The organism is Vibrio sp. 10N.247.311.12, from assembly GCF_041467515.1.
Lineage (GTDB): Bacteria > Pseudomonadota > Gammaproteobacteria > Enterobacterales > Vibrionaceae > Vibrio > Vibrio crassostreae_C.
Window position 1 is genome coordinate 1 of record NZ_JBFSUV010000014.1, and the last position, 57,671, is coordinate 57,671.

Genomic DNA, 57,671 nt, shown 5'->3' on the forward strand with positions numbered 1-57,671 from the left:
CAGCTAAATATCCGTTTAGATTCAAACAGTAATGCTTATCCGAACGGCATTGGACATGATTGTCGGCGTTTACGCTGTAGGTATGGATAAGTAAGAGGAAGTAACTACTTCGCCATAGTACTCAAAAACTCGGCTTCGAACTCTTCATCGGCTTCTCTTGTTAGGCACTCCACTAGCCATTCAATGCTTTGATGGTCTAGCTTACTGTTCACCACGAAGGCTTGCTTTACACCAGACTGACCTAGCTTCGCAGAGCCATAGTTCTTGAATGATTTGTTGCCGTGGTAATGGAGTGATTTGATTGCCTCCGCGTTAGGTTCTGGTAAGGCATCGAGGGTGTTGGCAAGTTGAATCACCAGCTCCATTGGGTTCTTAGATGATGAGATGCGATACAGAAAACCGCCCTCCACTCTTTGGCGCACCCAGTAATCAAAACCGCTGCAATCCATCACCTTATCACTGACCAGTGCGGCTTCGCTGCGATAGCCACACGGTTCAACCACCACTGGGGTGTGTTTGAATTCTGGCTGACCTGATGCGGCATCGGTATGAGGTAGGATCAGGTCACACGGCTTACTGTCTTTGGCAGTCGGTGCGTTCCAATGGATAGGCATGAAGACTTGTTCACGGCGCATCTCTTTGGTCACCACTAAGCGCGCTTGGCACTCCCCTTGTGCGCTGCGCACTTTCACCACAGGGTTAATAGTCGCGTGGTTGAAAGCATCTAGCCCAAACTCATCCAAGTTCAGTTCTGAAACGGTATCTGGGTGGATGGCGACAAACGGTTCTGGGGTGTGTTCACCTAAGCCTGCCGCCAAACCTGTGCGGCTCATGGTGTGCCATTGGTCTCTGATTCGGCCTGTGTTCATGATAAGTGGGAATTCAAGGCTGGTATCGGCAATCGGTTTGTCGTGCTCAACTGCAATAAACTGCGCTTTGCCTGATTCGGTAAAGAACTCACCATTGGTGAACATGCGTTGCTCAATGATCTCTGGTTGATACTCTAACACTGGCCATTGCTGTGGAGTGAGTTCGCCATAGCCTTTTTCATCCAGTTTGGTTAATCCAATTAAGCACAAATCACGCGCTTTGCCCGTTTCATTGCCGAGCGCTGTCATCTCGCAATACTCTTTGAAGATCTCACCTTCGTGACGGAACTCAAATTGCTCTTTGAATCCCATTTTTTGTGCGACTTCTTTTAGAATCCACCAATCGGGTTTGGCTTCCCCTGGGCTTGGTAATACACGGCGTTGGCGTGAGATTCGGCGTTCAGAGTTAGTCACGGTGCCCGACTTCTCGCTCCACCCTTGCGCGGGAAGCACCACATCGGCCAAGCGAGTGGTTTCAGTATCGGCAATGCAGTCCGACACCACCACAAATGGGCACTTCTCTAATGCCGCTTTGATCTTTTCACTGTCAGGCAGGCTCACAACTGGGTTGGTTGCCATAATCCACACCGCTTTGATTTTGCCTTCATTCATGGCATCAAACAGGTCAATCGCTTTTAAGCCCGCATGTGTGGCTAAGCTGTCGGTTTGCCAGAACTCACTCACCGTTTTGTGTGATTGCGGATCACCAAATTCAAAATGCGCCGCTAAGGTATTGGCTAACCCGCCCACCTCTCGCCCGCCCATTGCGTTCGGCTGACCTGTTACTGAGAATGGCCCCATGCCCGGTTTACCGATTTTCCCGGTCGCTAAATGGCAGTTGATAATGGCATTCACCTTGTCACACCCTTGTGTCGATTGGTTCACACCTTGGGAGTAAATGGTCAGCACCTTCTCGTTCGATGCAAACAAACTGTAGAACTGTTTCAGCTGCTGCTCTGTTAACCCTGTGAGCTCAGGAACGCTTTTGTCGCCCCAGCCCGACTGTGTATAACGATATTGAGTCGCAGATCGAATCGATTCAGTAAAGCCTTGGGTGTGGTTTTCTATGTAGTCTGCATCTAGCTTGTCGTTATCATCGAGGTAACCCAATAAACCATTGAACAATGCGACGTCTGAGCCTGATTCCAATGCCAAGTGAATGTCTGCGATTTCACAAGTGTCGGTATAACGCGGGTCTATGACGATGACTTTCAATGCAGGGTTGGCTTGTTTCGCGGCTCTTAATCTTTGGAAAAGTACCGGGTGACACCATGCTAAGTTGGAACCTGTAATCACGACGAGTTCGGCTTGCTCGAGATCTTCGTAGCAAACCGGTACTGTGTCTGCGCCAAATGCTCGCTTATGCCCGACCACGGTTGAAGCCATACACAACCTAGAGTTACTGTCGATGTTGCCACTACCAATGAAGCCTTTCATCAGTTTATTGGCAACATAATAGTCTTCGGTAAGCAGCTGACCAGATACATAGAACGCAACGGAATCGGCCCCAAATTCTTCGATGGTTTGATTGAATTTGTCTGCGACCAACTGAGTGGCACTGTTCCAATCTAGCTCTTGTTTTTGCTCATTCTGAATATGAGCAGGCTGTGTAAGACGACCTAAAGGCGTGACGGTGTCGCCGAGCGCAATCCCTTTAGTGCATAGCTTTCCATAGTTTGATGGATGATCTTTATCACCACGCACTTCTAGTTTTCCTAACGATGTCGGTCTCGCTTCTATTCCACACCCTACACCACAATAAGCACAGGTCGATTTTATCCAGCCGCTGTTTGAATCGGTCATCCGTTTCTCGCTCAATTATCCATAATTGTAATAACTGAAAATAAGCAAATAACACGCCACTTCATAGCAATCAACAAGCAAGAAATATTTAACAATAAAAACAAGATCTTAATAAACACAAACCTATCAGAAATGAGCAAAATAGAAATTAACCACGATAGAAACTTAATTTTTGCACCATCTTGCAGAAAGTTGCACCACAAACGCTCATTTATATAAATATAACAAAAATTTTACATACCACTTTAGGGGTAATTACGTGCCACCTGCAATTTTTAAATCACTGAAATATATATATTAAATTTTATTTAAATGAACAAATCGCAATCTGGCATCCTCCTTGCTCCACTAAAAACCAAGACTTAGAAAAAACATTTTTGTTTTTCTTGATGATTATGAATTGAGTGGAATCTCAACCCGGTATTCATCTGCTAACGACTAGAAATTAGATGCTAGTGATGGTGGCGCCGAGAATAAGGAATGGATTATGAGCAAGAAGAAAATCGTCGTTGTTGGTAACGGCATGGTTGGACACAAATTTATCGACAACATCCTGCAATCAGACAGTGATGAATTTGATGTGATTACTTTTAGTGAAGAGCCAAGGTTAGCGTACGACCGTGTTCAGCTGACGGCTTACTTTAATGGTAAAAGTGCTGATGACCTGTCATTGACCAGTGAAGAGTATTACCAAAGCAACGGCGTGAACTACTTGTTGAACCAGAAGGTTGCCAAGCTAGACACTGCCAATCAACAAGTCATCACTGAAAGTGGTCACGTTGAAAGTTACGACAAGCTAATCTTGGCGACGGGCTCTTTCCCTTTTGTTCCCCCTATTCCCGGTAACGATCAAGAACACTGTCACGTTTATCGGACTATTGAAGACTTAGACGCAATTGAACTATCAAGCAAAGGTAGCAAATCTGGCGTGGTGATTGGTGGTGGTCTGCTTGGCTTAGAGGCCGCAAACGCAGTCAAAAACCTTGGCTTAGAAACCCATGTGGTTGAATTTGCGCCTCGCCTGATGGCGGTTCAATTAGATGACGGTGGCGGTGCCCTATTACGCAGAAAGATTGAAGACCTTGGGGTGCAGGTTCACACCGAGAAAGCGACCTCTGAAATAGTCGACGGAGAAAACGCTCGCTACCGTATGAACTTTGCAGACGGCACCCACCTTGAAACCGATATGATCGTGTTCTCTGCGGGTATTCGCCCTCAAGATGCCTTAGCTCGCAGCTCTGATATCGCCATTGGTGAACGTGGCGGCATTGTGATTAACGATCACTGCCAAACCAACATCGACAACGTGTATGCGATTGGTGAATGTGCCCTTTGGGACAACAAGATCTTCGGCTTAGTCGCCCCTGGCTATTCAATGGCGAAAATCGCGGCTGCGCATATTGTCTCTGACGGTACTGACGACGCTGCGTTCACTGGCGCCGACATGAGCACCAAGCTCAAACTGCTTGGCGTCGATGTTGCCAGTATTGGTGAAGTGCACGGCAAGACAGAAGGTGCTCAATCGTATACCTACAACGATGAAATAGAACAAGTTTATAAGCGCCTGATCATCTCGGCTGACGGCACAAAGATTGTTGGTGCTGTGTTAGTGGGTGATGCAGAAGCCTACGGTTCGCTACTGCAAATCAAGCAAAATGATATGCCCCTTCCTGAAAACCCATCAGTGCTAATTTTACCTAACGTGGCCGATGATTCTGGCTCTGCAATGGGTGTTGAAGCTCTGCCTGATAGCGCTGTGATCTGTTCATGTTTTGATGTGACCAAAGGCGATATTAAAGAGGCCGTTTCAGCTGGCTGCACCACGATGGCGGCTCTAAAAGAAACCACCAACGCTTCAACAGGTTGTGGCGGTTGTTCTGCCCTTGCGAAACAAGTTCTGGATAGCGAGCTAAGTAACTTGGGTGTGGAAGTCTCTAACGATATCTGTGAGCACTTTGCTTATTCTCGCCAAGAGCTTACCGACATCATTCGCGTCAACAAAATCAAGACCTTCGACGAGCTGTTAGATTCTCACGGCAACGGATTGGGCTGTACTGTGTGTAAACCGGCTGTCGGTTCGATTCTGGCTTCGTACTGGAACGATTACATCCTTGAAGATCAACATATCGAGCTGCAAGACACCAATGACATCTACCTTGGCAACATGCAAAAAGACGGCACTTACTCCGTGGTTCCGCGTATTGCTGGCGGTGAAATCACTCCAGATAAATTGATCGTGCTTGGCGAAGTCGCTAAAGAATTCGACCTCTACACCAAAATCACCGGTGGTCAGCGTGTCGACTTGTTTGGCGCACAACTTAACGAACTGCCAATCATCTGGAAAAAGCTAATTGATGCAGGTTTTGAAACTGGGCATGCCTACGGTAAATCGGTTCGTACCGTGAAATCGTGTGTCGGTAGCACTTGGTGTCGATACGGCGTCGACGACAGTGTTGGCTTAGCGATTCGTCTTGAGAACCGCTACAAAGGCCTGCGTTCACCACACAAGATCAAGTTTGCGGTTTCTGGCTGTACTCGTGAATGTGCAGAAGCCCAATCAAAAGATTTTGGCATTATCGCCACCGACAAAGGTTGGAACCTCTACATCTGTGGTAACGGCGGTATGCGCCCTCGCCATGGTGACCTTTTCGCTACCGACCTTGATGAAACCACACTGCTGCAATACATCGACCGCATTCTGATGTTTTACACACGTACCGCAGACCGCCTACAGCGCACATCAGTATGGATGGAGAACCTTGAAGGCGGCATCGAATACCTCAAGCAAGTCGTGATTGAAGACAAGCTCAACGTTGCTGAAGAACTTGAGGCCGATATCGCCCTCAACATCGAAAAATACCAGTGTGAGTGGAAAACCACCATCGAAAACCCTGAAAAGATGAAACGCTTCCAGCACTACATCAACAGCGAAGAAATGGACACTAGCCTCTCTTTCATCAAAGAACGAGAGCAGCGTTTTCCTAAGCCGAGCTTGAGCTCTTCTTCCGATTCAAAACGCGATGAAAAGCTCGCTAAAGCAGACCAAATCGAAGTGACTGAGGTTTCATAAATTTCATCAGGTTCATCAATAAAAAAATAAAAACTCAATTTTAGACTAGGAGAAAGTCATGGAAAATTGGACAACCGTATGCAGCACCAGCGATCTAACCCCAAACGGGGGAATTTGCGCCAAAGTAGACGATAACCAAGTGGCTATTTTTTACTGCAAGCGCAGCGACACGCTTTATGGGCTCTCTAATTACGACCCTATCGGCAAGGCGAATGTGATGTCACGTGGTATAATTGGTTCATTAAGCGGAGAACCTTACGTGGCCTCACCCTTATACAAGCAGCATTACCACTTAGAAACTGGCGAATGTCTTGAACAGCCTGAGCTCAAGCTCGTGAAATTTGAAGTTCGCAAACAAGGAGAACAAGTTCAAGTTCTCGCACCACTTACTATCGCCAGTTAACTAAACCGCCGACACCATCATGCAAACGCTTATTAGCGTGCGCAATTTCGGCACAGGGTTTATGCACATTAAAAGCGTTCTAAGTTCGGAAGTAACGCAGGTGCACAAACCGGGTAATTTTCCAGATTTAAAGGATTTAAACCATGGATAACACTAAATTTTCGCTGCTTTCATTTACGGGTAAGATGAAGGTCTTACACCTAAGCTGGATGGCCTTTTTCATTACCTTTGTTGTGTGGTTCAACTTTGCCCCACTACTGCAAATGGTAAAAACTACGCTTGGTCTTTCTACTGAAGAGATCAAAACCCTCCTGATCCTCAACGTTGCATTGACCATTCCGGCACGTGTCGCAATAGGCATGCTAACCGATAGATACGGCCCAAGGTTGGTTTACTCTTCGCTACTCGCGGTCTGTTCTATCCCTTGTTTCATGTTTGCTCTGGCAGACTCTTTCATTCAAGCAGCAATCGCTCGTTTCCTACTGGGCTTCATTGGTGCAGGTTTCGTTGTCGGTATTCGTCTTGTGTCTGAATGGTTCCCACACAACGAACTGGGTACTGCAGAAGGTATTTACGGCGGCTGGGGTAACTTCGGTTCAGCAGCAGCGGCGTTCACACTTCCAACTCTCGCTCTAGCGTTTGGTGGTGAAGACGGCTGGCGTTATGCGGTCGGTATTACCGGCGTAATGAGCTTAGCGTTCTCGTTTATCTTCTACAAAAACGTGTCAGATACACCAAAAGGTTCGACTTACTTCAAGCCTGCTCAAGTAACAGCAATGGAAGTGACATCAAAGGGTGACTTTTTCTTCCTACTTATTATGAAGATCCCTATGTATGCCGCTTTAGCGCTACTGACTTGGAAGCTATCACCAAGCAACATCAACATGTTGTCTGACATGGCGGTTTACTCTGTGTATGCAGGTTTAGCAGCACTTTACGTGTACGAAGTGTCGCAAGTTTGGAAAGTAAACAAGAACGTATTTAAAGAAGAAGTGCCTGAGATTCACCAGTACAAGTTCAAGCAAGTAGCGGTACTTAACGTATTGTACTTCGCAACATTTGGTTCTGAACTGGCTGTGGTTTCTATGCTGCCACTGTTCTTCTCTGAAACCTTTGAATTAACACCGGTTCTTGCAGGTATGGTTGCATCGGCTTATGCCTTTATGAACCTAATGTCTCGCCCAGGTGGTGGTTGGATTTCAGATAAATTCGGTCGTAAACCAACACTGCTTATTCTAACGATTGGTCTTGCTGTGGGTTACTTCGCAATGGGTCAAGTCGACAGCACATGGCCTGTATGGCTAGCGGTTGTTGCGGCGATGGCGTGTTCTTTCTTCGTGCAAGCGGGTGAAGGTGCGGTATTCGCAACGGTTCCTCTAATCAAGCGTCGTATGACAGGTCAAATTGCAGGTATGACGGGCGCTTACGGTAACGTGGGTGCAGTAGTTTACCTAACTGTGTTGTCATTCGTGAGCTACCAAACCTTCTTCTTAGTGATTGCTGCAACAGCGGTACTTGGCTTTGTGACTCTACTGTTCATGGAAGAGCCTAACGGTCAAATCGCCGAAGTAAACGACGATGGCAGTGTCACGCTGATTAATGTTTCAAGCTAGGTCTGTACTATGAAGCATTGATATTATTGAATCGGGAGAAGCACCTTAGCGGATACATCAATGCTAGGTGCTTCGTTCAAAGGCTCTAAGTTCACTAGGGCTTTTGTTCTTCCTAGGATGTTCTGTCAAGGAAGCGGGAAGAAGAACAGTTAAGAAGAAGATCAGTTATGACAATTTCATTCAGCCAAGGGCAAGTCGTCACGCCAGAATCCAACAACCAGTTAACGCTTAAGTTTGGTGGTTATTCGAATAAAGGCATACGTGATGAAAATCAAGACGCCATCATTGTAAAGCACCCCAAAACTCGTACTGAGCAAGAGTTTAAAGGCAGTGTTGCCTGTATTGCAGACGGGGCAAGTTGCAGTGAATACGGCCAGAAAGCCAGTCACACCAGCGTGATGCAGTTTATCGACGACTATTACGCAACTCCCCAAAGCTGGAGCATTCAACGTTCGGCGCAAAAGGTCTTAACGTCCCTCAATTCTTGGCTCTTCAACACGTCTGTTTCTAATATTCATCCCGCACAACAAGTGAACCACAATGCCCTCGTTTCGACGTTCAGCAGCGTGATATTAAAATCAAACACCGCACATATATTCCACGTTGGCGACAGCCGCATTTACTTACTCAGAGATGGAGAATTACGCCAACTGACCCGCGACCACACGCGTAAAAATATGGGACAGAAGCATTATCTTACACGCGCCTTAGGCATGGACAACCAACTCAACGTTGACTATCAAACCCTGCCTATCAAGAAAAACGACTGCTTTATCCTGACATCTGATGGCGTGCACGAGTTTGTATCTCCCAACACCTTCAAAGAACACATCGATAAACCCGGAGCGGATTTCGAATACGCAGCGCAAACCATCTGTAACACCGCTTTAAGCCACAATAGCTCAGACAACGTGAGCTGCTTGATTGTGCAAGTCAGCCATCTGCCTAAACCTTCGCTGATTGAATTCCATGAGAAGCTGGCTAAACGGGCAATCCCACCCGCTTTAAAGCTCGGGCAAAGTATCGACAACTTCATGGTACTTGAGGTGTTGTATGCAGGGTCAAGAAGCCATGTGTATCGTGTGATGCAGAAAGAGACACAAACCGAGTTCGTGCTGAAAGTCCCTTCCGTTCAATATCACGATAGCCCTTCGCAACTCAGAGCTTTCTTTAATGAACAATGGGCGGGGATCTTGTTAAAAAACAAGAGAGTAATGAAGGTTTACCCGACGCCAGAGAACTCGCAATTCTTATACCAAATCTGCGAATGGGTAGAAGGTATCACCCTAAGACAATGGATGTACGACAACCCAAAACCGTCACTCAATGAAGTGCGCGACATATTAGAAAAGATCACTCAAGGCATTCGAGTATTACAACGTGCAGACATGGTGCACCGAGACTTAAAGCCCGAGAACATCATGATTCAACGTGATGGTGAGGTAAAAATCATCGACCTTGGTGCGGTATTAGTGAGAGGCCTTGAAGAGGGAGAGCTCACTGACAAGGACGACACACCATTAGGCGCGGTCAATTACATTGCACCCGAGACCATCAAGCACAACAGCGCGACCACCAGCTCTGATCTGTTCTCTATCGCTGTAATCGGCTATGAGATGCTAACCGGTGAATTACCCTACTCTGAAATGACCGCACAATCGCTTAAGCAATCTCGTCACCATCAATGGGAATACCAACCCATCACACAGAAACGAGCTGACTTACCAAGCTGGGTGGATTTGGTATTACAAAAAGCCTGCGCGGAATCACCAAGCGAACGTCATCAAGTGTTGGGGGATTTTGTAGCAGACCTTTACACACCAAACCAAAGCTTGGTGAAAAGCAAAGCCAAGCAACCTTTGATAAACCGAAACCCGATCCAGTTTTGGAAAGTGTTGGCTTTGTTGCTCGGCATTGTTGCGGTCGTAGAACTGGGGTTATTGTTAAACCCAAACTAGATACGTTTACGAATTAGCCTAATATAACCGCGTTTAGCCTCGTTTCACTAAGCTTCTTGGCACGAGTTCAATGCCAGCTTGGTAACGCTTAGCCGATGCATTCAGCGCCAAAGCAAAAGCGCTGTCGGCAATTACTTCAAACTGCTGAGGCAGTGAATGGACTTTAAAAGGCAAGAAGTCGAGCAGTCGGTTATCACCAAAGGTTGCCAGTTTTACTTGATTAATCAGCTCTGGCTTTTCAACCATCACATCCAACACACCCTCTAACAAAGTGTAAGACATAGTCACAATCGCATCAGGCACCGTGCCTTTAGCTATCCAGTCTTCAAAAACCTCGCGCCCTGATTCTCTATCAAAGTGTTCTCCATAACCCACTACCATCGGCTTGTTTTCTGCTAGCCTTGTTTGTTGAGTATGTGCTTTATTCGCCGCTTCAAAACCCAGCTGACGTTCACGTGAAATGTTCAGATCAGGCAGTGCTCCAATCAAACCAACACTATGAATACTGTCATCAAGAATCGAATGAGTCAGTTCAAATGCAGCCTCGAAATCTTCACTGATCACGCAGGCAAAGTGCTCATCATCTAAAGGACGGTCTATCGCGATGACTGGCGTACCTGAGTTTTGTAGCTTCAAGTAAAACTCATTAGCGTCTGCCATTGAGCTCGCCACCAGCAAGGCATCGATACGACGGCTTACCAAGGCTTCAGCGACCTTTCGCTCGGTTTCAGCGTCATCATCTGAGCAACCAATCAAAATCTGATAGCCCACTTTACGTGAGTTCTGCTCTATCAATTTTGCTAAACGCGCGTAACTGCTGTTTTCCAAGTCAGGAATAATCAAACCAAATGAACGGCTATTACCAGCGCGCAACGACGAAGCAGCATGGTCTGGTCGGTAGTTATACTCTTCCACGACTGCCATTACTTTCTGCTGAGTCTTTTCACTGATTCTGTATTTCTGCGCCTTGCCATTAATAACATAGCTGGCTGTCGTTTTCGACACACCGGCTAGTTTGGCAATCTCATCTAGTGTCATATGGGTGACCTGTATTTTGTGCGTAGGATCATATAACCAATCTTCTGATCCTTGGATTAGTTGAATTATATGCTGAATCGATTCAGTATAAAAGCTGAAAGGATTCAGCAAAATCTGAAAAGTGACTTCAATCATCCTTTTGAATGGATTGAGCGTCATTTGTCGTGATTCAGCTTCTTGTTGTTAACGAAACTGAAATTACGACACGCAGCAAAACTATTTTGAAAACCAAAATCGGCTTTGCTGAATTTTTTTACACTGAATGCTGAACCGATTCAGCTATTATAAAACAAAGAGTTAAGCAACAAGTTAAGCTCCATGAATCTTGCTCTAGACTGAATCGTAGCGATACACAAATTCTCAAGCGATACGCTAAAGAGGCACCATGCTTAAATTATCAAAATCTGACATCACTCTAGGCCAAACTGCCGAAGACAAATTCAAAGCTATCCAAAACATTGCTGGCGACCTAACCGCGAAAGGCTTAGTTGACTCTGGTTACGTTGAAGGAATGCTGAACCGTGAAAACCAGAACTCTACGTTCCTAGGTAACGGCATCGCGATTCCTCACGGAACGACGAATACTCGTGGCCTAGTAAAAGAGACAGGCGTTGCGGTACACCACTTCCCTGAAGGTATTGATTGGGCAGACGGCAACCGTGTTTACGTAGCAATTGGTATTGCAGCGAAATCTGACGAGCACTTAGGCATTCTTAAGCAACTAACAAAGGTTCTAGCGGCAGACGGTGTTGAAGAGAAATTAAAGCAAGCTAAATCAGAAGACGAAATCATCGCCCTACTTAACGGCGAAGTTCAGCTAGAAGCCGACCTAGACGCTTCTTTAGTTCAGCTACTATTCCCAGCAAGCGACATGGTTCAAATGTCGGCAGTGGCAGGCGGCCTACTTAAGAACACAGGTTGCACAGACAACACATTCGTTGCCGACCTAGTGACAAAAACACCAACTCACCTAGGCCAAGGCCTGTGGTTGTTGGGTAGTGATAAAGGTGTAACTCGCACTGGCGTGTCTTTCGTTTCAACAGCGAACCATTGTGAATTCGAAGGCACACCGGTTAAAGCATTGGTGGCATTTGCTGCTTGTAACAGCGCGCACCAATCGATCCTAGCAAACCTAAGCAAGATGGTTTTCGAAGGTAAACAGCAACAACTGCTAACCGCTGACGCAGCGCAAGTGATTGGTTTTCTGAAAGGTGAAGCGGTTTCTACAGCTTCTCAAGACGATGACAACTGCGCAGTATTCAAAATCAAAAACGCACACGGCCTGCACGCTCGTCCGGGTGCAATGCTAGTCGCTGAAGCGAAGAAGTTTGAATCAACTATCCGCGTTTCAAACCTAGATGGCGACGGAAAAGAAGTGAACGCGAAGAGCTTGATGAAAGTAATCGCACTTGGCGTTAAACACGGCCACCAGCTTCAGTTTGTTGCTGAAGGTGAAGATGCAGCACAAGCACTTGAATCGATTGGTAAAGCTATCGCTTCAGGCCTTGGCGAAGGTTAAGGAATAGATATGTCTGATAAACAAATCAAAGCCGTTACCGTTACGCTAAACCCTGCTCTCGACCTAACTGGCGCTATCGACGCACTTAACGTGGGTTCAGTGAGCCTAGTGAACAAAGGCTCTCTACATGCGGCAGGCAAAGGCGTAAACGTAGCAAAAGTACTTTCAGAGCTTGGCGCGAAAGTGACCGTAACAGGTTTCCTTGGTCGCAATAACGAAGAAGCCTTCTGCCAACTGTTCGAACAGATGGGCGCAACTGACCGCTTTATCCGTGTAGATGGCGCGACTCGTATCAACGTGAAGTTGGTAGAGAACTCAGGCCAAGTAAGCGACATCAACTTCCCAGGTGTTCCTGTTGATGCTGACGCGATTAAAGCGTTCGAAGAAACCCTATTAGAACTTGCTGAAACGCACGATTACTTCGTGATTGCAGGCAGCTTGCCACAAGGTATCTCTCCTGAGCTTTGCGCTTCTTGGGTTCAACGCTTACACGATTTAGGTAAGAAGGTTCTATTTGATAGCAGCCGTGACGCACTTAAAGCCGGTATCAATGCACAACCATGGTTGATCAAACCAAACGATGAAGAGCTGTCTCAGCTGTTCAATGCAGAGCTGACAACTCGTGACCAATGCCAACACGCGGGCCAAGCCCTAAGTGAAAAAGGCATCGAGAACATCGTGGTATCACTTGGCGCTGAAGGCGTGATGTGGCTTAACCAAGGTGAATGGTTACATGCTCAACCACCGCGCATGCAAGTAGTAAGCACGGTAGGCGCAGGCGACACCTTAGTTGCTGGTCTATGTTGGGGTCACATGCAACAGATGCCAAAACCAGAACTTATTAAATTCGCAACCGCCCTATCTGCTCTAGCAGTTTCACAGGTAGGCGTGGGCATCACCAGCCAACAAGAGCTGGATTCAGTACTACAAAATATCCAATTACAGTCGCTTAGTGCTCCAACTAGCCAGTTAGACACAAGCAAATAGGACAAAAGGTTTATTATGAATATTACCATTATCACAGCTTGCCCTAGTGGCGTAGCAAACAGCATCATCGCAGCAGGCTTGTTAGAGCAAGCGACAAAAGCACTGGGTTGGAACGCCGCTATTGAATGTCAATCAAGCGTGTTACCTGATTCAACTGTATCGCAAGACGCTATCGACAGCAGCGACGTTGTAGTTATCGCAGCTAACAAAAATGTTGATAAAGCTCGTTTTGTTGGTAAGAAAGTGTACCAAGCAGCTATCTCTGAATGCACAGCTGATGCAAAAGCATTCCTAGAGAAAGCGGTAGCAGAAGCAACGGTATTAGACGCTTCTCAAGCTGAAAGCACTGTTGAAGTGACCGGTACCTCTCCAAACTCTTCTACAACAGCAAGCACAGGCAGCAAGAAGATCGTAGCGATTACCGCTTGCCCAACTGGTGTTGCACACACCTTTATGGCAGCTGAAGCGCTTGAAGCAGAAGGCAAACGCCTAGGTCACCAAATCAAAGTGGAAACTCGCGGCTCTGTAGGTGCGAAAAACCAACTGACAGACCAAGAAATCGCAGACGCTGATCTAGTTATCATCGCAGCAGACATCGACGTTCCTCTGGATCGTTTTAACGGCAAAGCGCTATACAAAACAACGACAAGCCCTGCTTTGAAGAAAACAAAGCAAGAGATGGAAAAAGCATTCGCAGAAGCTAAACCATACCAACACACAGCATCTTCAAATTCAGCGCCTGCTGACGAGAAGAAAGGCGTATACAAGCACCTAATGACAGGTGTATCGCACATGCTTCCAGTAGTGGTTGCGGGTGGTTTGATCATCGCACTCTCTTTCGTATTCGGTATCGAAGCGTTTAAAGAAGAAGGCACACTGGCTGCAGCACTGATGACTATCGGTGGTGGCTCCGCATTCGCACTGATGATTCCTGTTCTTGCTGGTTTCATTGCATTCTCAATTGCTGACCGTCCGGGTCTGGCTCCAGGCCTAATCGGCGGTATGCTGGCTAGCTCAACAGGCGCAGGCTTCCTAGGTGGTATCGCAGCGGGTTTCATTGCAGGTTACGCAGCGAAATTCATTGCCGACAAGGTTCAACTTCCACAATCCATGGAAGCCCTCAAGCCAATCTTGATCATTCCGTTTATCGCGAGTTTGTTCACTGGTCTTGTGATGGTTTACATCGTGGGTGGCCCTGTTTCTGGCGTGATGAGCGCGATGACAACTTTCCTAAACAACATGGGAACGTCTAATGCGATTCTTCTGGGTGTGATTCTAGGCGCAATGATGTGTTTCGACCTTGGTGGTCCGGTAAACAAAGCGGCTTACACATTCGGTGTTGGTCTACTGGCTTCGCAAACTTACGCACCAATGGCAGCTATCATGGCAGCAGGTATGGTTCCAGCTCTAGGTATGGGCCTTGCGACTTTCCTAGTGAAAGACAAGTTTGAAGCAGGCGAGCGTGAAGCAGGTAAAGCATCATTCGTTCTTGGCCTATGTTTCATCTCTGAAGGTGCAATCCCATTCGCAGCGAAAGATCCAATGCGTGTTATCCCAGCTTGTATGGCAGGTGGTGCACTAACAGGTGCTCTATCAATGATGTTTGGTGCTCAGCTAATGGCTCCACACGGCGGTCTATTCGTACTACTGATTCCTGGTGCTATCTCTCCAGTTCTAATGTACCTATTGGCGATTGCAGCAGGTACAGCGGTAACAGGCTTTGGTTACGCGGCTCTTAAAAAGATGAGTGACTCTAAGGTAACTGCAGAGGCTTAATCCCCCTACTCTGGTTAACGGTTCAGCCCGATAACCAGAGGCTCTTGATAACCGGTTTCTTGGTAAAACGGCTCCTTAAAACAAAGGCTCCTCATTTGAGGAGCCTTTTTATTGTTCATGTATTTTCCGGTCGGAATGAGTTAAGTGCAATATTGGTATATTTGATTAGCTAGTAAGCGTTTCTTCAAAGACACCCAATTCACGACCAAGCCAGATCGCTCGTACTGTGTGATCCAAAGTTTCTTCACCGCCAGTTACAGGGTGAATAAGCACCGACATATCACCGCGTTCTTGCTCAAGCCATTCAACAATGCCCGACTCTTTGTTCGCAAAGTGAATCTCAAACATTGGCATCTTATGTGGACCAACCAAACGCTGTATTAGTGGAAAAACCTCTAATACATCTTTACGTTCCGATAGAATTTTCTGACGTAGTGTTTCTGCCTGCTCTGCAAATCGCAGAGGGAAATAGATATGACCGTGGTACATGGCACCATCCTTTAGAATTATGATACGCGCAGTTTAACCTGCTTTCTCTAGCAAGGACAGTCAACCAATGGCAGCCGAAGTATTAAACATCATGTAGAAGACTGATCTAGCTGAAATTTCTAGAGCATTCCAACAAAAACGCCACACGTAGTTTCAGTGTGGCGTTTGTTTTTAAGCTATAAAATGCTTTAGCAATAATTAGCGTTAGTAAATTGAATCAACATTCAAAGGACTGTTGTTTGGTTTCTCTAGTTTTAATTGTTCAACCGCACTAAGACCTTTAGAGCTAATTCCGCCACTATAAGACTTCGTGCCATCAGCATTAGTCATGGACGTTTCGCCCACGTTCCAAACTTCAAAGAAGTCACTTAAGTCATAGTTTGAAACATAAGAAGCGCACACCATCATTAGGTCTCCACCAGAAAGCCCAGTCTCGCTAGCACTACAATAGTTCGTATTCGAGTCGCCTTCTCTATCACCTCGAGCTTTACGGTGCATAAGTTTGAACATGTTCCAGCCTTCATCTTCACCATACACATCAGATTGGCTTGCGCCGCGTGTATACCAATCATCAATTGCAAAGTTCGATTTTGCCCAGATTTTTAGCTGACCAAACATAACTAATCGTAAACCTGCATCACCATGTGACCACGCATGTTCATTATTAAGCTCTAGCCATTTAGGTGCTTTCTTAATATCCGATTTAATACGATCCATTTCAGGGTTTGCATTGCGCCCCTCTAACTCCTGCATATACAACGCAAGAAGGTTATTGGTCACTTCTGTACTACCAGCCGCAAGGAAAGGAGCTGATGCTAAGTTGTGACCAACTTCATGCCACAACAACCAATCGTTCACAGGGTTGGTTGGAATGTATGTCCGATTTGCGTTAAAGCTTGAATTCATCACTGGGTAGCCAGAGTGAGCAGCGCCAATCGAAATCTGCACGTCATTCACAAAACGATGGCGGAACGCATTCAGTTCTGGATAAGTGAACCTACGGTGTAAACCAGTGCTTTGTTTCTCATCACGCCCGTAGAAGTCACTTGCCGCTTCAGCGAATCGATTCATATCTGTTGCGAATTGGTTCAAATCAGCGGATTCTAGATTCCTGATTGGTGTAGTGTAAATAAATGAACCCGTATCGATTTCTGCAATTGGTGCGTCTGCCGATTGAATAGTGTTAATCCACTGTCCCTCTTTCCACCAAGCCGCTTTTAACGCGCCATCAATGCTAAACGAGACTTCACCAAGCTCTTTTACTTTCGGTTGAATGTAAATAAGGCCACCATATGGAACCTTGAAAGTTAAGCTCGAACCATTGTAGTCAAAGCTGGTTTGCATACGTGGAGGGCGTTTCAAACTCGTTTCGTGATTCGGCTTACCTGTAAGATCATCCGCGATCATCACAGTAATCGTAGCTGCCACGCCATCTTGAATAGTTACTTCTTGTAATTGAGGTGCCCACAGACCTGTCGATTGATTGTTTCCTGCCGAATACGTCACCGCTTTACCGTTGGTCTGAACCATTACCGTACTTGACGAAGATGCCCCCGAAGTTCGACCCGGATACATTGTGGTATCAACAACGATTTCATGATCCCAGAATGAGCGCCCCAACATAATACGAGTCAGAGGTTTCTCCATGTAATTTAATGGATAGCTAGGATTCAACTGCCCAGATAACTCACCTTCGCCATGAATCATTCCATTAGCGACTAACGACGCTTTTAAGTCAACAGGACACTGTGCATCCATTGTGTCTGTTTGATGTAAGTCTTCGGTATAACAGTTAAGGAACTGAACAGCCTGCTTGAACCCCAACTCATCTTGTATTTCTGTTTCAAAATGGTATGCGTTGTCATTCCACATCCAAACAGACAGGTTATCAAACGCTTGATTCAATTCGCTGTTAGACAGACGCTTACCTTGAGTACCTTTTGTTCTATAGTAAATTTCATGCTCATAAAGCGCCGTAAAGTTAGTGCCCAAGTTCGCCGCTTTAACCATGCTACCAACAACAGCTTCACTTACTTCATAGCGATCAAAGTCTGCGCGATAATAAGCACCGCGAACAGTAACACCGTCTCCAGAACGAGTCTCAATACAGTTAAATTCATATTCATAATCGTTTGTACAAAGATCAGTTCCAACAAATGCAGATTGCAGTTCTTTGATCGCCGCTTCACGCTCTTCTGCCGATTCAACAAAGATACGTGCGGATTTTTTCTCCATTACTGTTACACCAGACGCATCAAGCACTGGCTTCCCTTCAGCGTCTAACTTAGTAACCTCATAAGTCGGGATCTCAAACTTAATCTTGGACTCATCTTTGATCCACTCAACCGTACCATCTTGATTTACCGTGAATGGAGGCTCTCCTTGGTTATCTTGAAAACGCTCAAGAACCAACATTTCCTTTTGACTCTTCACGTGAAGATTAGGATAAGGTGCTTGGCAGTAATAAGAGCTACCGCAGAAAGCTTGGTTTGTCGGCGTAACGTTTTCACCACCTAGTGAAACACCAGCGGCATCCGCCAAGCGTCCAATAGGTTCAGGGTTTGTCGTTTGAATAGCATCCATAAATAAGATATTGCCGCCGTCATTAACATAGTTGATAAGAGCGGTAATATCGTCTTGGCTTAAGTTCGGGTTATCCAAGTCAGCAACAAACTGGTTAGTCATGCCATCTTGAACCAACTTAGGGGGATATGCCTGAAGGATCAAAATCGGCGTAGTACTCGCATCTAAACCATCAAAGTCACCTGAGCCACGCTTTTCTACTGATGCAAAACCATACTGAGGACTAACAAAAAACGTGTACTGCTTACCCATTGTGGAGTGGTGATAAGCCGAATAGGCTTGGTCAATATTGGTCACTGCATTCATCCCAGCAATAGGCAAACCATTATTGAACCACTCAAACAAGTTCGAGAAAAACAACCTCATGCTGCCTTGGTCATCATGTAGTAGGTTTTCAAACTTCGAAACAGTGCACTGTTGTTTGTTGCTGTCGATATGTAATGTGCGATTAGCCCAATAATTCTCTGGGCATGACAGAATACTTGGATATAAGCCATTGCCCATGAACACGACCTTACCTTTGCCTATCTCGCCTGCAGTAACGAATGGGAAACCATAAGTCGCGTTGTCTTCAGAGACTAAAGGAATCGGAGGCATCGAGATACTTGGGTGTTGTGCGATGTAAGGTTTGCCTTCACGAGTCCAAGCCTGCTTCTCACCAAAATAAAGCTGACGGTTTTTATCAGTTCTTGGCATCATCACAGGGAATGCTCTGTTCGATATGTTCAGAGCTCGCATACCACGGGTATACCCCGTCGCACCGTAAAAACTACCATTGTCATTGAAAACATGGAATGTGGTGACGTTGTGGAAGATTTGCTGCAGAGACTCCGTAACATACTGACCAGAATCCATAGATAAAACGGCAGGTTGACGAACATAATCCATAAACTGAGGCGTTTGGCGCAGCTGCTCATCAATGACTGCCGTTAACCCTTGGCTAAACTGACCAACAAACTCATTAGGAAGTTCGAAGTCTGTACCCTCTATCAGCCCCCCATTTGGCAGAGTTAGGTTGATCAACTCATTTATAACGTTAGGGTAATTTGAAAAGGTATCTTGGACTTCTTCAGATATCTCATAATAACTTACATGATCAACCGCATAGCGCTCTAGTAATGACTGGATATTCGCTTTCTCAACCACATTATTGGTCACATCAGACAATTTATAAGCAACCTGATTACCCGTAATGGAGCCAAACTCAAACGTATCAATACCAAAAACGATTCTGTCGCCCCACAGGTACTCAAAGACTCCCTCTTCATCCGTCACGCCCGTCGCGTTAGCCGAAAAGAAACTGATCCCAGAAATCGGCGTACCATTAGCGTCTGTAAGCTTACTGCGAGTTAACACCTTACCTTCAACACTTGGCTTATAAGCATAGGTAGACTCCGCGTCTGCAGAAACAAAACCAGCGTTAAGGTTATTGTCCGCATTAGGGTCAACCGCAGGAACAACAGTTGTGTCTACGTGTGAACTAGGAGCCTTACCTACTTCATCTGTAGACTCCTCTTCTTTCGATGAAAAGTACGCATCGACAGCATCTTGATCATCAAGCTGCGAGAACACATCCTCAATATCAAAAGCATCCAGCTCTTTTAGACAGATAGCACTTTCAGTCTCACAAACATCAATTGATTCGAGTACCTTGGTAACGTTGTCTCCATGTAATTCTGTCAACTCAAATGCCGCATGAAGCGCATCATTTGAAATCGTGCTTTCTGTGACTTCGGGGAAAGGAGCCGTGAAATCACCTAAAGTAAGGTGACCCAAGGTACAGCTAAAACTCACGCCTTGTTTTACACTGAACGTTCCGTTTTCAAGATGAATGCCGTCACAGTACACATCTCCAGAAACAAACGCCCCGCTCGACAACAGTGAACCGATGTAAGTTGTTGGGGGAATAATATCTGTTGGTGGAATAATGTCAGTCGGCGGAAGAATATCCGTTGGTGGTACAATATCTGTCGGAGGAAGAATGTCCGTTGGTGGTACAATATCTGTTGGAGGAGCCGTATCAGGGCCACCACTATAGCTTAGTGAGTCGTGATTACACCCTAAAAGAGCCGTGGATATGATAGCCAACGCAATTAAGTTTTTTTTCATTGAGCGAAGTTAGTCGTAATTTAAAGTGGACCGTTATCTTATAGATTTACTCCACCTCGATGACTATTGTTTTTTGTCTTAACCACAAAGACCATTACTCATAAGCGATTGAATAAGAAAAACAAAATGATAATTGAGACTCTCATTCCAATTACAAAACCTCTCCCTACCTTAAAACGGAAAAACGCCATATCTCGATTGAGATATGGCGTTTCAATTAGCCATTAACATTAAGACCGATAGGGTATATCTGCCAAAAACACGTTCAAAAAAGAACTAAGGCTTAAGCTTTAAAACTCGGTCAATGTCTTCTGCAGAATGGCGCTCTGGTACTTGCTCCCACTCTTCGCCAAATGAACGATTAACCACTCGGCCGCGTTGGAAACCTTCACGCGCTTCTAGCTGCTTCGCCCAGCGCACAACGTTGGTGTAAGACTCAACTTGTAGAAATTCGGCTGCGTCGTAAATTTTGCCAAGTACTAAGTTACCGTACCAAGGCCAAATCGCGATATCTGCAATAGACAGCTCTTCACCCGCAACAAAAGTGCTGTTAGCAAGTTGCTTGTCTAACACATCTAGTTGACGCTTAGCTTCCATTGCGAAGCGGTTAATTGGGTACTCTTGCTTTTCATCCGCGTAAGCGTAGAAGTGACCAAAACCACCACCTAGGAATGGCGCAGAACCTTGTGCCCAGAACAACCAGTTAATGGTTTGTGTTCTTGCTGCCCCTTTTTTTGGTAAGAAGTGACCAAATTTTTCTGCTAGATGCATCAAGATAGATGCCGATTCGAATACATTCACGTCTTCGTCACCAGACTTGTCGACAAGTGCTGGTATTTTGGAGTTTGGATTCACGCCAACAAAACCAGAAGAGAACTGATCAGCCTCACCAATGTTGATCAAGTACGCATCATATTCAGCTTCTTTAACACCCGCCGCTAACAACTCTTCCAGCAAGATAGTGACTTTTTGACCGTTAGGTGTGCCAAGAGAATACAATTGAAAAGCATGGTCACCAACAGGAAGCTCTTTATCAAAGCGAGCTCCAGATTCAGGACTATTGATGTTTGCCCACTTGTTACCACCAGCAGTATCGTTAACCCAAACTTTTGGCGGAGTGTATTGTTCTGACATGATATTTCCTTATTAATATAGGGTCTCACAAACTGATATTAGGTCACATGCCTGCGGTTAAAACCCCTGAATACGATTTATTTTCAAACTGTTAAGCATGGCTTATTCCAGAAAGACATAACCCGCTTAAGCGTTAGTGTGTAGAAGGTAAGTCTGTATTCAAACTTCAATCTAATATCGATAAGTCCACTGCATCATTTAGCAATGATTTTACGAACGACATACCGACAGCTTCAAGAAAGCTGTGATAAAATCGGGGTATTACAATTGATAAGGATTTGGCAATGTCTTCTGATTTCACAGGTTCGAGTGCAGCGTATGCTCGCCAAGAGAAAGGCTACCGCGAAAAAGCACTAAAACTGTACCCTTGGGTTTGTGGTAAATGTGCGCGCGAATTTGTTTACTCAAACCTCCGAGAGCTTACCGTTCACCACGTGGATCACGACCATACAAACAACCCTGAAGATGGCAGCAACTGGGAGCTACTGTGCCTGTACTGTCACGATCATGAGCATTCAAAATACACTGACCATGAGCGTTATGGTGTGGATGCAAAAGCGAGTTTAGATGATCATCAGTCAGCGACACACAACCCGTTCGCCGATCTCGCTAAGATGATGAAGAAATAACACACCTTCAGAGTAGTCTTTGGTAGATGGTAACTGCTAGATAATAGATACATAACAAGTAACCCCAGTATGTCACCATACTGGGGTTTCTTTTATCTGCCGTCATAACCACATAATAGAGTTCAGGTAGGCAGGATCAAAAAAGCCTTCCGAAGAAGGCTTTTTAAGAATCAAATCGAATTATGCTGCCGCTTGCTTGCGAGACTCTTCTACCTTCTTAGCGCGTTGTTTTAGCGTCAATTTATCGCGGTATGCAAACCAAACGTAAGACACAACCACTAAGAAGAACAGGTATGACAATGAGAAAATGAACGGCGATTGAATGATATCGTTCGAGATACCCCAAGAAACACCGATAACAGTAACTGCAATTTTCGCAAAAAAGCCACACATCAATAGCACTAATGCCAACTGTGGGAAACGCGTACTGCGGAATGCAAGCCAGTAGCAACTACCAACTGCTAGAGCCGCAACATAGAAGCCGAATAGGAAAGAGTGAATATGGTCAGCTGCCGCTACACCACCAGAAATTGACATCAATAAAATTAAAAACAGTTTCATAATACTCGCCTCACCATAAGTTGGAAACGCATCCTTTCAAATTTGGAATCTCAGTTTGCATACTATTTTCCCACTTTTTACGGACAACACAACCCCTCCAATCGAACAAAATGTAAGCAAAAGTACTAACAAAAATCACCCTTAACAATTGCTTAACATTCTGTTTTTAATAAAACTCCGTTACTCCTTGTCTCATATGAGCAAAGCGCTGTTACGATTTATTTTGTTACACAAATTTAACCTTGGAAATTAATTAAAATTATTTGTAACTCTGTGATATCAGCACGCAATACGCGTCTATTCAAAAACCATCACCTCAAAATCCCTGAAATAATAAGAAGACAGAGCGAAAAAGAACAAAATAGAGAGGTGTTAAAAACATTTCAAAAACCAATGAAAAACAACTTATTAACAAATTGAATTTAATTTACCAAAAATGGAAAAAGAGATTCCAATCACTTTTTAATTGGTTATAATCCGCGCTCTTTTGCGCTATCTGTTGATAAACGCAAACTAATTTTGAAGAAACAATCACAATAACCCGTCTTTAGTTAAGTGGCTCTCCACTAACCGATGACAAAACTGAGAATAAAAATGAGCAAGATTGATAAAGCAACACGTATCCTGCTAGCAGGCTTCTGTATCAACCTTTGTCTTGGCATCCTGTATGCTTGGAGTGTATTTAACAAAGCGCTAGTAACTGAAGCTGGTTGGAGTGCTGCTGAAGCATCTTCACCTTACGCTATTGCAACTATCACATTCTCTGTTTCTCTTCTTGTTGCGGGCATCCTACAAGACCGTATGGGGCCACGTAAGATCCTTATCTTAGGTACAGCGCTTACAGGCCTAGGTATGATTGCTTCTGGTTTCGCTACAACGCCTATGATGCTGAACATCACGTTCGGTATTATAACAGGTGCAGGTATCGGCTTCGGTTACGCATGTCTGTCTCCATCAGCAATGAAGTGGTTCCACTCTTCTAAGAAAGGTATGGTTAACGGTCTTATCGCAGCAGGCTTCGGTCTTGCGGCTATTTACCTAGCACCAGTAACTTCTGCGCTAATCGACAGCATGGGTATCCAAACTAGCTTTATGATTCTTGGTGTTGGTGTACTTGCAATCGCAGTACCTCTAGCAGCAACAATCAACAACCCACCAGCGGATTACACGCCAGCTGAGCCTAAAGTAAAAGCAGGCCAAGCTCCTAAAGCGGTTAAGAAGACTGAAGACCTAACTTGGAAAGTAATGCTGAAGACTCCTCAGTTCTACTCTCTATGGATCATGTACGCATTCGCTGCATCTGTTGGTCTAATGATCATCGGTAACATCACTACAATTGCTAGCGTTCAAGCTAACCTGCCAAACGCAGTTTACCTAGCGTCTATCCTTGCAGTATTCAACTCAGGCGGCCGTGTTGCTGCGGGTATGCTTGCAGATAAAATCGGTGGCGTACGTACTCTACTTCTAGCGTTCATCCTTCAAGGCGCGAACATGGCTCTATTCGCTACGTTCAACTCTGAATTCACGCTAATCATTGGTACGGCTATCGCAGCGGTTGGTTACGGTACGCTTCTAGCAGTATTCCCAACACTAACTGCTGAGTTCTACGGCCTGAAAAACTACGGTACTAACTACGGCGTGCTTTACACGGCATGGGGTATCGGCGGCGCTATCGGTGCAGCAGTTGTTGGCTTCTCAATGTCAAACGGCGAAGGTTACGGCCTAGCTTACACAATCTCTGCAGTTATGATGGCAGTGTGTATTGTTCTAGCAATCATCACTAAACCAATCTCTGAAGCTAAAGTTGCTGAACTAAAAGCATCACAAGCTTAATCAACAGAAAAGATTGAATTTGTTACTGAAGAGCTTAACCTTAGGGTTAGGCTCTTTTTGTATCAAGCGACTTCTCCATTGACGACCGAAACCACTCTTCAGCTCTCCCCCACTTATTATCTCGACAACTTCAATCGACTGGTTGAACACGCTCAAACACTCTACCCCGATCTTCTGAGTGATGATGAATGTCGTTGGTTGTCCGCATACAAACGTCTTTCTGTGTCAAGCCAATGCCTAATGGTTCGTTTGCTTTCTCGTAAAGGCCGTTGGTTTCGCAGCGATAAACTCAACTATGTTGAGATCCCAGATCTAAAGACCGTACTGCAAGAGCTAAACAGCTCAGGCTTCATTGGGTTGAGTCATCCCGAAGAACAGCATGACCTCGCCATTAGTGAGGTCGAGCTCGGGTTTCACTTGCTCACCAAACCAGAGCTGTTGAGTGTATTCCCCGCCCTTAAGAGCCATAGAAATGCCAAGAAAGACGAGCTGTTGTTACGGCTTGATCAGCAACCTTTTGATCAATTTCAAAACCTCTCTTTCGACTGTATTTACGTCATCGAATCTCAAGTGATTGATGTATTACTGTTGCTGTTCTTTGCCAACACCTATCAAGACTTAAGTCAGTTCGTGTTAAGCGACCTTGGGCTAAACACCTTTGAGAACTACCCATTAAGCAAGCAACACCGCTTCTTCACCTCTAGGGATCAGCTCAATCAATTAATCCAGATGCGCGATATTCAACGCTTGTATTCAGAAGGTGACCGCAAAGATGGCGAGTTTCTGGAACTGCTTTTAAATGCGATTCCTGAAGAATCAGAACACAGAAGTATTGCCAGAAAACGATCGCGTTTGATCAATGATATTGCTCGCGATCTTGAAAGGCTTAATCTAAACGACCAAGCTATCTTTTGGTTCAGACAATCTACACTTCCTCCGAGCAGAGAACGACTTGCACGCATCTATGATAAGCAAGGTACGCTAGACTTAATGTGTGACATTGTCACGCAAATGAAAGCTACTCCATCGGATGTGTCAGAGTTGGAAATCGCTATTAAGCTTGAAGACCGGCTGCTACGGAAACAGGAGCACAAAGTTTCACGAACCATAAAGCCGAGCTGCAAAGAGTTAAAACTGGAATTAGACCTCAGCCAAACTCGAGTCGAGCTTGCGGTAAAGCAGCATTTTGAGAACCAAGGTTGGGACGTCTACTTTTCAGAAAACAGTTTTCTGTGTGGCTTGTTTGGTTTGGCTTTCTGGGATGTCATTTTCGCAGACGTTGAAGGCGCCTTTATCAATCGTTACCAACATCGACCATTGGATCTGTACCATTCAGATTTCGTAGACAAGCGAGCCGAACAGATTGAAGCCGTGTTTCAAACGATATCCAAACATGGGCTGAACCATTTTCTTGATACTTACGATGAAAAGCAAGGTATCGCGAACCCCTTTGTTCATTGGAATTATTTTCCTAAAGCACTCATCGAACACGGCATGGCTTCAATTCCAAATGCCTTGGTTGTAGACCTCTTCAAAGTGATATTGAGTGACTTAAAGCTATTTAGAACTGGGATGCCGGATTTGATTGCGTTCAAGGGCGATGAGTTTCATTGGATTGAAGTCAAAGGCCCTGGCGATAAACTGCAAGACAACCAGTGGCGCTGGATCAAAGAGTTTGAGCGATTGTCTGTCCCCTTCTCTGTTTGTTACGTCAATCAATGAGTCTTAGCTCTTAACTCTTAACTCTTAACTCTTAACTGCTAGCTTTTAGCTCTTGGGACTTAAATCTAGCTAAGTCTAAACACCAATTTCTGAGCACTAGCGAGTGACGCGCATCGACAAGTCACTCGCCCCATCAAGATCTTGTCTACAAAATTGTTAGAACATGAGCATTTTCAATCATTTTCGATATAATTATAGAAAATGCCTAATATTTAAATACGTATGAATTTAAAAAAACTCTTCATTTTAGCTTTTGTTAGCGTCTTCTCAGGTTGTGCCGTCTACGCGGGTTTAAACTTCGACGAACTGTTTGGTGAACAACAAGTACGCGATCGCCAAGCACCTATTCTTTCAGCTCAAGCGCAGCACTTCATTGACGAAGTAAAGCCCATCATTGATAACCGATGCGTGGTTTGTCACGCTTGTTATGACGCCCCTTGCCAACTCAAAATGTCTTCAGTGGAAGGTATAGACCGAGGCGCGAGCAAGGCACTCGTTTATCAAGGCACCCGCTTAACGGCATCAGCCCCTACTCGCTTGTTTGAAGATGCTTTAACCACGCAAGAGTGGCGCGATGCGGATTTTCATCCTGTCCTCAATGAGCGTATGCAGAACTCAACGGCTAACCTCGATGCTGGTCTTGTTTCTCGCATGTTGATTCAGAAAGAGAATCACCCTCTGCCCGATCAAACCCGGCTTGAAGGTTTCGACTTTTCAATCGATCGCGACCAACAGTGCCCAACCATTGAAGAGTACGCCCAATACGAGAGAGATTACCCAACTTGGGGGATGCCTTATGGGATGCCAAACTTAGACAAAACAGAATACGCGACTTTAATGAGTTGGTTGGAAAATGGCGCGTTAATGAACGACCACATTCCATTGACTGATGCAGAACAAGAGCTCGTTAATGTCTACGAAAGCTTTTTAAACAAGAGCGACAATAAGAGTCAACTTTCAGCACGTTATATCTACGAGCACCTGTTTTTATCTCATGTCTATTTTTCTGATTTAGCTCAACCAACGCGTTTCTTTACTGTTGTTCGCTCTGCAACACCACCAGGTGAAGCGGTACAACGCATCACGACTCGTCGCCCTTATGACGATCCAAAAGTAGACAGTGTTTACTACCGTCTGATTCCAGAACAAGGCACTATCGTCGACAAAACGCACATGCCTTTCGCACTTAATAAAGAGCGTCTACAAAAGTGGAATACCTGGTTTGTCGACGTAAATTACGAAGTAAAACAACTACCTAGTTACGACATCGATGTTTCAGCAAACCCAATGACATCATTTGAAGCGCTGCCAGTAAACTCGCGCTTCAACTTCATGTTAGATAACGCGCAAAACACCATCATGGCCTACATCAAAGGACCTGTGTGTCGTGGTCAACTTGCCTTGAACGTAATTAACGACCGTTTTTGGGTTTTCTTCATCGACCCAGAGAAAGCCGATGTTCCGGAAATCAACGCCTTCTACGCAAGTCAAAAGAAAAATTTAAAGCTACCTAGCGAACTAAAAAGTAACACCGTACCTGTGACCAACTGGGTAAGATACGCAAAGCAACAAGCGCAATACCTAAACGCGAAATCAGACTTCACTAACCAATGGTTCGAGAGTGGCGTCCACCTAGACACTGGCATCATTTGGGATGGCGATGGCATCAACCCGAATGCTGCTCTCACCGTCTTTAGGCACTTCGATAGCGCCTCTGTTGTACAAGGGTTAGTTGGCACGCAACCTAAGACTGCGTGGATTCTTGATTATGCTCTTCTAGAGCGTATTCATTATCTTCTCGTTGCAGGCTTCGATGTTTACGGCAACTTTGGTCACCAGCTGATTACACGCATGTTCATGGACTTCTTGCGTCTTGAAGGTGAGAGTAACTTCTTAAGCCTTCTTCCTAAAGACGTTCGTCACATTGAACACTCTAGTTGGTACCAGAACCAAAGCGCACAACTGAGTGACTATTTGCAGCGAAACATTGCACCTTTTGATCAGCCGACCAGCGTGGTTTACAAAACGGCCGATCCGAAACGCGAACTGCTTGATATGATCAAAGATAAGCTCGCACCTGTTCTCGATAATCGCTTTGAGATTGTTGAAACAGGTTTTGGTAGGAAGAATGAAGCACTGCTTAACCAAGTGAATTTGATAAAGGGCGAAGGCCTGCGTCATGTGCCTCAATTAGTGATGATCATGATTGAAGGCGAAAACGGCGAAGAGCAACTGTTCACCATGATTCACAACAACGCTCACAGCAACATTTCGAGCCTGTTTAATGAAGAAGGTAACCGTGATTACGCCAATGATGACCTAACCCTCGTAAGAGGCGTTGTCGGTAGCTACCCTGCGGCTTACCTGTCATTAACGGAGAGCGAGATTCCTGCTCTGGTTAAAACGCTGCAAAACTTAAACGCAGAAGAGGACTACGTGGCGCTGCTAGACAAGTTTGCGGTACGACGCAGTTCTAGCGAGTTCTGGCCATTCAGTGATCGCGTGCATCGTTGGTATCAACAAGACCAACCGATCGAGTTTGGCTTGTTGGATTACAACCGCTTCGAGAACCGTTAGTTTTCACTCATAAAGCATAAAAGCAAAAATCCTCTGTCTTGGCAGAGGATTTTTTGTATATAGGAAAGTATCTTAAGTGCTATTGAGAAGCGACGAGTTCTCTATATTGAAGCCGATGCTTCCGGTTGGTGTAGCTCATCAAAAAACGCACGCGCGGCGGGAGAAAGGGAATCCACAGGTTGCTTCAACACCACGTAAAACTGGCTCTTGAGGCTCCATTTCTCGGGCTGAAGCGGAATCAAGGCTTGGTCATAATGGCCACGGTCGATTAAGTGAGACGGTAAAAAACTCAGGTGTGTGCCGGCCAAGGTTAAAATTACACCCGACTCGACATGCCAACCATCAAAAGGCTTTACGGAATCGTACTGCTCGATATTCAGTAATCGGAACATCTCGTCTTTGGCATAGCCGCCCATGTTGATGCGACAGCCATCCAATGAGAAATCCCTGTCCATGATCTTCTCGGCCAGATCTTTGCGCGCATACAGATAACTGTGCTCTTCAAACAGTGGGTATTTATGTTGAAACGCTGATTTTTGATGTGACCCTAGAACCACTATCATCATATCAATCTGGTTCTTTGCTAGCTTCTCATTCAACTGAGTGAAATCGCCAACATCAACACTCACCTCTACACTGTTACTGCGTTGGTAAAACGTCTCGATCGCTTTAGGAAGTGGGTTATAGGGCAAAGTGACGGTGTTATCCAAGCATCCAATTCGCACATGCCCAGAGAGTTCTGTCTGTACACCTCGTAACTTATAAGCGAAGTCAGTTAAGGTCGAATTCAATTGGTTCGCATATTTATACACTTGCTCACCTTCGTGAGTCAGCTTAAAACCACGTCGTCCACGTTGGCATAATGTTAATTCTAAGCTTTTTTCCAAGGCAATAAGCTGATTACTCAGCACAGGTTGGCTAATCCCAGTGCTGGCGACCGCCTGATTGATGCCTCCTTGCTCAACAATTTCACAAAAAAGCTCTAATCTTCGCAGGTCTCTTTTATCTAACTTATTGTTTGAATTCACTTTGCCACTCACATTTGTTTTTTGTTATGTTTACATCTGATTATATTCATTTATTAACAATAAATACATCAGTATGCTTTATTCACACTTATGGAATAACAATGCATGGATGGCAATATGGCGGCAGAAGCTTACGTGAATAAACCCGAAGCAACACACAGCCACAAAAAGATAGATGACTTCGAGTTGGAACCCGTTCCCGAGAAGGCCAAACGATCTTGGTGGGTCATCAGCCTTATTTGGTTGGCAATCGGCATCGACATTTCGGGACTGTTTCTCGGCTCGATTCTAAGCAGCGGTATTGGTTTTGAAGACGCACTGCTTGCCACGTTTATTGGTTCAGGCTTATTGGCGATCATCGCGATGCTGTGTGCCAACATTGGCTTTCAAGCTGGCGTGTCTACCCCGCTGGTGAGCAGCGCGGTATTTGGCCGTAACGGCGGTAAAATTCTTGGCTTCATCAACGGCATCTCATTAGTCGGCTGGTTCGCATTCCAGGCTGATTTCTTCGCTTTCATCATGGTCGATGCACTGGCGAAATACGACATCATAATTTCACACCTCACCGCTCTTATTGGCGGCAGTGTGTTAATGATGATGACGGCTATCTATGGCGTTCGTGCTTTAGGCAAACTCAGTACCTATTCTGTTCCATTGATGGTGACGTTGATTACCATCGGTTTGTTTATGGCTGCTGATTATCAAGGTGGCGCAGCGCCATCGATTGAAGATCCTTTGACGCTTGGCCAAGCCATCTCTTTTGTTATGTCTATCTGGATTCTAGCTGCGGTTGCTGCACCTGATATTGCTCGCTACGCCAAAACACGCCGTGATGCGATTTTAGGAGCGGGTATCGGTTTCCTCGTCGGCAACAGTGCCATCATTCTTATCGCATTGATCTTGACCAAAATGACCGGCACCGACGACCTAGTCGAAGTCTTCTTCACCCTAGGTTTAGGCATGGCGGCCATTATAGTACTGGTATTCGCACAATGGACCACCAACAGTAGCAACCTAACCTCTGGCGGCTTATGCATGTCGATGGTTCTACCTAAGATTCCGCGCCCTGTTCTGGTTGTGATCATGACCATCGTCGGCATTGGTATCGCTCAACTCGGCATGGTGAACAAGTTTACCGACTTCTTAATGCTACTCAGCGTAACCATTGCGCCTGCTGCGGGTGTCTACATCGTTCAATATTATGTTTTAGATTCGACAAAAATGAGCTTTGAGAACATCCAACAAGTTCCAGCTTGGATGTTTAAAGGCTTGGCTTCTTGGGCATTTGGTACTGCATTCAGCGCTTGTACTGCACCAGAGTTTTTCAACCTGTTTTCGTTCACCAGCATCTCGGCGTTAGACGGCATTCTTGCCGCTGGTGTGATTTACCTCGCCCTAATGAAGCTTTCTCCTTCAAGTGATAAGGAATAGTAGTTGTGATTATTACTGAACAAATGATTGATGATATCGCGCTGGGTGCGACGGTATTAGGTACTGGCGGCGGCGGTGACCCATACAGCGGTGCCTTGATGGCGAAAGTAGCCATTGCAACGGCAAAGCACCCTGTACGCATGATTCCTTTAGAAGACGTGCAAGACGATTGGATGACAGTGCCCTCTTCAATGATTGGCGCACCAACCGTCGCAGTAGAGAAACTCAATTCGAAAGATCAAATGTTGATTGCTTTCGAAGCGATGGAAAAAGCGCTCGGCACTGAAGTGGCGGCAACGTTTCCTATCGAAGTAGGCGGCTTCAATTCATTGATTCCAATTCTCGTTGCAGCACAAAAGAGCATTCCTGTGATCGATTGTGATGCGATGGGACGTGCGTTCCCAGAAGCTCAGATGGTGACCTTCTTTCTTGATGGTCTCCCTTCTGCACCAAACACATTGGCCGATGAGCGTGGCAATGTCGTCACGCTTTATCCGATTGACGGTATTTGGTCTGAAAAGTTTGCGAGACCAATTACCGAACAGATGGGTGGCTCTGCAGCAATGTGCGATTACCCAATGAACGGTAAGAACCTAAAACGCAGCGCACTGCCTGCAACACTGACCCAAGCAATGAAGATTGGTGAAGCGATTAGACTGGCGAACGACAACAATAAAAGTGGCACACAGGCCGTATTAGACATTGTCGGCGGCCATACCATCATCAGTGGCAAGATTGTTGATATTCAACGTGAAACCGATGGTGGTTTTGCAACAGGTGGTGTCGTGATTGAAAAGCTGGCTCAGTTTGAAGATACCGGCGTCGATAACGTGTTTGTGCAGTTCCAAAACGAATTACTTCTCGCGCACAAAGGTACAAGCCGCGCAGACATGAGCCAAGATAACCTGCTGGCATCAACACCGGATCTTATTTCGATCTTGGATCATGAAACGGGTAAGCCAATCACAACCGAACAACTTCGTTACGGGCAGCGCATCGACCTGATCGCTTACCCTTGCGACCCCAAATGGCGCACTGACAAAGGTATTGAAGTCGCGGGCCCGGGTTACTTTGGCTACACCGTCGAGTATCAAACCATTGAACAACTAAAGTCTGCATTGAAGAGGTAGTCGCATGACAAACATTACGCTTGATTACTGCCGTTTGGGCATTGACGTAGGTGGCACCAATACCGACGGTGTGCTGCTCGACGCAGACTTAAATGTGATTGCCAAAGTAAAAACCGCAACCACACATGATGTTTCAACAGGGATCGACAACGCGATTTCTGCGCTATTAAACCAAGCAAACATTGATGGTCAGCAAGTGAAACACGCGATGCTTGGCACGACTCAATGCACCAACGCAATCGTTGAACGAAAAGGCTTAGACAGAGTCGGCATGATTCGCTTAGCGCTTCCCAGTGGTGATAGCGTCCCGCCCCTTTGTGGTTGGAGTGAAGCGTGGCAAAACCTGCTTGGTCAGCACTTCTACCAAGCGCACGGCGGCTATGAATACGACGGCCAGTTAATTGCCGATATTCAAGAGTCTGAGATCCGCGAGCTTTGCCAGAAAATGAAAGGCCAAGTGGATTCCATTGCTATCTGCGGAGTGTTCTCTCCCGTCAATGGCGACCAGGAGCTTCAAGCAGCAGAGTGGATTCAACAAGAACTTCCGGGAGTGAACCTTTCGTTATCCCATAAAGTGGGCAGTTTAGGGCTTTTAGAGCGTGAGAACGCCACTATCCTCAATGCGGCTCTACAAGGTACAGCAAAACGATTCGTTGACGGCTTTTGCAGTGCACTCATCAATCATGAAATCCACACCACGCCTTATTTCGGTCAGAACGACGGAACACTGATGTCACAGCAGTTCGCATTGATGTACCCGATTCTTACCGTGGCTTGTGGGCCAACAAACTCGATTCGTGGAGCGAGTCACTTAACTAAGTTAAAAGACGCGATTGTGGTCGATGTGGGCGGCACTACGTCTGATATCGGCGTACTGACTCACGGCTACCCAAGAGAATCGAGCTTAGCAGTAGAAATCGGTGAAGTGAGAACCAACTTCCGTATGCCTGATATTTTGGCGTTAGCCATTGGTGGTGGTACCAAGGTTCGCTTTGAACAGCAGCGTATAGAGCTAGGCCCAGAAAGTGTTGGCCATACCTTGACGCAAACGGCGCGTAGCTTTGGTGGTGATGAACTTACGCTCACCGATATTGCACTCAAAACAGGACAAATGCAGTGGCAGGCAGAACATCAACTGAGTGATGAGATTGGTGTTTCAGCCGAACAAGCAAGCAAGATTTATCAACAAATGGTCACGGATGTTGAAGAAGGCATCGATAAGATGAAGACCTCTGCGGCGAGTGTACCCGTAATCATGGTTGGTGGTGGTAGTGCCCTATTCCCAGATCATTTTGAAGGTGTGAGCCAAGTGGTTCGTCCTGAGCACTTTGAAGTGGCTAATGCGATTGGTGTTGCGTTGGGTGAAATATCAGGTCAATTCGATAAGATCGTACCGATTGACCCAGCATCACGTGAAGAGACCTTAAAGGGCTTGGAAGCGCAATCAAAGCAACTGGCGATTGAAGCTGGCGCATGCAGCGATAATGTCGCGATCATTGAACGCAGCGAGATTCCATTAAGCTACCTACAAGGCAATATGGTTCACGTTAAGATCAAAGCTGCTGGACATATCAAGATGGCTTAGAGCCGTTCCTTGAAAGCCTTACTTAGATTATTATTCGACAATAAAAAAGCAGGTCACTTCTTCATATTAAAACGGAGAAATAGCCTGCTTTTTGTTTTCTGTTCTTATTTTGGGGCTTTCCGCCCAATAGCCACTCTATAGTTGCTCTCGGAGCGCTGCTAACGAGTCTTTCACCAATTCAGGTAATGAGTCTGCATTATCGCGATATTGAAGTAATGGATCCTCGCTCGCTTCAATGCTCTGGCATAAAGCAAACAGTGCAGATAATCCTAGGCTGCCGGCAGACCCTTTCAGTTTATGAGCTAAAGACTTAATTTCACGAGCGTTGTCAGCGGCACTTGCCACAATCAGTTCATCGAGAGTGACTTGGCTGCTTTGGTCAAACAACCCAACAATCTGCACTATTTTTTCTCGACCGAGAATGGCCAAGTCGTCTTTGATAATCTTAGGGTTAATCATCTGCACAATCGGTTCTCCTTGATTATGTTCCGCGTCTTGGTTTGCTCGTTGTGTCGAGCTTGCAAATGCCAATGCTGATAAGTCTAGCTCGGTTTCCTGAGGTTTAGAGTTTAGCTGACAGCAAACAGCATCTGACGGATCCGGCTGAGGCAGCAACAGCGTGTGACCGTCCAACTGCTCAACAATCAATTCCGATAATGCTTCCTTCTCTAACGGCTTAGGTAAGAATCCATCAAAGCCAGACGACAAATAGCTTTCCACTTCTTCGTTAAACACATGAGCCGATACTGCGATCATTGGGGGTACTTTTCGAATTACGTCTTCTTCACTTTTATGCTGAAGCGCATCGTCTTTGAGTTGTTGAATTAACTCGACGCCATCGCAGTCGGGTAAGTTAATGTCCACCAGCGCAATATCGAACTCTTGCTCACTGAATATGGCTCTCGCTTCTTGTCCGGTTGTCGCAATCACAACCTCGTGCCCCAAGTTATGCAAGAAGCCTTCAGCAACGATGCAGTTTACGGGGTTATCTTCAATCAGAAGTACTTTAGCTCGAATACACGCTTCAATGACCGGTACTTTCGTTTCTATCTTCTCACCGGCTTCAAGTGGCAGTGAGAACCAAAACTGGCTACCCTCGCCTTCTTCAGAATGAACGCCAATATCCCCGTTCATTGCCAACATGATGCTTTTACTGATCGCTAATCCAAGCCCTGTGCCGCCGGTTTTGTTGCGACCGCTATCGGTTTGGGTAAAGGCATCAAACAGACAAGCTTGTTCGCTAGCATCAATACCGACACCTGTATCTGACACTTCAAACATCACTCGATTTTCATCTTCGATATCTAAGCTGATAAAGATATCGACCGAGCCACTTTCCGTAAACTTAATCGCGTTACCGACCAAATTATTCAAGATTTGGCTGATTCGCGTTACGTCACCACGCCAATAGCGTTGCACATCACTTTCAATATGGAAATCAAAGTTCAGCTTCTTCTCAGCGGCACGCCCTTCCATCAATTGGTAGGTATCTTGAACCATCTGATGAAGATCAAACGAAGCAGTGCGGATTTCTAAATGCCCTGCTTCAATCTTTGAGTAATCCAACACGTCATTCAAAATCGCGAGTAGGTTCTTACCGCTGCGGTTAATGATGTCTGCATAGCCGGATTGCAGCGGGTCTAACCCGGTATCTTTGAGCAATCTTGCAGTACCTAATACACCGTTCATCGGCGTTCGTATTTCATGACTCATCGTCGCAAGGAAAGCGGATTTTGCGCGGCTTGCTTGTTCTGCGGCGTTACGAGCCTTAGCGTGGTTCCCTACCTCGATGTTCAGCTTCTCATTGGTCTTTTGCAGCTGGTAGGTTCGGTCTGTGACCAACTCTTCTAAGTGTTCTTTGTGCTCTTCAAGTTCGCGTTTCGCCTTTGCTTCACCCACCGCAACCACTTGTAGCGCCTGCGCGGTGTTTCTGGCAGTGATGATCGCCTCGCCCATATGAGCCAGCTCATCATTACCCTTTACCGAGATATCAATATTCAGGCGACCTTGTGCGATAGACATCAAGGCCGATGAGTATTCAGTAAGACGTTTAACAACCGAGATATACACCACTCGCCACACGATAAATGCAACGATAACCAAACCAATAACCGAAATCACAGACAGTGACCATTGAGCCAAATTCAACGTGCTGGTCAGCTCATCAACCGCTTTTTTGGTACTGCGGTTTGAATCATCAACCAGTTGGTTAACCGTTGTATTCAGCTGAGAGAACAGCTCCAACGTATTTTGCATCAGAAACTCTGACTTTTTGGTGTTCTCGTATTGTTCTAATGAAATATCGAACACGACTTGGCGTTTTCTGAGCTCTTCTAGAAGCTGAGACATCTGCGCTGAACGAGTAGGATCTTCGACCGCTTTAACGCGGCGCGCCATGATTCTTAGGTTGGATTCAAATTCTGATTGGATTTGATGAATACGCTCTACGTTGGTAACGGTTTGCGTTTCTTCAATTTGGTTAAGCATTTTGAACGCCAGCAAATGCAATTCGTGTAGGCGCTCAGACAAATCAAGGTCAACCTCAACAAGCGCATCTAAGGCTTGGTAGGCTTTATCCGTTTCTTTGGTTTCTAGCAGGTCATAGATATGCGTGACGTTAGCAACCGCAATGGTAGCCGTGTTCAAAACTTGGGTTCGCGTCAACTGCTCTAGCTCTTCGGCCAATAGGCGCATCTCTTCGACACGAGACGACAACTCTTTGCTTAACCAAAGCTTACGCTCAACCGACACACCCAACTCAGCCAGTGTGTTAATAACGCTTTGAACATTGTTTTCGAGTTTATTGAGGAGCTGAGAATCGAAACTGTCGACACCAAGCTCTTTGATATGTTGAAGAAGCGACTCAAGTTGGTCAAACAGTACGGTGCCAGCCTCTTTTCTTTCAGCTTCGTTTCTCGCATTAGAAAGTGTTTGTACTGACGAAATAATACGGTTACTCAACTCAGAAACCTGACGAGCTTCGATCATGGCAGGAAGCGCCGAATCAACGACGTTTCTTTCCGTTTTGGCTACAAAGCTAAAACCAGAAACACCGATCAATGCAGACAATAGAACCAACAGTGCCATCACTAAGAATGAGGCCAGCAGCTTGCGTCCAATACTCGCTGAAGCTAACAACATAAACTCTAAACCTTAAAACGTTCTTCTTTACCCATGCAGAATACGCTATATTTTGCAGTGTTTCTTATCTAAAACCAATAAAACGGCAATTCATGCTATCTAGACCTTTCGCTTCAATAATTCTTCTCTCACTACTGGCCTCAGTGACCACTGTCGCAGGGGCTAGCGAGCCTTTGAGCCCAATAAAACCAGCCGAAGCCACATCACACAAAGAGAAAATTTGTGCCATTTATCCGCACCTCAAAGACTCTTATTGGTTGTCGGTAAACTATGGAATGATCTCTGAAGCAGAAAAGCAGCAAGTTGAGCTAAGAGTATTGGAAGCTGGCGGTTACCCCAACGTGGCCAAACAAGCCTCGCAACTGGTGCTTTGCACACAATGGGGAGCCGATGCGATTATTTTAGGTACGGTTTCACCCGATGCGTATCATGACAATCTCAGCGATTGGGTTGGCTCGACGCCTGTGTTTGCTACGGTAAATGAGTTAACCGTCAATGAAGAACAACAGAAGGTATTAAAAGGTACGGTCGGTGTCGATTGGTACCAAATGGGATACCAAGTCGGAGATTTTTTGTCGAAACGACACCCGAAAGGATCAGGCGAAACACCTATCGCCCTGTTACTTGGCCCACAAGCGAGTGGCGGCACTAAGCCTGTAGCACTGGGGTTTTATGATGCGATCAAGTCGAGTGATATCAAAATTGCGATCAGCTATTGGGCAGATAACGATAAAGAACTTCAAAGAAATCTAGTACAGCAGGTGATAGAAGAACCTGATATCCAATATATAGTCGGAAGTGCCGTCGCGATTGAAGCAGCGATCAGTGAGCTACGAGCGGCCGATAAAACCGAAGATATTGGGTTAATCTCAAGTTACCTAAGTCACGGAACCTACCGTGGTTTACTCCGTAACAAGGTACTTTTTGCGCCAACCGATAAAATGGTTGAGCAAGGTCGCTTGTCGGTAAAACAAGCCACGAGTTACTTACGCGGTCAACCTTACGAGCAACACAGCGCACCGATTATCGAAGCGCTGACACCTGCAACTCTCAAAGATCAAATTATCGCCGACTCATTGTCACCTTCTGAGTTTCGTCCGGTATTCAGTGTGAATCCATAGTGCTATATTGGCTGAAGAACTCAAAACAATAAAAACGAAACAACAATTTAGGGAACATTCATGCAAAAAACAACGCGCACTATGCCAACACACAAGCATATCGCTTTGGTCGCTCATGACCACTTCAAACCTGAGCTACTAAGATGGGTCAAAGAGAACAAAGAAAAACTACAAAAGCACTTCCTTTACGCAACGGGCACGACTGGTTCTCTACTCAGTAAAGAGACAGGCTTAGCAATCAAGAGCATGATCAGCGGCCCAATGGGCGGCGACCAACAACTTGGCGCGCTTATCTCTGAAGGCAAAATCGATATGCTGATTTTCTTCTGGGATCCGCTTAATGCTGTACCACATGACCCAGACGTAAAAGCACTGCTTCGTATCGCAAGTGTTTGGAACATTCCTGTGGCCACTAACCGCGCTACCGCTAATTTCTTGTTTAACTCTTCACTGCTTGAAGAAGAAGTAATCATCGAGATCCCAGACTACGAAGCGTACCTAGCTGAGCGCACGTAATCGCACGTTAAATGTGCTCTCTACTGAACAGACTAAAAAGCCTGCATTTTATCGCAGGCTTTTTTATGTCTCGTTTTCAGACATTAAACAGTTCAATCATAAAACAGTGCGAGAGTCTCTCTATTTATCGCTCCACACTGCCATCTCGTTGCCACTTGGCTCTCTGAAATGGAAACGTCTGCCGCCGGGAAAGCTAAAGATCTCACGGTTTATCTGACCACCAGCATCAATTACATCGCGCTCGGTTTGCTCAAGATCTTGGCTATAAAAAACCATCAGCGCCGCGCCATTATCCGTATTCGACGCCAGATCCGCCAAATAGAAGCCGCCCATTAAGCCTTTGCCTTCAAACGCAGAATACTCAGGGCCATAGTCTTCAAAGCTCCAACCAAACACTTGACTGAAAAATGCCTTAGTTGCTGAGATGTCTTTCGCAGCAAATTCAATGTAGTTAATAGAGCCGTGTTCCATAGCAAATTCCTTATGCTTTATGCGTCTGCCTTGTGATATTAGGGCAGGGATTGAAGATCTAATCTTAGACAATCAAGTCAAGTAACATCACTTTTTACGAACAACTGGGTAATCAGAACCATGCAGCTCCTGCACAAAGCCAGAGCCGTCGCCACTGTGCGTGATCCATACTTTCTCTTTTGCCCGCGTCATTGCTACATAGAATAAACGACGCTCTTCAGCATAAGGGAACGCGTCTGATGATTCAGTCAATGCGCCATCAATATGCAGCTGTTTCTTCTTGGTCGGGAACTGTCCTTCGTCAACACAAAGAATAATGACAAAGTCCGCCTCTTTACCTTTACTGCCGTGGCAAGTCATGAACTTGATATCAATGGAAGTGAAGATCTTCTTCCAGTCTTCCAACAACTCTGGCTTGTGGTAATGATTACGTCCAAGTAGCAGCACCGATTTATTGGTTTTGCCTTTGGATTGACGGTTCAGTTGATCAAGAATCTTCTCAACTTCTTTACTTGGCGCACTGTACACCGCCTTCTGCTTCTGTTGCTTGAAGCTGTTCAGTTCTTTCGGAATCTGAATTGGGTTTTCTTGTACAAAGCGATTAGCCACCGCACCTAACTGATTGTTAAAGCGGTAAGTCGTATCTAGGTGATGAATGGTCGAGCTTTCAAAACGATCCTTAAAGCCCGTGGTCAAATCCACATCCGCACCTGCAAACTGGTAAATCGACTGCCAGTCATCGCCTACTGCAAAAATAGAGGCTTGATGCTCGGCTTTAGACTGATTACACAGTGCTTCAACCAAGGCAAGACGATCAGGTGAGATATCTTGATACTCATCGATCATGATGAACTTCCAAGGTGAGATAAACTTGCCCTTCTCGACATACTGAGTCGCTCGGCTGATCATGATTGAGAAGTCGATATGATTCTGTTCTTTCAGCTCCTTTTGCCACGCGGTTACACATGGCCAACACAGTGAAAGCTCGCTGTTGAGGCGCGCATAGTCTCGGTGATCAATCAGCTGTTGCTGTACTTCTTTTTTGGTTAAACCCGACGCATTCAACTGTTCTAGCTGCTTTTCAAGCCAACCGATCAATTTGAGGTTTGAAACGTGGCTACCAAGCTCATCGTCACCGGTTAAATAAGCGATTGGCCATTTAGACAAATGCTTTTGCCAACGTTTAAAGTTGGTCGGTGTCATCCAGTGCTTCTTCAACCAATCAATGCACCATGCTTGGCGTTGGTTGTCATCGAGCGCTAAAGGAGAAATAACCACACGTTCGGGTTCAACTTGATTGAGTATCTTTAAACCCAACTGGTGGAAAGTGCTGACTTGCACCTTCTCTGCTGATAAACCAATTTTGCTGTCGAGACGTTGCTTCATCTCTTCTGCCGCTTCACGACCAAAAGCGAGCAATAGCAACTCTTCAGCTTGAGCTTGATGGCTTTGCAGTAAATACGCGACGCGAGCCGTTAGAACACTGGTTTTACCCGAGCCTGCACCCGCTAAAATAAGGTTGTGATCATCATTCATCAACACCGCATATTGCTGCGATAAGTTCAGTGGTGACGACTCACATTGCGCAAACAACACTTCCCAGTTTTTTCGCTCGGTCTCTAGCCATTGCTGGTTTCTTTCAGCTTGCTTGATTTCCGTTTCAGATAACCATGGCTGCATTCTTGCGATGCGGTTTGGCATGCGTTGTGCGGCCTCTTCTAGCGTCATTGTCATACTCTCTAAGCCTGAGTTGACCATATCAACCCAAGTGTTGACCTTAGAATGCGGTAGAAAGGCTGGTAATTGCTCAAGACGTGTTAATTCAGCTTCCCACTGAGGTACGTGTTCAGCCAATTGTTCACATTGAGTGTCGTGCCACTTCTGATAAGCACTAACTGACGCGCGTGCAAATTGACGGCATTGATCCCAAGGTAAGCCTTGTACTAACCAACTGCGCTGTGTTCCATCTTGTTGATTAGCAAAAAATTGTAGCGATCCCCAGAACAATCCGCGCTTTATCGCGATCTTGCCACTCCAAATAGTAAATGGGATACGCTCTTCACTGCCTACTGAAGATAACAGCAAGCGTGGACCATCAAGTTCAACCTGATGATATTCATTTTGAATAAAAAACTGTGCAGTCTTGTTAGCGCTTAGCTGCATTGGAGTGTGCTCTTAATTGGGAATATTGAATTTATATCATGATGCAATGAGAATTAATAATATCTCATATCTTATCGACGCTTTCATGACCACCTACGGGCAATTATGGATAAGTATCAAATTCTTGTGCTTGATTTCTGTTAGGATTATGGTTTTTAGTGTGTCAAGTGAGCGACTGTGGACTTTTCAGCCAAATTACGCCTCTATTGGGCGAATAAAACCATAAATTACAGCGTATTAATTCTCATCACTCTGCTCGGCGTGGTGGTGCCTGCTTGGTATTATGGACAAAACACACTGATCACGCCTTTGATCTTAGGCGTTATTGCTGCGGCTCTTGCGGAAAGTGATGACAGCTTTACCGGGCGCTTGAAAGCACTCACGCTGACCTTTATCTGTTTCGCCGTTGCGGCTTTCTCTATTGAGCTTCTCTTCGATACGCCTTGGCTGTTCGCGATAGGGCTTTTTGTTTCAACCTTCTCTTTTATCATTCTCGGGGCAATTGGCCCTAAATACGCGAGTATCGCGTTTGGTTCTCTCTTGGTTGCCATCTATACCATGCTTGGTGCACACGAGAGCACCAACCTTTGGTTTCAACCGCTTCTACTGTTAACTGGCGCCGCTTGGTACTACTTCATGTCGATGATTTGGCAGATAGTGTGGCCAATGCAACCCGTGCAGCAAAACTTAGCCACGGTATTCGATCAAATCGGTAACTACATCGATTCAAAAGCGGAACTCTTCTACCCCGTTTCTGACTTGATTCCCCAGCCACACCGAATCATTGAAGCCAAACTCAACGCGAGTACCGTTAACGCACTCAACATGTGTAAAGCGACGCTGCTTAATCGCTCTAAGCGCGGACACATTGACGGCCCTAGTGACCGATTTCTTAACACCTACTTCATCGCACAAGATATTCATGAACGCGTCAGCTCTAGCCACTATCGCTATCAAGAGCTAGCAAAACACTTTGAGCGCTCTGACGTGTTGTTTAGATTTAAGTATCTACTGGAAGCGCAGGCCACTGCGTGTAAAGAAGTGGCGAGCTCGTTGAAAGTTGGCGCTGAATACCAGCATGGTGACAAATCTGTATTGGCACTCGATGAGCTGATGTCTTCGCTCAATCATCTGCACCAACAGAACAACCCAGAGTGGAAATCACTGCTGAACCAGTTGGATTACTTATTCAATAACCTAGCAACCGTTGAAAAACAGCTCTCAAATATCAGCAACCCAGATGCAGAGAAGATTGAAGAAGGTGTATTGAACGATACCAACCCTCATACTTTGACGGCAATGTGGCACAAGATCAAAGCTAACTTGCACACCGATTCTATGCTATTCCGCCACGCGATTCGCATGGCGATCACTTTGACGCTGGGCTACGGGATTATCCAGGGTTTTGATATCGAACGAGGTTATTGGATTCTACTGACGACACTGTTTGTGTGTCAGCCAAACTACAGTGCAACCCGTCAAAAACTGACGGCGCGTGTCATTGGCACGGTCGCAGGCTTATTGATCGGAGTACCGTTACTGACTTTCTTCCCGTCGCAAGAGAGCCAATTAGTGTTCATTGTGATCAGTGGCGTGATGTTCTTTGCGTTTCGAATCAATAACTACGGGTTTGCGACCGGCTTTATCACACTGCTTGTGCTCTTCTGCTTTAACCAATTAGGTGAAGGCTACGCGGTAGTATTGCCAAGGTTAGCGGATACCTTTATTGGTTGTGCTCTCGCCGTGCTTGCTGTCATTTATGTGTTACCTGATTGGCAGTCGAAGCGACTGCACAAAGTGATGGCGAATGCGCTCGATTCCAATAAGAACTATCTCGCTCAGATCATCGGCCAATACCGTGTCGGTAAGAAAGATAGCCTAAACTATCGTATCGCTCGACGTAGTGCGCATAATAATGATGCAAACCTGACTGCCGCGATCAGTAGCATGTTGGTTGAACCGGGTAAGTACCGCACCTCTGAAGATGAGAGCTTCCGATTCTTAACACTCAATCATGCTCTACTTAGCTATATCTCGGCTCTGGGTGCTCACAGAACGCGTATTGATGATGAAGCGACACACAAACTGGTGCTAGATGCGCACAGAGTAATCCACCAGCATCTCGACGCTCTAAATGATCAACTCTATTCTCATAAAGAGCATTGTGAAGTGAAAAACGCTTATGACCCGGAGCTGGATAAACGTTTGAGTGAATGGCGAGAAGAAGATGAGAATTCTGTCAAAATGGTTCTACAACAGCTCCATTTGATCTATCGAATGCTTCCAGAACTGCATACCTTAGCGACCAAGTTTGCAGTTAAGGTTAAGATCGACAAGTCGTTTGAAACAGAAGCTTCTTGAGCAACAAACAAAATACCGTAAAAACAAAAAGATAACGCCAATTGCTTATCTTTTGATCATCACAAATATTTATACATTGCTTTACCCATACCCCTAATTGGGTAGAGAAATTACTTACCTACCCTTGTGCCACAAGGGTTGAAGGCGTTTTTACATTGTAGGAATTTTCTGACTTTGATTGACCAAGCCTTAACTTTTCCTAACATTTCTCGGACAAAAAACGACCACAGGAATTTATAGTTGTCTTAGTTTCAAGAAACTTCAAACATCATTTAAAATTCACTTAATCTTGTTTGATTTCCTGAATCAGTAGACTATGCTCTAAAGAGCATATTGATTTGAACAAAGGTCACACTATGAATACACAGCAATTTGAAGCATTTAAGCAGCAAATACAGCTTCTTAGCCCACAACAATTAAAAGCACTTCAGGGTGAGATCGACGGCAACCTTGAAACAGAGAAGCCTTCTTTGCTTACTGATGAAGAATTAAACGCGCTAAATGACCTGTTCAGTTAATAGACAGACATCACTATTTTAGCTTAAGTTCACATTTTCACCGTAAATTTCATCTGTTCACCATTGCGCTCAAAATATCGTCCGCCTAGACTCATTTCATACGTCAATAAAAGGTTCTGATATGTCGATATCTGGTATTCAATCTGGTTACGCCATTATTCAGCAATCCACCAACATGGCTGAAGAAGCCGCAATCGAGCTCAACCAAGCCTCCAAACACGCTCTAGAATCCGACGACACTTTCGAAGCTAGCGATCTCAGCTTTAATCAAATAGAGCCTGAACAAGCCATTTCCTTTAAAGACAAAGAACCTGAACCTGCTTCATCTTCAACCGATTCCTTGATTAAACTGACACAAAGCGCAAGTTATAACCGCGTTGGTGCAAGTGTGGTTGATCGTCAAAACGAAGCCATCGGTAGCCTTCTCGACATTCATATCTAAATTTCGCTCAAATACAGCCTATATTTCGCGAAACTTCGCTGCTTTTTGCTTCAACAACCACACAAACTGTAACTCATTATATCAGGCGCTTGTTTCTGGTTTATTACTCGGTAGAATCAGCGCAAACCAATTTGCTGCACAAACTTTACTTCATACTATTTATGCCAAAACTAAATCTGCATCGCCGTGACTATGTTTCTATTTTAGGAGGCGACATCTCCGCAGACGCATTAGAAAAAAAGCTTCAGCCTCATTTTGAAAAGCCAGTAAATAAGCTGACTCCTAGCCCCTACCTGACAGAAAAGAATCTCACACGTCGCTGGACAGCGCTCGATAATGCAGATTCACAGCAAGAACTGCTCGACCCTCATACACAAAGTCAGTTCCAAGCTTATGAGAAAAACATTGAGCACTTTATTGGCACCGTTAAAGTCCCTGTGGGAATATCTGGCCCTTTAAGAGTCAATGGCCTATTTGCTACGGGCGATTACCTCGTACCACTCGCGACCACAGAAGCTGCGCTTGTCGCGTCTTATAACCGTGGTTCTAAGCTGATTACGGCTTGTGGTGGCGCAAGTGCTATGTTGCTCAATGAAGGCGTAACACGTACTCCTGGCTTTGCATTTCAAGGATTAGTTGAAGCCGGACAGTTTGTGGCTTGGGCTGTGACTCAGTATGACCAGTTCAAGATCTTGGCAGAATCAACAACATCACACGGCAAGCTGACCGACATTAATATCAACATCGAAGGTAACCATGTTTACTTGGTGTTCGAATTTCTAACCGGAGACGCTTCTGGTCAGAATATGGTGACCATCGCAACCAATGCCGTGTTTGAGTACATCATCGAAAATACGCCAGTTAAGCCTGACCACGCTTTCCTTGATGGCAACTTGTCAGGCGATAAGAAAGCCAATACCCAAACCTTGCGCAGCGTTCGTGGCAAAAAGGTAACTGCTGAGGTTAATATCCCTGCAGAGCTTGTCGCGAAGTACCTACACACGACACCAGAGAAGATGGTCCAGTTTGGCCAAATGACCACAGTCGGTGGCGCTTTGAGCGGCACTATCGGTATCAACGCCCATTATGCGAATGCACTGGCGGCACTTTACATCGCTTGTGGCCAAGACGCGGCCTGTGTCGCCGAGTCAGCGATTGGTATGACGCGTATGGAACTCAACAAAGAAGGCGGTTTATACGCTAGCGTGACACTGCCTAACCTAATGGTGGGGACTGTCGGCGGTGGTACTGGCTTGCCAAGTCAAAAAGCCTGTTTAGATTTACTTGGGCTGCATGGTAACGGTAAATCACAAGCCCTAGCTGAAGTTTGTGCTGCACTGTGTTTAGCGGGTGAACTATCGATTGTGGGCGCATTTTGCGCAGGCCACTTTTCACGAGCGCACCATAAGCTAGCTCGTAAATAACCTTTATCCAATTTGGCTTGTTCGATTTTGTCGTTCATGCAAAATCACAAGCCAATCTGAATGCGTGAGTCATAAATGGATTACTTACACTTATCTAGGGTGAGCCTTAAGCACCTCACTGCGCTTCATATTATGCTGAACACCCACAGCGTCACTCAGACCTCAGAGCAACTCTGTGTCAGCCCTTCGAGTGTAAGCAAAACCCTGTCTCAATTGCGTGACATCCTGAATGATGAGCTTTTCTATCGAGATGGTACCAAGCTTATCCCGACTCCCTTTGCTCTGAAGATAGCGCCCACTGTTCACGCAATTCTTTCAAGCATGAATGGACTGCTTCATCAAAAGAGTTTTACCCCTCAAGAGTACCAAGGCAGTTTTTCACTTTCGATGCGTGAAAGTACTTTCGAAGTATTTGCCTCAAAGATCAGTAAAATTACCACTGAGCTCGCGCCAAGCGCGAAGCTCAACATCTATTCGAAACAACAGCTCGGCTTCGATGCTTTACTCAGTGGCAAGGTCAATTTGATCTTGTTGCCTCATGATATATCTCAGCCGCCGACCGATAACAAAGAGCTGGTTTGGGAAACAATTCTTCCAGATGAAATGGTTTGTTTGATGGGCGCACACCACCCTCTCGCTCAGCAAGAACTGACGGTAGAAGGCTACTTAGATTACAAGCACATTGGGATTTTAGATAACGAACTGTCTCAGCCTTACTTTGAACAAAACTTGGTTCAATGCCACCAACCAAGAGAGATGGCAATATCGGTCGCGGACTTCGGCGCTGCGGCTGTGTTGTGTCACCACACACCTTTCCTGTTCACTTGCTCTAAACAGTGGGCTGAGCATGCTAAACAAGCTCAGGGCTTAGTGAGCAAGCCCTTGCCTTTTGATTACGGTAAGGTGGCGTACAGCTTGGTGTGGAATAAACCCAACATGAATGATCAAGCGATCAAATGGTTGTGTGACCTGTTTTTAGAAGCTTAATATTTTTAGAGACTTAATATCTTTAGAAAGTTAACGTTCTTAGAAGCCTAATTGACCGCCTAAGAAATCTAAAGACTAGGTATAAACCTCAGGAGTTTGCATCGGTCTTTGAACTATGGTGTAGAGCTTATCGTGAAAGCTCTGCATCTGTTTTTCGGTGCATTTCGGCCAATCTAACGCGTCGTCAATGACACCATGATGCTGAAACGCATTCAGCCGAATTCGAATATCACTTGGTAGAGTCTTCAAGTAACGCCCCACTTGTTCAATTTCGTCCTCAAGATCGCTTTTATTTGGGATATGTAGCAACCTAACTTCGTGCAGTTTTCCTTTATCTGCTAAGTAGTTAATGGTTTCAAATACTCGATGGTTTCCTCTACCTACTAGCCATTGGTGTGTTTCAGATTGCCATGATTTTAGGTCAATCATCGCGCCATCAAGGTAAGGTAATACTCGCTCCCACCCTTGTTGAGGCAACGAGCCGTTACTGTCAATAAAACACGTTAAGTGTGCCAATTGCGGATCGCTTTTAATCGCTTGAAATAGCTCTATGATAAACGGCAACTGCATGGTCGCTTCACCGCCAGAAACGGTAATGCCACTCAAGAAAAACTGATTATGCCTGACAAGCTCCAGAACCTCTGAGACCGTCATTGTGGTAATTTTCGGGCTCGACTTATGGTCGCAGATATCAATGCACTTATCGCAGTTGGTGCAAGCTGCTGGGTCCCACTTCACTTTGCCATCAACCATGCTTAAAGCACGGCTTGGACAGCCGCTAATGCAGTCACCACAATGGTTACAGTGATTGATTGTGTGGGGGTTGTGGCAAGTAATACAATCAAAATTGCAGCCCTGAAGAAACAGCACCAAGCGGTTTCCCGGGCCATCAACACAAGAAAAGGTCAGCACACGGCTGACCTTCGCTTGTTTTTCTGCCTTATTATTTTTAACCCTAGCCATTTGAGTTGTTAGATCAGAAATTTTCATAATTCACATTGTTCGTATTCGAAACGCATAACACACGTTAAAGCTATTCGTATGTCGGCGACATCTCTAAACTCGCCACGCGTGGTTTACGCTCTAATATGCCCGTGTTCTTCGCAGCTTCGGCACCTAAAAAGGTGGTATTGGTGCGTGAGCCTTGCTCGTCATATTTGGCAATGTCAGATAGCTTAATCATGTAACCCGTGACACGAACCAAATCATTTGATGCAACGTTAGCCGTGAACTCTCGGTAACCCGCTTGAATCGCGCCTTTACACAGGTTAAACATCGCTTCAGGGTTAGATTTCACTGTTTCGTCGATGGTCAGAATGTCACTGATGCCCGAGGTGTAGAACTTATGGTGACCCGCGGTTGCACGAACGTAAGAGACAGGATCCGGTTCGGTTCCATAAGGAATACGGACACCCGGGGTCACATCTTCATCTAGGCTAATACCGCCTTGAGCATGCAGCAGAGCTTTACCTTCTAACCCATACTTCACTTCAGAGCGTTCAACGATCTCAGCCAGCTTTTCAGAGATACGATGACCAAGCTGATTCGCCAGTTCATCGTGACCATAACGCCCTGCTTGACCTTCTTTCTCCAACAAGATGTTGACTGCTTCCGCCATGCCGTAAATACCAAACATTGGCGCAAAGCGATCCTCTTCGATCAAACCTTCTTTGGTCAAGAAGCCTTCGAAGAAGTTAGACTCTTCATGCAAGAAGCGGCTTCGAACGTTCATCAACTCAACCGTGATGCCACTGTAGTTCGGCAATACTTGTTGTAAGAAATCAGCACTGTCCTCAGACTTCAACGCCACTTGCTTAAGGTTCATACGCACCAAGGTGTTTGAACCACCCGCTAACGGCAGAGAGTTGTAGCAGCTCACAATACCAAAACGCTTATCGCCGTAAGCCTCGGCATGCGCTGGATAGTTTGCAATATGTGGTTTACTGCATTCACAGATGTTGCTCGCCGCATGACGAAGTAGATCATCAGGTGTCAAGGCTGGGTCGTACATAAAGGTTAAGTTTGGCGCGATCTGCTTCAATTCAGCGTCTACACGTAAAATCGTACGGCAGATAATGTTGTCTGTTGGGCCGATATTCACATGCATAAAGGCGTCTGGCAGTGTGCGATCCAACATGATCCAGAACAGCTTAATCTTTTGGTATACCTGCTCTTCTGTTAAGTCGCCCACGAAAGGCATCAACACATCATCCAACTGACCTAGGTAAACCGGAATTGAAGTGACAGACGGAACATGGTGGTAAAGGATGGTAAGCATGTTCAATGCTTCATCGAAGTTGGTTGCCGCGCTAAGCTCTAAATACTCTGAGCCTTGATGTAAGTATTTAGAATAATCTGGAAGTACATAGCGCGGCTTAAATGGGGCGTGCCCTTCAAACATGTCACACAGCACACATTGTTGTAAGGCTTGCTCTACTTCTTTGCTTACCGGCATATACGGTAAGCTGGCTTCAGCTTCTAAGGCAAGATAGCTCGACTTCTGTTTTGGTGACAGGTTGGCATCTGAAATGATATTGCTAAAGCGTTGTTGTTGCTCTGAAAGTGGTGAAGAAGTAGATGACGCAGATTGGTGGCTCATGATTAAACCCTTAGTGTTGTTATGGGCTTATTTTATATCTCACCGTTATATTTCCACTAATGAAATGTATGCAAGACTACATTTCCAAAATGGAAATAAATAATTTGTAAATTAGCGGTGTTGAGTTTTCTATGAGCGAGATGAGAAACAGAGAAATAGAGAAATAGAGAAATAGAGAAATAGAGAAACCAGAGTTAGTAGTGAAGAAATGAGAAAGCGCTAATTCGTTCTGTTTAAAACGATAGCGCCAAAAAGAGAAAACCCACATAACTGACGTTAGAGTCGTTAATGTGGGTTTAGTAGTTTAAATGAGCATTCTGAATGCTAGCTCAAGGCATACACACGATTACAGATCTGGAAGCGCTTGTTTACGTCCAACACCCATTAATACCTTTAACTCTCCTTGTGGAGTGTCAATCGAGAACGGTGTAGAGACTTCAACTACTGCAAAGCCCGCTGCACTCAATACATTTTCTGAGCGCTGTTGGCTTACACCGTAGTCTTCACTGTCGCTTTCCAAGTACCAATCCCAGTGTACAAACGTACCGTCGTTTTCAAGCAGCGTGTAAATCAGACTGACTGTGTCTTGTAGGTTCGGGATAAAACCACACACCGAAGAGGCTACCACTAGGTCAAACTGGTTTCTGAATGCTGGATGCTGCGCTGCAAGTCCGCGCGATAAAATATCAACTACCGGTTCAACGTTAGGTAACTCTTTCTTATCTAACTCTTCAATCATCCCTTCAGAGATATCAAGTGCGATGATCTCTTTTGCTAAAGGAGATATTTTCTGGCTGAGTAGTCCTGTACCACAACCAAAATCAAGGACACGGGTTCCGTTTAAATCAACGAGCTGTGTTAACTGGTCAAATACGGATTGTGCGAATACTGCGGTTGCGGGATCTTTATCCCAATCAACGGCGTATTCGTCCCATTGTTTCGCCATCATGGCCTCCATCTTTACTTCTTGTAGGTTCGGAACTTCACCAGAGTAAACCAAATTAGTCAATTCGTCATAGAGTTATCATGCAAAGATGGACTATTTCTAAGATAGTCAGCACAATATTCAGATAATATGCACCGACCCCCGCTCAATATGGAAATGAAATGAACCTTTCTCAAGTCCAAGCCTTTTGTTCCGTTGCTGATTTAGGATCAGTTTCTGAAGCTGCACGCCAGTTAGAATGCAACCGAACCAAACTCAGCATGTCGATTAAAGCCTTGGAAAAAGAGTTAGATGTCGAGCTGTTCGTCCGCAGCGGAAACCACGTTGAGCTTTCAGAAGCGGGTAAAGCGATTTACAAAGATTGCGAAGGCATGTTGGTGACAGCCGCGCGTATTAAACAAACCTGCTTGCATGTTTCGGGCGAATTCAACGCAGAAATTTGGATAGCACGAGATGACTCCCTACCCGATGAAATGTGGCAGGACTTATCTCACGCCTTAAATAACAAGTACCCTTCTACCTCATTCAACTTCGTTCTCGCATCGAGCGGTGACTTAGCTAACCTAGTTGAAACTCAGCAAGTCGACTTCGCATTTGGTGTCGATTACGAACGCGTCGATGACCCAAGAATTATCTACAACCCGCTTGGTAAGATTCGAATGATGTCTGTATGTAAGAAAGGACATGATTTGAGTGCGATGCGACGAGTGTCTGATGAAGTACTGAGAAATTCGATGCAAGCAACCATGGTTTATCTTAATGAAAAGGATAATCCTGAGCTTGAGCCCTTCTCGCGTCGTTACATTGGCTTCTCTAGCTTCGACTTTATGTTGGATACGATTCTACGTGAAGAAGCATGGGGCGTAATGCCTGAGCCATTGATTCGCCATTTACTGCGTGAACAAGAGCTTGCCGTGATCAAACACACCTACGGTTTAACACAAGAAGACTACTGTATGTTTACCGCGGCTGGCATGGCAGAGCACCCAGGAATGAATTGGTTGGCCGACCAGCTTAGTGATTATTTGTTTGATTTCTAGCTCGCGCTTATTGCTTATCGTCGATAACAAAGGGAAAAACCACAAACAGCACTACTCCTAAAAGACCATCACGTGATCCACTAAGTAGCGTCCGTCTTCTTCAACCAATACCATTTCGGCGACAAACTCGCCTTTGGCGATGGTGTAAGCTTGTTTCCACACAAAAGCGATGGAGTCTGAACGTCTAAACAGCGCGACTTGCTCTCGCTCAGCAAAAAAGCCATTACTGTGCTGATAATGGTGACACACCTTTTCTAAATATTCCGGCGTAACAATGTCTTTCATCCTTTGAGTAAAGTCTCGACAGTGCTGTTCATGATCGACCTTGGTTGAACCGTCCATCAGATTATCCATAATCGGGTTAGCAATCACCCACAACTCGTTATCACTGATATCGTCAAACTTCATATTGATTCACTCCTTGTCCATCGCAGTCGCAGTCAAATCTAGAAGACCAATAAGACCTTAGCGACTAATGTGTTTTATTAATCATAAACGATCCTATTTCAGTTGCACACCATCACCAAAAAACACTCAACGTCAACTTTATTGACACCACACCCTGATCTTAAGTCACTGAATTTTATTGATTTATATGTTCGAATTAAATAAGACATATAAACATCATCAGATAAAGTTTGTAAAGTTAGCTCATTATTAGAACAATGAAGTTATCAAAAACATCTGGAAAATATTATGTGTGACAGGAAAAGCCAAAACGAAAATCGAGTACTATTGTTCTCAGCCCTTTTAGCATCAGGCTTCGCAATTGGCGGATTGGTGTTGGGTCTTCTCGTTGGCTCTCTGGTCATAGTATTTGACGGTGTCTATTCTCTTATCAGCTTACTGTTAACTTTATTGTCACTAGCTGCTTCAAAATACATTAACCGCCCTTCAGATAGAGAGTTCCCGTTCGGTCGAGCTATCATCGAGCCGATTGTGATTGCGATTAAAGCCGTTGTGATTCTGCTTGTGGTTGGTTATTCACTTTACTCTGCGATTGGTGCCCTAATGACGGGTGGTCGTGAAGTTGATGCTTCTATTGCAACTCTGTTTGGTATTTTCAACGTGTTGGGTTGTGGTTACGCTTGGTGGTACATCGCGAATAAGAGCAAACGTATTTCTTCAGGTCTGATTCAGGCTGAATCTAAGCAGTGGCAGATGGATACGCTACTGAGTGTAGCGGTAACAGCGGGTTTCGTAGCGGCTTGGTTAATTACTTTTTCTCCGCTTGCAGAATACGCAGTGTATGCCGACCCAATGATGATGTTGCTAATGTCTTTCTACTTCATCAAAGTTCCTTTCGACATGTTACGTGAAGCCATGCGCGAACTGCTTATGATGTCGGCAAACAAAGATATTTGTGATGCGGTAGATAAGAACGTTGTCGCGGTAGACAAAGAAGCGGAGCAAGATTTGGAGCTGATGGGTGTGACTAAGGTTGGTCCAGAATTACGAATCAATGTTGATATTCATACCAACGACCAACAAGCGATTGCGGTCGATGATATTGAACGTACGCGCCGCCAACTTAAGCGACGCTTATCGAAGATGCCTTATGAGCTTCAATTGAATCTCAATATCGCGAGTTAAGAGTCGAGAGTTAAGAACCAAGAGCTAACCAATCAATCTCTCGCTGACTAAGACTCTGATTGAACCTTTTTAGAAGCCGACGCCGTAACCGTCGGCTTTTTGTCTCTGGTTACCCACCAGCAAGCTAAAGAGCCAATCGTTACCATACAAACGCCCTGCCAAAACGTCATGCTCAATGACAAACCCAAAATAATAGAAGACAGTAAGGTCGCAAAAATAGGCGTGAAATACGACATGGTCGCCAAGAAGACCATATTGCCGCCAAGTATCGCTGTATTCCAAAGCGCGTAACCTGCGCCCATACACACGCCTGCCAACACTAAGTCAATCGCAGCACTGGTTGTCATCACCATGCCGGTTTCGTTACTCAATGCGTATTTGATCCACAAGGTGATTGCCGTTGCGATAAAGAACAACACAATCGCATTCTGCCCTTTCGCCACTTTCTGAGTGTAATTACAGTAAACCGCCCAAATAATCGCGCCGAAAAACGCCATTGAATAAGTTTTTGGGTTAGTAGCAACATTGGCAGCGATTTGTTCAACAGAAAGCCCCTGATCGCCGCTGATGCTCCAAGCGACGCCAAAGAAGGCCAAGAAGATACTTGGGTAAACCAACCAGTTAATTTTCTTGTCGCTCAGCAGCACCGCAAATAACACCGTCAGTGCTGGCCATAAGTAGTTGATGACAGCCATTTCCAAGGCTTGATGTCTATTGTTTGCCATTCCCAACGCCAAAGCCAAGAAGATCTCATAACAAACGAACAAGGCGCCGCCAATCAGCAAGTAAGACTTAGAAAAGCGTGACAGCTTTGGTAGACCCATAACACAGATCAACAACAGCGCACTCACCGTGTAAAGGCTGGCCGCACCACCGATTGGGCCCAGTTGTTCAGATACGCTTCGAGACAGCGCGATTAAGCAGCTCCAAAGTAGAATGGCAGCAATGCCGTAGCAGCTATGGCGATGAGATTTAAACACACCTCTTCCTTTTCTTTATTGTCATTGGGTAATCAAAGCGAGCTTAAAGCAAAGATAGACTTAAGCACCACTATCGATAACTTACAGTAGGTAAAAATAAGTAGCCGAGCACATAACTGCACTCGGCTATCAATCATTCACTCAAAAATCTAAAAGCAATTATGCCAATAACAGAGCTTGCAGGTCAGCTAAAGACTTAACTTGATAATGAGGGTTAATACCTGCTGGTGCTGCTTTCTCTTGGCTGTTCAACCAACACGTCTCAATACCAAAATCCAAGCCGCCTAAAATATCTGAATGCGGGTTATCTCCGACCATCAATACGCGTTGTTTTGCTGGTAAGCCAACAAGCTTGTGTGCATGTTCAAAGATTTCAGCGTCTGGTTTCGCGACACCGACTTCTTCAGAGATGATCACATGGTCAAAGTAATCTGTCATGCCTGTGCGTTCTAAACGTATAGATTGCAGCTCGGTAAACCCATTCGTGATGATACCCATGTTCACTTTGCCTTTTAAAGACTCCATCAACTCTTTTGCACCTGGGAGCAGAGAACAGATATCCGCCATTGCGGTCAAAAATGCACTGTTTAGTTCTGCTGTTGTTGTCTCTAACTTTGTTGCCCAGCTTTCAAAACGCGCGTGCTTCAGTTGAGCTGCCGTAATGCGGCCATCTTGATAATCTACCCAAAGTGGTAAATTAACCTCTTGGTAAACCGAATAATCCTGTTCACTAAAGTCCACACCAAAACGGGAGAACATCAGCTTTATTCCTTGAAAAGCATCAAAGTGGAACAAGGTTTCATCCGCATCAAAGAATATCCAATCGTACTTCATTTTCTGTCCTGTTATTCGCGTTGTTGAGCAGTGCTGTGTTTGTTTTTATCGTAGTTTTGCTTAATTTTTCTCTTCGCCTTGTAGGCTGGCAATCACTTTACTCGTAAATCTGTGAGCCTGTATATAAATCTAATAATTTATAGAAAACAAGCCACAAGTCATGATGTATCGCAAATTTTGCCACATATTAAACCAATACCATACAATAAATACACTTAGGTACCGGGAGGTACTATGAAGCACTTTTTACCATCGTCTGTCATGCTTACCCCTTTTCTTGTCAAATACTATGACGAGGAGTCAGAAGACACGCTTGATTCTGAAGAGTCACAAGAACCTGAAATTGAATGCAGCGATGACTCAGATAAAACGTCGACACCAGCCTAACTAGAAGAGTTTTCAATGAAAAACCTTATTTTTCATTGTTATAGAGCTCCATACTGTCTCTAATTTAGTCGATTTATCGCGATCTATTACTGACAATCAACACAGCCAAAAACCATGAAAACGATTGCTATATGAGCCCTATCACAACGACTAGCCACAAAGTGGTAGTTCGAATTCAAAGTTGTTCCAGATCAATGGTCGACCACTTGAATGCCGACAACATGTAGGAAATTAAAAATAATAATTAACGGAGTTTTCCAATGTCTACTGCATTTTACATCCCTACAATCAACTTCATGGGTACTGGCTGTCTGAAGGATGCTGCTGATAGCATTCAGTCTCAAGGCTTTAAAAAAGGTCTGATCGTTACTGATAAGATCCTGAATCAAATTGGCGTAGTTAAGCAGGTACAAGACCTTCTTAGCCAGCGTGGCGTAGACGCAGTTGTATTCGACGGCACTCAACCAAACCCAACCATCACTAACGTGAACGATGGTCTAGAATTGCTGACTGACAACGATTGTGATTTTGTTGTTTCTCTAGGTGGCGGTTCTCCACACGACTGTGCAAAAGGTATCGCTCTGGTTGCTTCTAACGGCGGCAAGATTGCAGATTACGAAGGTGTCGATCAATCTGAAAAGCCAATGATGCCATTGATCGCTATCAACACCACGGCTGGTACGGCATCTGAGATGACTCGTTTCTGCATCATTACTGACGAAGCTCGTCACATTAAGATGGCTATCGTTGATAAGCACACAACACCGCTTATCTCAGTAAACGATCCTGAGTTGATGCTTGCTAAACCTGCATCATTAACTGCTGCAACTGGTATGGATGCGTTAACGCACGCAATCGAAGCTTACGTTTCTATCGCAGCGACACCAATTACAGACGCTGTAGCGATTAAAGCCATTGAACTTGTACAAGCTCACCTAAGAACGGCAGTAGCGCACGGCGAAGACATTGAAGCACGTGAACAAATGGCTTACGCACAGTTCATGGCGGGTATGGCGTTCAACAACGCGTCACTAGGTTATGTTCATGCGATGGCGCATCAGCTAGGCGGCTTCTACGATCTTCCACACGGTGTGTGTAATGCTATCTTGCTACCACACGTTCAACGCTACAACGCGCAAGTTTGTCCTGAGCGTCTACGTGATGTTGCAAAAGCAATGGGCGTTAACGTTGAAGGTATGTCACCAGAGCAAGGTGCAGAAGCTGCGATCGAAGCAATTGTTCAACTAGCAAATGACGTGAACATCCCAACAGGTATCGCGCAACTTGGTGCGAAGCTAGAAGATATCCCTACTCTGTCTGACAACGCACTGAAAGACGCATGTGGTTTTACTAATCCTAAACAAGCGACCCACGAAGAAATCTCTGCGATTTTCGAAGCGGCAATGTAATCTGCCATTAAGTCACTTATAAACTTATCGACAAACGGGCTCACCTACTGAGCCCGTTTTCTTTACCTGCCATATGTTATTCAAGTCTCTGTTTTGAATAGCCACTGATTAAGATAAATCTCTTTAAAAGTCGCATTGTCATAACTGCTTAGTTATAGTCAAACTATTGATACATAGAATGACAAACAGGTTCCATTGAGTCGTTGGATAGTTAACTCCTCATTATTAGCATCGCTCGTTTCCCACTCTGCCTTCGCGGAGGAACAGGATGAGTGTCACAGCCAACCGTTAGAAGACACGCGCGTCGAAAAAGCTTACCACTACCTAAACAGTAAGTTTTGCCAACCCGCAATATGGTTCGATAACTTCTTTGTGGATGACCGTATTACCGAGGACGCCAGAGCCGGAACCTCTGTACGTTGGTATAATGATTTCATCTATTCTGAGGGCGGTGACGTGGATTATTCCACCAAGCTCAACGCACGCCTGCATTTACCCTTTGTCAGCAAAAGGCTTAAGCTAATCTACGAGTCTGTTGGCGATGAAGAATTCTTAGACTTCTTCCCACAAGATTCTGAAGAGTTAGAAAATGCACTTGGCCTTCGTTATGACGCCTATGCCAAGGGTTACAGTAGTTTCAATATCAAAGCGACATTACGCCCAAGAATAGAGGCTCGCTATCGTTTTACCTACCCGCTCACCACAGATGCAGTATTCCGGCTAACCCAACGTGTGTATCAAGAGAAGAAAGAGACGGGAGAGATCACTGATATCGATTTTGACCTCTCTTTGAGTGACGATTTCTTAGCGCGTTGGTCTAACTTTGCTGGCTATAACGATGACCTCAAAGGCTGGGAGTATGGTACGGGCATTACCTTGTACCATTACCTTT

Annotated in this window: 41 protein-coding genes and 1 pseudogene (1 of these 42 running past the window's edge); 26 read left to right on the top strand and 16 right to left on the bottom strand. The window is 45.2% G+C overall.

From position 1 onward, the window contains the following. Window positions 1-104: 104 nt before the first annotated feature. Window positions 105-2,687: a molybdopterin oxidoreductase family protein gene (locus AB6E30_RS08075; protein ID WP_372103207.1), complete on the bottom strand. Its 2,583-nt coding sequence runs from the start codon at window positions 2,685-2,687 to the stop codon at window positions 105-107. A gap of 472 nt (window positions 2,688-3,159) precedes the next feature. Here AB6E30_RS08075 and nirB point away from each other — a divergent pair, with 472 nt between their 5' ends. The 4 genes from nirB to AB6E30_RS08095 all read left to right on the top strand — a co-directional run bounded on the left by nirB (window position 3,160) and on the right by AB6E30_RS08095 (window position 9,716). Continuing rightward, window positions 3,160-5,742 (top strand): nitrite reductase large subunit NirB, encoded by a 2,583-nt coding sequence (nirB, locus tag AB6E30_RS08080; RefSeq protein ID WP_372103210.1) that lies wholly within the window; start codon window positions 3,160-3,162, stop codon window positions 5,740-5,742. 58 nt (window positions 5,743-5,800) lie between these two features. Then, window positions 5,801-6,145 (top strand): nitrite reductase small subunit NirD, encoded by a 345-nt coding sequence (gene nirD, locus AB6E30_RS08085; protein ID WP_136977923.1) that lies wholly within the window; start codon window positions 5,801-5,803, stop codon window positions 6,143-6,145. Between the two features lie 143 nt (window positions 6,146-6,288). Next, window positions 6,289-7,758 carry a NarK family nitrate/nitrite MFS transporter gene (locus AB6E30_RS08090; protein ID WP_017060867.1) on the top strand — a complete coding sequence of 490 codons (1,470 nt, stop codon included), beginning with the start codon at window positions 6,289-6,291 and terminating at the stop codon, window positions 7,756-7,758. Between the two features lie 167 nt (window positions 7,759-7,925). Beyond that, window positions 7,926-9,716, top strand: a complete 1,791-nt coding sequence (locus tag AB6E30_RS08095) for a protein kinase domain-containing protein (RefSeq protein WP_372103213.1) — start codon at window positions 7,926-7,928, stop codon at window positions 9,714-9,716. Window positions 9,717-9,749: 33 nt separating this feature from the next. On the opposite strand, the gene cra is transcribed toward AB6E30_RS08095, so the two are convergent. Next, window positions 9,750-10,754 (bottom strand): catabolite repressor/activator, encoded by a 1,005-nt coding sequence (gene cra, locus AB6E30_RS08100; RefSeq protein ID WP_372103216.1) that lies wholly within the window; start codon window positions 10,752-10,754, stop codon window positions 9,750-9,752. 385 nt (window positions 10,755-11,139) lie between these two features. On the opposite strand from cra, the gene fruB reads away from it, so the two are divergent. From fruB to fruA, 3 genes are read left to right on the top strand one after another with little or no spacing between them, the layout of a single operon-like run. Next, a complete protein-coding gene (gene fruB, locus AB6E30_RS08105) occupies window positions 11,140-12,273 on the top strand; it encodes a fused PTS fructose transporter subunit IIA/HPr protein (RefSeq protein ID WP_372103219.1) in 1,134 nt (377 codons plus the stop codon). 9 nt (window positions 12,274-12,282) lie between these two features. Beyond that, complete coding sequence (gene pfkB / locus AB6E30_RS08110; RefSeq protein ID WP_017090852.1) at window positions 12,283-13,260, top strand: 1-phosphofructokinase; 978 nt, start codon at window positions 12,283-12,285, stop codon at window positions 13,258-13,260. Between the two features lie 15 nt (window positions 13,261-13,275). Further along, a complete protein-coding gene (gene fruA / locus AB6E30_RS08115; protein ID WP_102319848.1) occupies window positions 13,276-15,036 on the top strand; it encodes a PTS fructose transporter subunit IIBC in 1,761 nt (586 codons plus the stop codon). 165 nt (window positions 15,037-15,201) lie between these two features. Here fruA and AB6E30_RS08120 read toward each other — a convergent pair whose 3' ends face one another. The 3 genes from AB6E30_RS08120 to yghU form a co-directional block, all read right to left on the bottom strand. Then, entirely contained in the window at window positions 15,202-15,525 is a 324-nt protein-coding gene (locus AB6E30_RS08120) for a DOPA 4,5-dioxygenase family protein (RefSeq protein ID WP_017064766.1), read from the bottom strand. 204 nt (window positions 15,526-15,729) lie between these two features. Further along, window positions 15,730-20,217, bottom strand: coding sequence for an SslE/AcfD family lipoprotein zinc metalloprotease (locus AB6E30_RS08125; protein WP_372103222.1), 4,488 nt, complete (start codon window positions 20,215-20,217; stop codon window positions 15,730-15,732). Between the two features lie 276 nt (window positions 20,218-20,493). Continuing rightward, entirely contained in the window at window positions 20,494-21,351 is an 858-nt protein-coding gene (yghU, locus tag AB6E30_RS08130; protein WP_102332906.1) for a glutathione-dependent disulfide-bond oxidoreductase, read from the bottom strand. 284 nt (window positions 21,352-21,635) lie between these two features. On the opposite strand from yghU, the gene AB6E30_RS08135 reads away from it, so the two are divergent. Beyond that, window positions 21,636-21,980 carry a YajD family HNH nuclease gene (locus AB6E30_RS08135; RefSeq protein WP_017060876.1) on the top strand — a complete coding sequence of 115 codons (345 nt, stop codon included), beginning with the start codon at window positions 21,636-21,638 and terminating at the stop codon, window positions 21,978-21,980. 180 nt (window positions 21,981-22,160) lie between these two features. Here AB6E30_RS08135 and AB6E30_RS08140 read toward each other — a convergent pair whose 3' ends face one another. Further along, window positions 22,161-22,541 carry a hypothetical protein gene (locus AB6E30_RS08140; RefSeq protein WP_017064770.1) on the bottom strand — a complete coding sequence of 127 codons (381 nt, stop codon included), beginning with the start codon at window positions 22,539-22,541 and terminating at the stop codon, window positions 22,161-22,163. A gap of 594 nt (window positions 22,542-23,135) precedes the next feature. Here AB6E30_RS08140 and AB6E30_RS08145 point away from each other — a divergent pair. The 3 genes from AB6E30_RS08145 to AB6E30_RS08155 all read left to right on the top strand — a co-directional run bounded on the left by AB6E30_RS08145 (window position 23,136) and on the right by AB6E30_RS08155 (window position 28,673). Next, entirely contained in the window at window positions 23,136-24,374 is a 1,239-nt protein-coding gene (locus AB6E30_RS08145; protein WP_102319844.1) for an OFA family MFS transporter, read from the top strand. 57 nt (window positions 24,375-24,431) lie between these two features. Further along, entirely contained in the window at window positions 24,432-26,096 is a 1,665-nt protein-coding gene (locus tag AB6E30_RS08150) for a VRR-NUC domain-containing protein (RefSeq protein WP_102397908.1), read from the top strand. 222 nt (window positions 26,097-26,318) lie between these two features. Continuing rightward, window positions 26,319-28,673 carry a fatty acid cis/trans isomerase gene (locus AB6E30_RS08155; RefSeq protein WP_372103225.1) on the top strand — a complete coding sequence of 785 codons (2,355 nt, stop codon included), beginning with the start codon at window positions 26,319-26,321 and terminating at the stop codon, window positions 28,671-28,673. A 101-nt stretch (window positions 28,674-28,774) separates the two neighbouring features. Here AB6E30_RS08155 and AB6E30_RS08160 read toward each other — a convergent pair whose 3' ends face one another. Further along, a complete protein-coding gene (locus AB6E30_RS08160; protein WP_372103228.1) occupies window positions 28,775-29,713 on the bottom strand; it encodes a LysR family transcriptional regulator in 939 nt (312 codons plus the stop codon). A gap of 93 nt (window positions 29,714-29,806) precedes the next feature. Between AB6E30_RS08160 and AB6E30_RS08165 the strand changes: the two genes are divergently transcribed. The 3 genes from AB6E30_RS08165 to AB6E30_RS08175 are packed head-to-tail and all read left to right on the top strand — an operon-like array spanning window position 29,807 to window position 33,847. Beyond that, a complete protein-coding gene (locus AB6E30_RS08165; RefSeq protein WP_372103231.1) occupies window positions 29,807-31,132 on the top strand; it encodes a cytosine permease in 1,326 nt (441 codons plus the stop codon). A gap of 5 nt (window positions 31,133-31,137) precedes the next feature. Further along, window positions 31,138-32,262 carry a DUF917 domain-containing protein gene (locus AB6E30_RS08170; RefSeq protein WP_136977915.1) on the top strand — a complete coding sequence of 375 codons (1,125 nt, stop codon included), beginning with the start codon at window positions 31,138-31,140 and terminating at the stop codon, window positions 32,260-32,262. 4 nt (window positions 32,263-32,266) lie between these two features. After that, window positions 32,267-33,847 (top strand): hydantoinase/oxoprolinase N-terminal domain-containing protein, encoded by a 1,581-nt coding sequence (locus AB6E30_RS08175; protein ID WP_017064777.1) that lies wholly within the window; start codon window positions 32,267-32,269, stop codon window positions 33,845-33,847. 135 nt (window positions 33,848-33,982) lie between these two features. Here the strand turns inward: AB6E30_RS08175 and torS are convergent, their stop codons facing one another. Beyond that, a complete protein-coding gene (gene torS / locus AB6E30_RS08180) occupies window positions 33,983-36,988 on the bottom strand; it encodes a TMAO reductase system sensor histidine kinase/response regulator TorS (protein ID WP_017060885.1) in 3,006 nt (1,001 codons plus the stop codon). A 92-nt stretch (window positions 36,989-37,080) separates the two neighbouring features. Here torS and torT point away from each other — a divergent pair, with 92 nt between their 5' ends. Then, on the top strand, window positions 37,081-38,109 hold the full coding sequence (gene torT / locus AB6E30_RS08185) for a TMAO reductase system periplasmic protein TorT (RefSeq protein ID WP_372103234.1): 1,029 nt from the start codon (window positions 37,081-37,083) through the stop codon (window positions 38,107-38,109). Between the two features lie 60 nt (window positions 38,110-38,169). Beyond that, the gene (locus AB6E30_RS08190) at window positions 38,170-38,625 is read left to right on the top strand and encodes a methylglyoxal synthase (RefSeq protein WP_017064778.1); all 456 of its coding nucleotides are present in this window, start codon (window positions 38,170-38,172) and stop codon (window positions 38,623-38,625) included. A 120-nt stretch (window positions 38,626-38,745) separates the two neighbouring features. On the opposite strand, the gene AB6E30_RS08195 is transcribed toward AB6E30_RS08190, so the two are convergent. Further along, the gene (locus AB6E30_RS08195; RefSeq protein WP_017060889.1) at window positions 38,746-39,096 is read right to left on the bottom strand and encodes a VOC family protein; all 351 of its coding nucleotides are present in this window, start codon (window positions 39,094-39,096) and stop codon (window positions 38,746-38,748) included. 87 nt (window positions 39,097-39,183) lie between these two features. After that, window positions 39,184-41,259 carry a DNA helicase IV gene (gene helD / locus AB6E30_RS08200; RefSeq protein WP_017067022.1) on the bottom strand — a complete coding sequence of 692 codons (2,076 nt, stop codon included), beginning with the start codon at window positions 41,257-41,259 and terminating at the stop codon, window positions 39,184-39,186. A 177-nt stretch (window positions 41,260-41,436) separates the two neighbouring features. Between helD and yccS the strand changes: the two genes are divergently transcribed. The 5 genes from yccS to AB6E30_RS08225 all read left to right on the top strand — a co-directional run bounded on the left by yccS (window position 41,437) and on the right by AB6E30_RS08225 (window position 46,991). Next, on the top strand, window positions 41,437-43,620 hold the full coding sequence (gene yccS, locus AB6E30_RS08205) for a YccS family putative transporter (protein WP_372103237.1): 2,184 nt from the start codon (window positions 41,437-41,439) through the stop codon (window positions 43,618-43,620). Window positions 43,621-43,952: 332 nt separating this feature from the next. Next, a complete protein-coding gene (locus AB6E30_RS08210) occupies window positions 43,953-44,138 on the top strand; it encodes a hypothetical protein (RefSeq protein ID WP_029235859.1) in 186 nt (61 codons plus the stop codon). Between the two features lie 121 nt (window positions 44,139-44,259). Then, a complete protein-coding gene (locus tag AB6E30_RS08215; RefSeq protein ID WP_017060893.1) occupies window positions 44,260-44,580 on the top strand; it encodes a hypothetical protein in 321 nt (106 codons plus the stop codon). A gap of 161 nt (window positions 44,581-44,741) precedes the next feature. Beyond that, window positions 44,742-46,004, top strand: a complete 1,263-nt coding sequence (locus AB6E30_RS08220) for a hydroxymethylglutaryl-CoA reductase (RefSeq protein ID WP_372103240.1) — start codon at window positions 44,742-44,744, stop codon at window positions 46,002-46,004. 75 nt (window positions 46,005-46,079) lie between these two features. Then, on the top strand, window positions 46,080-46,991 hold the full coding sequence (locus tag AB6E30_RS08225; RefSeq protein WP_065584590.1) for a LysR family transcriptional regulator: 912 nt from the start codon (window positions 46,080-46,082) through the stop codon (window positions 46,989-46,991). Between the two features lie 75 nt (window positions 46,992-47,066). Here the strand turns inward: AB6E30_RS08225 and AB6E30_RS08230 are convergent, their stop codons facing one another. The 3 genes from AB6E30_RS08230 to AB6E30_RS08240 all read right to left on the bottom strand — a co-directional run bounded on the left by AB6E30_RS08230 (window position 47,067) and on the right by AB6E30_RS08240 (window position 50,536). Then, on the bottom strand, window positions 47,067-47,981 hold the full coding sequence (locus AB6E30_RS08230; RefSeq protein WP_372103241.1) for a YjjW family glycine radical enzyme activase: 915 nt from the start codon (window positions 47,979-47,981) through the stop codon (window positions 47,067-47,069). A gap of 43 nt (window positions 47,982-48,024) precedes the next feature. Further along, window positions 48,025-49,590: a YjjI family glycine radical enzyme gene (locus AB6E30_RS08235; protein WP_372103244.1), complete on the bottom strand. Its 1,566-nt coding sequence runs from the start codon at window positions 49,588-49,590 to the stop codon at window positions 48,025-48,027. Between the two features lie 346 nt (window positions 49,591-49,936). Then, a complete protein-coding gene (locus AB6E30_RS08240; RefSeq protein WP_017064785.1) occupies window positions 49,937-50,536 on the bottom strand; it encodes a class I SAM-dependent methyltransferase in 600 nt (199 codons plus the stop codon). A 161-nt stretch (window positions 50,537-50,697) separates the two neighbouring features. On the opposite strand from AB6E30_RS08240, the gene AB6E30_RS08245 reads away from it, so the two are divergent. Next, a complete protein-coding gene (locus AB6E30_RS08245; RefSeq protein WP_016797108.1) occupies window positions 50,698-51,576 on the top strand; it encodes a LysR family transcriptional regulator in 879 nt (292 codons plus the stop codon). 57 nt (window positions 51,577-51,633) lie between these two features. On the opposite strand, the gene AB6E30_RS08250 is transcribed toward AB6E30_RS08245, so the two are convergent. Further along, complete coding sequence (locus AB6E30_RS08250) at window positions 51,634-51,984, bottom strand: hypothetical protein (protein WP_052880051.1); 351 nt, start codon at window positions 51,982-51,984, stop codon at window positions 51,634-51,636. A gap of 288 nt (window positions 51,985-52,272) precedes the next feature. On the opposite strand from AB6E30_RS08250, the gene AB6E30_RS08255 reads away from it, so the two are divergent. Next, entirely contained in the window at window positions 52,273-53,169 is an 897-nt protein-coding gene (locus AB6E30_RS08255) for a cation diffusion facilitator family transporter (RefSeq protein ID WP_017060900.1), read from the top strand. A gap of 47 nt (window positions 53,170-53,216) precedes the next feature. Here AB6E30_RS08255 and yddG read toward each other — a convergent pair whose 3' ends face one another. Further along, window positions 53,217-54,149 (bottom strand): aromatic amino acid DMT transporter YddG, encoded by a 933-nt coding sequence (yddG, locus tag AB6E30_RS08260; RefSeq protein ID WP_102319833.1) that lies wholly within the window; start codon window positions 54,147-54,149, stop codon window positions 53,217-53,219. 159 nt (window positions 54,150-54,308) lie between these two features. Continuing rightward, window positions 54,309-54,983 carry a pyrimidine 5'-nucleotidase gene (gene yjjG / locus AB6E30_RS08265; protein ID WP_372103247.1) on the bottom strand — a complete coding sequence of 225 codons (675 nt, stop codon included), beginning with the start codon at window positions 54,981-54,983 and terminating at the stop codon, window positions 54,309-54,311. Between the two features lie 234 nt (window positions 54,984-55,217). Between yjjG and AB6E30_RS08270 the strand changes: the two genes are divergently transcribed. From AB6E30_RS08270 to AB6E30_RS08280, 3 genes and pseudogenes are all read left to right on the top strand, one after another. After that, entirely contained in the window at window positions 55,218-55,370 is a 153-nt protein-coding gene (locus AB6E30_RS08270; RefSeq protein WP_017060903.1) for a hypothetical protein, read from the top strand. Between the two features lie 260 nt (window positions 55,371-55,630). Continuing rightward, window positions 55,631-56,779, top strand: a complete 1,149-nt coding sequence (gene yiaY, locus AB6E30_RS08275; protein ID WP_372103250.1) for an L-threonine dehydrogenase — start codon at window positions 55,631-55,633, stop codon at window positions 56,777-56,779. 195 nt (window positions 56,780-56,974) lie between these two features. Beyond that, a pseudogene (locus tag AB6E30_RS08280) lies at window positions 56,975-57,671 on the top strand (hypothetical protein); it runs 226 nt beyond the window's last position.

Bases quoted from the DNA above. Each gene is read 5' to 3' on its own strand.
- AB6E30_RS08235 (WP_372103244.1), bottom strand. From the start codon at position 49,590: ATGAGCCACCAATCTGCGTCATCTACTTCTTCACCACTTTCAGAGCAA.
- AB6E30_RS08140 (WP_017064770.1), bottom strand. From the start codon at position 22,541: ATGAAACTGTTTTTAATTTTATTGATGTCAATTTCTGGTGGTGTAGCG.
- yiaY (WP_372103250.1), top strand. From the start codon at position 55,631: ATGTCTACTGCATTTTACATCCCTACAATCAACTTCATGGGTACTGGC.
- torS (WP_017060885.1), bottom strand. From the start codon at position 36,988: ATGTTGTTAGCTTCAGCGAGTATTGGACGCAAGCTGCTGGCCTCATTC.
- AB6E30_RS08095 (WP_372103213.1), top strand. From the start codon at position 7,926: ATGACAATTTCATTCAGCCAAGGGCAAGTCGTCACGCCAGAATCCAAC.
- pfkB (WP_017090852.1), top strand. From the start codon at position 12,283: ATGTCTGATAAACAAATCAAAGCCGTTACCGTTACGCTAAACCCTGCT.
- AB6E30_RS08220 (WP_372103240.1), top strand. From the start codon at position 44,742: ATGCCAAAACTAAATCTGCATCGCCGTGACTATGTTTCTATTTTAGGA.
- helD (WP_017067022.1), bottom strand. From the start codon at position 41,259: ATGCAGCTAAGCGCTAACAAGACTGCACAGTTTTTTATTCAAAATGAA.
- AB6E30_RS08190 (WP_017064778.1), top strand. From the start codon at position 38,170: ATGCAAAAAACAACGCGCACTATGCCAACACACAAGCATATCGCTTTG.
- nirD (WP_136977923.1), top strand. From the start codon at position 5,801: ATGGAAAATTGGACAACCGTATGCAGCACCAGCGATCTAACCCCAAAC.
- AB6E30_RS08165 (WP_372103231.1), top strand. From the start codon at position 29,807: ATGGATGGCAATATGGCGGCAGAAGCTTACGTGAATAAACCCGAAGCA.
- cra (WP_372103216.1), bottom strand. From the start codon at position 10,754: ATGACACTAGATGAGATTGCCAAACTAGCCGGTGTGTCGAAAACGACA.
- fruA (WP_102319848.1), top strand. From the start codon at position 13,276: ATGAATATTACCATTATCACAGCTTGCCCTAGTGGCGTAGCAAACAGC.
- AB6E30_RS08120 (WP_017064766.1), bottom strand. From the start codon at position 15,525: ATGTACCACGGTCATATCTATTTCCCTCTGCGATTTGCAGAGCAGGCA.
- nirB (WP_372103210.1), top strand. From the start codon at position 3,160: ATGAGCAAGAAGAAAATCGTCGTTGTTGGTAACGGCATGGTTGGACAC.
- AB6E30_RS08135 (WP_017060876.1), top strand. From the start codon at position 21,636: ATGTCTTCTGATTTCACAGGTTCGAGTGCAGCGTATGCTCGCCAAGAG.
- torT (WP_372103234.1), top strand. From the start codon at position 37,081: ATGCTATCTAGACCTTTCGCTTCAATAATTCTTCTCTCACTACTGGCC.
- AB6E30_RS08270 (WP_017060903.1), top strand. From the start codon at position 55,218: ATGAAGCACTTTTTACCATCGTCTGTCATGCTTACCCCTTTTCTTGTC.
- AB6E30_RS08195 (WP_017060889.1), bottom strand. From the start codon at position 39,096: ATGGAACACGGCTCTATTAACTACATTGAATTTGCTGCGAAAGACATC.
- AB6E30_RS08255 (WP_017060900.1), top strand. From the start codon at position 52,273: ATGTGTGACAGGAAAAGCCAAAACGAAAATCGAGTACTATTGTTCTCA.
- AB6E30_RS08125 (WP_372103222.1), bottom strand. From the start codon at position 20,217: ATGAAAAAAAACTTAATTGCGTTGGCTATCATATCCACGGCTCTTTTA.
- AB6E30_RS08245 (WP_016797108.1), top strand. From the start codon at position 50,698: ATGAACCTTTCTCAAGTCCAAGCCTTTTGTTCCGTTGCTGATTTAGGA.
- AB6E30_RS08145 (WP_102319844.1), top strand. From the start codon at position 23,136: ATGAGCAAGATTGATAAAGCAACACGTATCCTGCTAGCAGGCTTCTGT.
- AB6E30_RS08175 (WP_017064777.1), top strand. From the start codon at position 32,267: ATGACAAACATTACGCTTGATTACTGCCGTTTGGGCATTGACGTAGGT.
- AB6E30_RS08250 (WP_052880051.1), bottom strand. From the start codon at position 51,984: ATGAAGTTTGACGATATCAGTGATAACGAGTTGTGGGTGATTGCTAAC.
- AB6E30_RS08090 (WP_017060867.1), top strand. From the start codon at position 6,289: ATGGATAACACTAAATTTTCGCTGCTTTCATTTACGGGTAAGATGAAG.
- AB6E30_RS08155 (WP_372103225.1), top strand. From the start codon at position 26,319: ATGAATTTAAAAAAACTCTTCATTTTAGCTTTTGTTAGCGTCTTCTCA.
- AB6E30_RS08225 (WP_065584590.1), top strand. From the start codon at position 46,080: ATGGATTACTTACACTTATCTAGGGTGAGCCTTAAGCACCTCACTGCG.
- AB6E30_RS08215 (WP_017060893.1), top strand. From the start codon at position 44,260: ATGTCGATATCTGGTATTCAATCTGGTTACGCCATTATTCAGCAATCC.
- AB6E30_RS08240 (WP_017064785.1), bottom strand. From the start codon at position 50,536: ATGGCGAAACAATGGGACGAATACGCCGTTGATTGGGATAAAGATCCC.
- yjjG (WP_372103247.1), bottom strand. From the start codon at position 54,983: ATGAAGTACGATTGGATATTCTTTGATGCGGATGAAACCTTGTTCCAC.
- yghU (WP_102332906.1), bottom strand. From the start codon at position 21,351: ATGTCAGAACAATACACTCCGCCAAAAGTTTGGGTTAACGATACTGCT.
- fruB (WP_372103219.1), top strand. From the start codon at position 11,140: ATGCTTAAATTATCAAAATCTGACATCACTCTAGGCCAAACTGCCGAA.
- AB6E30_RS08230 (WP_372103241.1), bottom strand. From the start codon at position 47,981: ATGAAAATTTCTGATCTAACAACTCAAATGGCTAGGGTTAAAAATAAT.